The organism is Kocuria soli, from assembly GCF_003797835.1.
Taxonomy (GTDB): Bacteria; Actinomycetota; Actinomycetes; order Actinomycetales; family Micrococcaceae; genus Kocuria; species Kocuria soli.
The window spans coordinates 56697-114367 of the sequence record NZ_RKMF01000010.1 but is presented as its reverse complement, the minus strand read 5'-3'; the positions used below and the strand labels follow the sequence as shown (position 1 = coordinate 114367).

General features: G+C 67.2%; 51 protein-coding genes (2 of these 51 cut by a window edge). 32 read left to right on the top strand and 19 right to left on the bottom strand.

The genetic code is table 11. The features are described from left to right. The 8 genes from narH to EDL96_RS08760 form a co-directional block, all read left to right on the top strand. Positions 1-100, top strand: the end of a protein-coding gene (gene narH / locus EDL96_RS08795; protein WP_123825424.1) for a nitrate reductase subunit beta. The gene continues 1586 nt to the left of window position 1, outside the view; the window shows 100 of its 1686 coding nt (coding positions 1587-1686); the start codon falls outside the window, past its left edge; the stop codon is at positions 98-100. Further along, complete coding sequence (gene narJ / locus EDL96_RS08790) at positions 97-900, top strand: nitrate reductase molybdenum cofactor assembly chaperone (protein ID WP_123825423.1); 804 nt, start codon at positions 97-99, stop codon at positions 898-900. The genes narH and narJ overlap by 4 nt, the downstream gene beginning before the upstream one ends. After that, positions 897-1703 carry a respiratory nitrate reductase subunit gamma gene (narI, locus tag EDL96_RS08785; protein WP_123825422.1) on the top strand — a complete coding sequence of 269 codons (807 nt, stop codon included), beginning with the start codon at positions 897-899 and terminating at the stop codon, positions 1701-1703. The genes narJ and narI overlap by 4 nt, the downstream gene beginning before the upstream one ends. 69 nt (positions 1704-1772) lie before the next feature. Next, positions 1773-3014 carry an MFS transporter gene (locus tag EDL96_RS08780; RefSeq protein WP_123825421.1) on the top strand — a complete coding sequence of 414 codons (1242 nt, stop codon included), beginning with the start codon at positions 1773-1775 and terminating at the stop codon, positions 3012-3014. 133 nt (positions 3015-3147) lie between these two features. Then, a complete protein-coding gene (gene moaC, locus EDL96_RS08775) occupies positions 3148-3648 on the top strand; it encodes a cyclic pyranopterin monophosphate synthase MoaC (protein ID WP_123825420.1) in 501 nt (166 codons plus the stop codon). Then, a complete protein-coding gene (locus EDL96_RS08770) occupies positions 3645-4775 on the top strand; it encodes a molybdenum cofactor biosynthesis protein MoaE (RefSeq protein ID WP_123825419.1) in 1131 nt (376 codons plus the stop codon). The genes moaC and EDL96_RS08770 overlap by 4 nt, the downstream gene beginning before the upstream one ends. After that, positions 4760-5986, top strand: coding sequence for a molybdopterin-synthase adenylyltransferase MoeB (gene moeB, locus EDL96_RS08765; protein ID WP_123825418.1), 1227 nt, complete (start codon positions 4760-4762; stop codon positions 5984-5986). The genes EDL96_RS08770 and moeB overlap by 16 nt, the downstream gene beginning before the upstream one ends. A 100-nt stretch (positions 5987-6086) precedes the next feature. Further along, on the top strand, positions 6087-7463 hold the full coding sequence (locus tag EDL96_RS08760) for a metallophosphoesterase (RefSeq protein ID WP_123825417.1): 1377 nt from the start codon (positions 6087-6089) through the stop codon (positions 7461-7463). Between the two features lie 644 nt (positions 7464-8107). Here EDL96_RS08760 and EDL96_RS08755 read toward each other — a convergent pair. After that, positions 8108-8749, bottom strand: a complete 642-nt coding sequence (locus tag EDL96_RS08755; RefSeq protein ID WP_123825416.1) for a hypothetical protein — start codon at positions 8747-8749, stop codon at positions 8108-8110. 162 nt (positions 8750-8911) lie between these two features. Between EDL96_RS08755 and EDL96_RS13370 the strand changes: the two genes are divergently transcribed. Together EDL96_RS13370 and EDL96_RS08750 are read left to right on the top strand one after the other, a co-directional pair. Then, positions 8912-9052 (top strand): hypothetical protein, encoded by a 141-nt coding sequence (locus tag EDL96_RS13370; RefSeq protein ID WP_158609568.1) that lies wholly within the window; start codon positions 8912-8914, stop codon positions 9050-9052. A gap of 34 nt (positions 9053-9086) precedes the next feature. Continuing rightward, a complete protein-coding gene (locus tag EDL96_RS08750) occupies positions 9087-10421 on the top strand; it encodes a glycosyltransferase 87 family protein (RefSeq protein WP_123825415.1) in 1335 nt (444 codons plus the stop codon). 112 nt (positions 10422-10533) lie between these two features. Here the strand turns inward: EDL96_RS08750 and EDL96_RS08745 are convergent, their stop codons facing one another. From EDL96_RS08745 to EDL96_RS08730, 4 genes are all read right to left on the bottom strand, one after another. After that, positions 10534-10803, bottom strand: coding sequence for an HPr family phosphocarrier protein (locus tag EDL96_RS08745; RefSeq protein ID WP_123825414.1), 270 nt, complete (start codon positions 10801-10803; stop codon positions 10534-10536). A 223-nt stretch (positions 10804-11026) separates the two neighbouring features. Continuing rightward, a complete protein-coding gene (locus tag EDL96_RS08740) occupies positions 11027-13150 on the bottom strand; it encodes a PTS fructose transporter subunit IIABC (RefSeq protein WP_123825413.1) in 2124 nt (707 codons plus the stop codon). Positions 13151-13206: 56 nt separating this feature from the next. Further along, positions 13207-14172, bottom strand: a complete 966-nt coding sequence (locus EDL96_RS08735) for a 1-phosphofructokinase family hexose kinase (protein WP_123825412.1) — start codon at positions 14170-14172, stop codon at positions 13207-13209. Then, complete coding sequence (locus tag EDL96_RS08730; protein ID WP_123825411.1) at positions 14169-15119, bottom strand: DeoR/GlpR family DNA-binding transcription regulator; 951 nt, start codon at positions 15117-15119, stop codon at positions 14169-14171. The genes EDL96_RS08735 and EDL96_RS08730 overlap by 4 nt, the downstream gene beginning before the upstream one ends. Positions 15120-15247: 128 nt before the next feature. On the opposite strand from EDL96_RS08730, the gene ptsP reads away from it, so the two are divergent. From ptsP to EDL96_RS08680, 10 genes are all read left to right on the top strand, one after another. Further along, the gene (gene ptsP, locus EDL96_RS08725; protein ID WP_123825410.1) at positions 15248-16978 is read left to right on the top strand and encodes a phosphoenolpyruvate--protein phosphotransferase; all 1731 of its coding nucleotides are present in this window, start codon (positions 15248-15250) and stop codon (positions 16976-16978) included. Positions 16979-16996: 18 nt separating this feature from the next. After that, on the top strand, positions 16997-17908 hold the full coding sequence (locus EDL96_RS08720) for a formate dehydrogenase accessory sulfurtransferase FdhD (RefSeq protein ID WP_123825409.1): 912 nt from the start codon (positions 16997-16999) through the stop codon (positions 17906-17908). 21 nt (positions 17909-17929) lie between these two features. Beyond that, entirely contained in the window at positions 17930-18679 is a 750-nt protein-coding gene (locus EDL96_RS08715) for a glutamine amidotransferase (protein ID WP_123825408.1), read from the top strand. Between the two features lie 85 nt (positions 18680-18764). After that, complete coding sequence (locus EDL96_RS08710) at positions 18765-20267, top strand: CPBP family intramembrane glutamic endopeptidase (RefSeq protein WP_123825407.1); 1503 nt, start codon at positions 18765-18767, stop codon at positions 20265-20267. After that, the gene (locus EDL96_RS08705; protein ID WP_233568788.1) at positions 20264-21601 is read left to right on the top strand and encodes a M18 family aminopeptidase; all 1338 of its coding nucleotides are present in this window, start codon (positions 20264-20266) and stop codon (positions 21599-21601) included. Before EDL96_RS08710 ends, EDL96_RS08705 begins: the two co-directional genes overlap by 4 nt. 87 nt (positions 21602-21688) lie before the next feature. Beyond that, positions 21689-22645: a carbohydrate kinase family protein gene (locus EDL96_RS08700; RefSeq protein WP_123825406.1), complete on the top strand. Its 957-nt coding sequence runs from the start codon at positions 21689-21691 to the stop codon at positions 22643-22645. 95 nt (positions 22646-22740) lie between these two features. Continuing rightward, positions 22741-23259 carry a YbhB/YbcL family Raf kinase inhibitor-like protein gene (locus EDL96_RS08695; RefSeq protein WP_123825405.1) on the top strand — a complete coding sequence of 173 codons (519 nt, stop codon included), beginning with the start codon at positions 22741-22743 and terminating at the stop codon, positions 23257-23259. Between the two features lie 50 nt (positions 23260-23309). Further along, complete coding sequence (locus EDL96_RS08690; RefSeq protein WP_233568787.1) at positions 23310-24146, top strand: HAD family hydrolase; 837 nt, start codon at positions 23310-23312, stop codon at positions 24144-24146. Between the two features lie 78 nt (positions 24147-24224). Then, a complete protein-coding gene (locus EDL96_RS08685) occupies positions 24225-25094 on the top strand; it encodes a glycerophosphodiester phosphodiesterase family protein (protein ID WP_123825403.1) in 870 nt (289 codons plus the stop codon). Between the two features lie 20 nt (positions 25095-25114). Then, positions 25115-26176 (top strand): enoyl-CoA hydratase/isomerase family protein, encoded by a 1062-nt coding sequence (locus EDL96_RS08680; RefSeq protein WP_123825402.1) that lies wholly within the window; start codon positions 25115-25117, stop codon positions 26174-26176. Between the two features lie 5 nt (positions 26177-26181). Here the strand turns inward: EDL96_RS08680 and EDL96_RS08675 are convergent, their stop codons facing one another. Then, entirely contained in the window at positions 26182-27618 is a 1437-nt protein-coding gene (locus EDL96_RS08675) for a uracil-xanthine permease family protein (protein ID WP_123825401.1), read from the bottom strand. Between the two features lie 332 nt (positions 27619-27950). On the opposite strand from EDL96_RS08675, the gene EDL96_RS08670 reads away from it, so the two are divergent. Genes EDL96_RS08670 through EDL96_RS08660 form a run of 3 tightly spaced genes read left to right on the top strand, consistent with a single transcriptional unit; the run spans position 27951 to position 30746 of the window. Next, on the top strand, positions 27951-28262 hold the full coding sequence (locus EDL96_RS08670; RefSeq protein ID WP_158609566.1) for a FeoA family protein: 312 nt from the start codon (positions 27951-27953) through the stop codon (positions 28260-28262). Beyond that, positions 28259-30187: a ferrous iron transporter B gene (gene feoB / locus EDL96_RS08665; protein ID WP_199732569.1), complete on the top strand. Its 1929-nt coding sequence runs from the start codon at positions 28259-28261 to the stop codon at positions 30185-30187. The genes EDL96_RS08670 and feoB overlap by 4 nt, the downstream gene beginning before the upstream one ends. Then, positions 30180-30746, top strand: coding sequence for a NifU family protein (locus EDL96_RS08660; RefSeq protein ID WP_123825399.1), 567 nt, complete (start codon positions 30180-30182; stop codon positions 30744-30746). The genes feoB and EDL96_RS08660 overlap by 8 nt, the downstream gene beginning before the upstream one ends. Positions 30747-30769: 23 nt before the next feature. Here the strand turns inward: EDL96_RS08660 and EDL96_RS08655 are convergent, their stop codons facing one another. Further along, complete coding sequence (locus tag EDL96_RS08655; protein ID WP_123825454.1) at positions 30770-31465, bottom strand: ABC transporter ATP-binding protein; 696 nt, start codon at positions 31463-31465, stop codon at positions 30770-30772. A gap of 48 nt (positions 31466-31513) precedes the next feature. Continuing rightward, on the bottom strand, positions 31514-32560 hold the full coding sequence (locus tag EDL96_RS08650) for an ABC transporter permease (RefSeq protein WP_233568786.1): 1047 nt from the start codon (positions 32558-32560) through the stop codon (positions 31514-31516). Between the two features lie 237 nt (positions 32561-32797). On the opposite strand from EDL96_RS08650, the gene EDL96_RS08645 reads away from it, so the two are divergent. After that, complete coding sequence (locus tag EDL96_RS08645; protein WP_123825397.1) at positions 32798-34117, top strand: sensor histidine kinase; 1320 nt, start codon at positions 32798-32800, stop codon at positions 34115-34117. Between the two features lie 13 nt (positions 34118-34130). Continuing rightward, a complete protein-coding gene (locus EDL96_RS08640; protein WP_123825396.1) occupies positions 34131-34775 on the top strand; it encodes a response regulator in 645 nt (214 codons plus the stop codon). 66 nt (positions 34776-34841) lie between these two features. On the opposite strand, the gene EDL96_RS08635 is transcribed toward EDL96_RS08640, so the two are convergent. The 9 genes from EDL96_RS08635 to gabT form a co-directional block, all read right to left on the bottom strand. Beyond that, positions 34842-35603 (bottom strand): anaerobic ribonucleoside-triphosphate reductase activating protein, encoded by a 762-nt coding sequence (locus EDL96_RS08635; RefSeq protein WP_123825395.1) that lies wholly within the window; start codon positions 35601-35603, stop codon positions 34842-34844. Then, positions 35603-37471: a ribonucleoside triphosphate reductase gene (locus tag EDL96_RS08630; RefSeq protein WP_123825394.1), complete on the bottom strand. Its 1869-nt coding sequence runs from the start codon at positions 37469-37471 to the stop codon at positions 35603-35605. Before EDL96_RS08630 ends, EDL96_RS08635 begins: the two co-directional genes overlap by 1 nt. Positions 37472-37781: 310 nt before the next feature. After that, positions 37782-38756 carry a PDDEXK family nuclease gene (locus tag EDL96_RS08625; protein ID WP_123825393.1) on the bottom strand — a complete coding sequence of 325 codons (975 nt, stop codon included), beginning with the start codon at positions 38754-38756 and terminating at the stop codon, positions 37782-37784. A gap of 235 nt (positions 38757-38991) precedes the next feature. Next, positions 38992-40626, bottom strand: coding sequence for a phosphoglucomutase (alpha-D-glucose-1,6-bisphosphate-dependent) (gene pgm / locus EDL96_RS08620; RefSeq protein ID WP_123825392.1), 1635 nt, complete (start codon positions 40624-40626; stop codon positions 38992-38994). A gap of 56 nt (positions 40627-40682) precedes the next feature. Continuing rightward, positions 40683-41624, bottom strand: coding sequence for a ribokinase (locus tag EDL96_RS08615; protein WP_123825391.1), 942 nt, complete (start codon positions 41622-41624; stop codon positions 40683-40685). A gap of 1 nt (position 41625) precedes the next feature. Continuing rightward, entirely contained in the window at positions 41626-42582 is a 957-nt protein-coding gene (locus tag EDL96_RS08610) for a nucleoside hydrolase (protein ID WP_123825390.1), read from the bottom strand. Between the two features lie 108 nt (positions 42583-42690). Continuing rightward, positions 42691-43011, bottom strand: coding sequence for a putative quinol monooxygenase (locus tag EDL96_RS08605; protein WP_123825389.1), 321 nt, complete (start codon positions 43009-43011; stop codon positions 42691-42693). 106 nt (positions 43012-43117) lie between these two features. Beyond that, positions 43118-44758, bottom strand: a complete 1641-nt coding sequence (locus tag EDL96_RS08600; RefSeq protein WP_123825388.1) for an amidase — start codon at positions 44756-44758, stop codon at positions 43118-43120. Further along, positions 44733-46076: a 4-aminobutyrate--2-oxoglutarate transaminase gene (gene gabT, locus EDL96_RS08595; RefSeq protein WP_123825387.1), complete on the bottom strand. Its 1344-nt coding sequence runs from the start codon at positions 46074-46076 to the stop codon at positions 44733-44735. The genes EDL96_RS08600 and gabT overlap by 26 nt, the downstream gene beginning before the upstream one ends. A 206-nt stretch (positions 46077-46282) precedes the next feature. Here gabT and EDL96_RS08590 point away from each other — a divergent pair, with 206 nt between their 5' ends. Genes EDL96_RS08590 through rbsD form a run of 6 tightly spaced genes read left to right on the top strand, consistent with a single transcriptional unit; the run spans position 46283 to position 52201 of the window. Then, on the top strand, positions 46283-47305 hold the full coding sequence (locus EDL96_RS08590; RefSeq protein ID WP_158609564.1) for a LacI family DNA-binding transcriptional regulator: 1023 nt from the start codon (positions 46283-46285) through the stop codon (positions 47303-47305). Between the two features lie 11 nt (positions 47306-47316). Further along, the gene (locus EDL96_RS08585; RefSeq protein ID WP_123825385.1) at positions 47317-48867 is read left to right on the top strand and encodes a sugar ABC transporter ATP-binding protein; all 1551 of its coding nucleotides are present in this window, start codon (positions 47317-47319) and stop codon (positions 48865-48867) included. Positions 48868-48918: 51 nt separating this feature from the next. Beyond that, complete coding sequence (locus EDL96_RS08580; protein ID WP_123825384.1) at positions 48919-49914, top strand: ABC transporter permease; 996 nt, start codon at positions 48919-48921, stop codon at positions 49912-49914. A gap of 27 nt (positions 49915-49941) precedes the next feature. Further along, the gene (locus EDL96_RS08575) at positions 49942-50883 is read left to right on the top strand and encodes a substrate-binding domain-containing protein (RefSeq protein ID WP_123825383.1); all 942 of its coding nucleotides are present in this window, start codon (positions 49942-49944) and stop codon (positions 50881-50883) included. Beyond that, positions 50880-51821, top strand: coding sequence for a ribokinase (locus EDL96_RS08570; RefSeq protein ID WP_325049545.1), 942 nt, complete (start codon positions 50880-50882; stop codon positions 51819-51821). The genes EDL96_RS08575 and EDL96_RS08570 overlap by 4 nt, the downstream gene beginning before the upstream one ends. Then, the gene (gene rbsD, locus EDL96_RS08565) at positions 51818-52201 is read left to right on the top strand and encodes a D-ribose pyranase (protein WP_123825382.1); all 384 of its coding nucleotides are present in this window, start codon (positions 51818-51820) and stop codon (positions 52199-52201) included. The genes EDL96_RS08570 and rbsD overlap by 4 nt, the downstream gene beginning before the upstream one ends. 124 nt (positions 52202-52325) lie before the next feature. Here rbsD and EDL96_RS08560 read toward each other — a convergent pair whose 3' ends face one another. Together EDL96_RS08560 and EDL96_RS08555 are read right to left on the bottom strand one after the other, a co-directional pair. After that, positions 52326-53837, bottom strand: a complete 1512-nt coding sequence (locus EDL96_RS08560) for an NAD-dependent succinate-semialdehyde dehydrogenase (protein WP_123825381.1) — start codon at positions 53835-53837, stop codon at positions 52326-52328. Between the two features lie 164 nt (positions 53838-54001). Further along, complete coding sequence (locus tag EDL96_RS08555) at positions 54002-55468, bottom strand: APC family permease (protein WP_123825380.1); 1467 nt, start codon at positions 55466-55468, stop codon at positions 54002-54004. 139 nt (positions 55469-55607) lie between these two features. On the opposite strand from EDL96_RS08555, the gene EDL96_RS08550 reads away from it, so the two are divergent. Further along, positions 55608-57671, top strand: the 5' portion of a protein-coding gene (locus tag EDL96_RS08550; RefSeq protein WP_123825379.1) for an ATP-binding cassette domain-containing protein. 384 nt of this gene lie beyond the right edge of the window; only the first 2064 of its 2448 coding nucleotides appear in the window; the start codon lies at positions 55608-55610; its stop codon lies beyond the right edge, outside the window.

The following is a 57671-nucleotide window of genomic DNA, read 5'->3' as shown; positions in this document are numbered from 1 at the left end:
CGGGCGGGTCAACCTGCTCAACTGGGACGGCCAGGGCAACCCCGACGGCTTGTTCCCCGCCGAACAGGGTGGCCAGGGAGATGCGGGCGGACGCCGATGAGCCGCCTTGCGCGACTGTTCGGACTGGCCAAGAAGGGCACGGTCGAAGCCGAGCCCTGGGAGGACAGCGATCCCGGGCGCTCGGCCGTGGTGCGGCAGGCCGCCGCGTTGCTGCTCGGGTACCCGGACCAGGAACTCATCGACCAACTCCCTGCCATCCGGCAGGCGTTGACGGAGGTCGGTGCGGACGCGGAGGCCATCGATCCGCTGATCGAGTGGCTCGCCTCGCGGCCCCTGGCCGACGTACAGGGCGACTACGTCCAGGAGTTCGATCTCTCCCGGCGCCACCCCCTGCACCTGACGTACTGGACGGACGGGGACACCCGGCGTCGTGGGGAAGCGTTGCTGGCCTTCAAGCAGATGTACCGGGAGAACGGACGGGAGCTGGATGATTCCGAGCTGCCCGACCACCTGCCGGTGGTCCTGGAGTTCGCTGCGCTGGTCAACCCCGAGGACGGCGCCCAGCTGCTGCAGCGCTACCGTCCGTCACTCGAACTGCTGAGGCTGGCCCTTCGGGACGACGACCTTCCTCAGGTTGGTGTGATCGAGCTGGTGTGCTCCACCCTTCCGGGTGCCTCACCGGAGGACCGGGACGCCGTCATGAAGATGGCCGGTTACGGTCCGCCCACCGAAACCGTGGGGCTGCAGCCCTTCGACCCCCGGCTGTTGCCGGTGGTCGACGGTGCACAGTCCGCGGGTCTGTCCGCATCACCGGGGCACGGGGCGGAGGCCTCGAGTCCCGATGTCTTGCCACGTCGTTCCGAGGCCGTTGCCTCGCCTAGCTCAAGGGGATCCGCATGAGTTCCGTCGTCGACATCCTGCTGTGGGGTGTGCTGCCCTACGTGGTGCTGCTGGTGGTGATCGGCGGGACCATCTGGCGCTACAAGTACGACCAGTTCGGCTGGACCACCCGGTCCTCCCAGCTCTACGAGTCCCGGTTGCTGCGGATCGGTTCCCCGCTGTTCCACTTCGGCATCCTGGCCGTGCTCGTCGGACACATCGTGGGTCTGATCATTCCCAAGTCCTGGACGGACGCCGTGGGCATGAGCGAACACCTGTACCACATCGTCGCGTTGTCCACCGGTACGTTCGCGGGCATCGGCACCTTCGTGGGCCTGGCCCTGCTGATCTACCGGCGCCGTAAGACCGGCCCCGTGTTCATGGCGACCACCAACAACGACAAGATGATGTACTTCATGCTGGTGGTCACTCTGATCGCGGGCCTGGCCACCACGATCATCTCGGTGTTCGACCACAGCGTCCCCAACTACCGTGAGACCGTCTCCCCGTGGTTCCGTTCGATCTGGATCCTCCAGCCCGACGTCGGTGCCATGGCTGCCGCGGGGCTCTCCTTCAAGGTGCACGTGCTCTTCGCCTTCGCCTTGTTCATGGCTTGGCCGTTCACCCGCCTGGTGCACGCGTTCACCGCGCCCCTGCACTACCTGTTCCGGCCCTACATCGTCTACCGATCCCGCGACCGCGTGACCCGCTCCGGTTCCGTCCCGGTGCGTCGTGGCTGGGACCCGGTCGGCACGCAGGATCGCGATCGCGGCGTTCGCCGCGGTGGCTCCACTCGGCGCGAAAAAGCCCCTTCGGGCCGATAACCAGCTCTCCAATCCGCCATGCAGGGTCACCAAGTCCTGACGGCACCGCTTCAAAGGAGCACTACCAGAATGTCTGCAACTCAGACTGACGACGCCCTCGCGGCGGAATTGAAGTCCGGTCAGCTGCGCAACCTGCTGCTGGCCACCCTGGCGTCGACCATGGGTTTCTGGGCCTGGACAATCATCGGCCCGCTGTCCAAGACCTACGCGGCCAACATGGATCTGGGGGCAGGCCAGACCTCGATCCTGGTTGCCATGCCGATCCTGGTCGGTTCCGTCGCGCGCGTCCCCGTGGGTGCGTTGACCGACCGCTACGGCGGACGGGTCATGTTCACGCTCATCCTGGGCATTGCCGCCCCGCTGGTTCTGCTGACTGCGTTCGTGGGTCAGATGAACAACTTCGGACTGCTGGTGTTCGTGTCCTTCTTCCTGGGCATTGCCGGCACGGTCTTCGCGATCGGCATCCCGTTCTCCTCGTCCTGGTACGAAGCGCACCGCAAGGGCTTCGCCACGGGCGTGTTCGGTGCGGGCATGGTGGGCACCGCGGTGTCCGCCTTCTTCACCCCGCGCCTGGTCGCCGCGCTCGGCTACATGGGTGCCCACGTGCTGATCGCGGCACTGGTAGCCCTCATGGCCGTGATCTGCTGGCTGGGTCTGCGCGAATCTCCCACGCGTCGCGGCGTTGAGCACACCCCGATCATGCCGAAGCTCAAGGACGCCTTCGCGCTCAAGGAGACCTGGCTGCTGTGCTTCATGTACGCCATCGTCTTCGGTGCTTTCGTGGCCTTCTCGAACTACCTGCCGACCTACCTGGCCAACGTCTACGAATTCGACCCCACGGCCGCCGGTACCCGGACCGCAGGGTTCGCCGCCGCCGCCGTCGTGGCCCGCCCGATCGGTGGCACCGTTGCGGACAAGATCGGCCCCAAGATCGTGTCCATCACGTCCTACGTGGGTGCCGCTGTGCTGGCCATCGTGGTGGCTTTCCAGCCGTCGGCCGAGCACGTCTACGGTCCGATCTTCATCCTGATGGCGCTGTTCCTGGGCCTGGGAACTGGCGGCGTGTTCGCCTGGGTGGCCCGTGCTTCCGAGCCGCGCACGGTGGGTACCGTGTCCGGCATCATCGCCGCAGCCGGGGGCCTGGGCGGTTACTTCCCGCCGCTGGTCATGGGCGCCACCTACAACGAGGCCCAGAACTCCTACTTCGTGGGGCTGACCTTGCTGGCGGTGTTCTGCGCCCTGGGTCTGGTGACCTGTTTCATCCTGCGCAACGGCGGCAAGGTGGACGACCGCACCGCTGCGACTGCCTAGTCCGGCGTTCTAGGGTTGTGGGCGGGTGTTCGGAACTCGAACGCCCGCCCACAGTCTTTGTCCGGGCGGACCTTCTGCCACTCACGACCGCGGTTCGCCACGCGCTACCGCACCTCACCATTCGGGAGACCCCTTGCCACACGAAGACCCGGCCGCACCGAAGGGCCTGAGCCACGTCCGCGAGGACGGCTCGGCGCACATGGTGGATGTCTCGCACAAGGCCGAGACCACCCGGGAGGCCACCGCCGTGGCTCACCTGCAAACCCGCCCCGACGTCGTCGAGATGATCTTCACCGCAGACCTTCCCAAGGGCGATGCGCTGCCCGTGGCCAGGGTCGCGGGGATCATGGCCGCCAAGAAGACCCCCGAACTGATCCCACTGTGCCATCCACTGCCGATCAGCAAGGTCACGGTGGACTTCGAGCGCCTGGCGTCAGGGGTGAAGATCACTGCAATGGTGCGGACCCGCGGGGCCACGGGTGTGGAGATGGAGGCCCTGACCGCCGTCAACGTGGCAGCGCTGACCGTCTACGACATGATCAAAGCGGTCGACAAGCTCGCTGAAATCACAGACATCAAGGTGCTGGCCAAGTCCGGCGGGAAATCCGGGGACTGGCAGCGGGAGGACACATGAGCGACCAACCATTCGATCAGACTCAGCAACCTCCCGTCCACGGGGGTGCTTCCGGAGAGCCTCGCCGCGAGCACGACGCGAGGCACACTGCGGAGATCTCCGGAACGTACCGCGCCGTGGTCCTCGTGGCCTCCACCCGGGCGGCCGCGGGCACGTATCCGGACAAGTCCGGGCCCACCGCCGTCACGTTGATCCGTGAGGCGGGACACGAGTGCTCGGATCCCGTCGTGGTGGCCGACGGTGAGCCCTTGCGCGCCGAACTCGACCACCACCTGCGGGGGCTGCCGGTCGCGCAACGCCCGGACCTGTTGATCGTCTCCGGAGGCACCGGTCTGATGCCCGACGACGTCACCCCGGAGCTGACGCGCGAGTACCTGGACCGTGAGCTGCCCGGAGTGGTGCACGCGATCTGGGACGCGGGCCTGCGCAACACCCACACGGCCGTGCTCTCCCGGGGCGCGGTTGGGGTGTCGGGGCGGACGCTCGTGGCGAACCTGCCTGGTTCCCGCGGGGGAGTCAAAGACGGCGTCGGCGTGATCCTGCCGCTGTTGGACCACGTCTTCCAGCAGCTCAACGGACACCGGGACGCGGGGCATCAGGCACCGAGTGCCGCTGATGATCGGGTCGACGCCGATGCCGAGCGAACTGAGCCGGCCGCGGGGTATCAACCCAGCGGTGTCCAAGGCGACCATCCGGTGGACCGGGCGCCGTCCGTCGTCGTCACCGCCCGCGTCACGGACAATCGACTGGATGCCGCGGAGGTACAGGCGGCCGCAGCCTCCCGGACCACGGGCGCCGTGGTGGGCTTCAGCGGGCTGGTCCGTGACCACGACGGCGGCCGGCCGGTGACCGAACTCGACTACACCGCCCACCCGACCGCGCAGAACGTGCTCCTGCGGGTGTGTGAAGAACTCGCCCAGGAGCACACGGGGGTGCGGATCGTGGCCGAACACCGGACCGGGCGACTGCGCGTGGGGGATTCGGCGATGGAGGTGGCCGTGGCGGCCTCACACCGCAAGCGCGCCTTCGAGGTGTGTGACGCGCTGGTGGACCGGATCAAGCAGAGGGTGCCGATCTGGAAGGAACAGCACCTGGGCGACGGCTCCAAGGAATGGGTGAACCTGTGAAACTCCCGCCGCTGGTCGAACCCGGGCCCGCGCTGACGCTCGAGCAGGTGCAGCGCTACGCACGGAACTTGCGCGTGCCTGCGATCGGCGAGGACGGGCAACGTCGGCTCCGGGCCGCCCGGGTGCTGTGCCTGGGGGCTGGAGGCCTGGGTTCCCCCGCGATCCTGTACCTGGCCGCCGCCGGGGTGGGCACCTTGGGCATCGTGGACGACGACCGGGTGGAGATCTCCAACCTGCAACGTCAGGTCATCCACGGGAACGCCGCCGTGGGTGAGCCCAAGGTCGGGTCCGCGGCCGCTCGGGTGCGGGACCTGAATCCCGATGTGCGCGTGGTGGGGCACACGGAGCGGCTCACTGCCGCCAATGCGGTGGAGCTGGTCTCCGGCTACGACCTGGTCCTCGACGGTTCGGACACCTTCGAAACGCGCTACGTGCTCTCGGACGCCTGCTCGGTGACCGGAGTGCCGCACGTGTGGGGGTCGATCCTGCGCTTCGATGGGCAGTTCTCCGTGTTCTGGTCGACCCACGGGCCGACCTATCGCGACCTGCATCCCGTGCCACCGGCACCGGGGTCCGTGCCGAACTGCGCCGAGGCCGGGGTTCTCGGCGCACTGCCCGGCGTGATCGGTTCGGCCATGGCGCTCGAGGCCATGAAGGTGATCATGGGCGCGGGGGAGCCGCTGGTCGGCCGCGTGACCACGTACGACGCGCTGGACGGGACCTGGGCCACGATTCCGCTGGTGCGGTCGCAGCCGCCGGTGAGTTCGATGCATCCGTTCGGGGTCTTCGACCGGGACGGATACGGGGCGGAGGGTTCCGGGGCTGCCTGCGCGGTGCCTGACCCGGAATCGGGTTCGGAGGGCGAGGACCTGGACACCGTCGGCGTCTTGGAATTACAAGAAATGCTGGCGGCACGGGAACGCGGGGACCGCGACTTCGTGCTGATCGACGTCCGCGAGCCGTGGGAGAACCAGCTGTCCGCCATTCCCGGGTCGGTCCTGGTGCCGTTGGGGGAGTTCCGCTCGGGGGCTGCCTTCGACCGGCTGGGCGAGGCTGCGGAAGTGGTGTTGCACTGCCAGGGTGGGGTGCGCTCCGCGGAAGCCCTCGGCCTCCTTCGCAACGACGACGCCGAAGCCCACCGGAACCGGCGCGTCAAGCATCTGGGCGGTGGGATCACTGCCTGGCTGGACGGGCAGTCGCGCACGGTCTGAGACGGGGCGCCCGGACTCTGCCCGCGTCATCCCGTGACGAGGGCAGAGTCCGGAACATCGTGTCGGGCTGTTCACCTCCTTGTCAGGCCGGGGTGTCATCATGGCCCCGACCATGGGCGCATTGCAGATGTGGGGAGGCCACCAGATGGATGCTCGTCAAGCCGACGCTGGGTTCGCCGACCCAGGTGACTACGACTTCGCCGTCGTCCATCTGACCGACACCCAGTACATCGCCGAGGGCGCCGCCGATGCGACAGACCCCGAGCGTCAGGCACGTTTCCGGGCTGCGCAAGATGCCATCGGGCGGTGGGTCGCGGAGAACGCGGGGCCGCGAAAGATCGTGTACCTGGCCCACACGGGTGACCTGGTCGAGAACTGGTGCTGGTTCTGGAACCGGCGTTCCACCGCGCGAGCCGAGTTCAAGGAGGCCAGGCGCCTGATCAAGACGGTCGAGGCAGCGGGGGTCCCGGTCGGGGTGTTGCCGGGGAACCACGACAACCGCTGGGGTTCTGACGAAGGGCACGGGTCGCCGGAGCTGACCATGTTCAACCGGTTCTTCGGCCCCCCTCGAAGTGCCGTTGCGGCCCGCAAGTGGCGGCCTTCCGCCGGCGATTTGCCGGTCCAGGCGCATTACGGCGGCCCATGGCGCCCGCTGGACAACAGCTGCCACGTCGACCTGGTGGACGTCGGGGAACTGCGGTTGGTCTTCCTCCACCTCGGCTACGGGGTCCGGGACGAACACGTCTCGTGGGCCAACAGAATGCTCGAACGCCATGCGGACCGGGACGCGGTGATCTGTACGCACCACTACCTCGACCTGGGGACGAACCCTGACGGCTCCGGGGCGCAATTCGGGGGTCCCGGGAGCTATGGGGCGGACGACGGGGAGAAGATCCACCGGGAGATCGTGTCCCGTAACGCGAACGTGGTCATGGTCCTCTGTGGCCACGTCTCAGGCACGGGGTGGGTCCTGGAGACCGAAGGCGGACACCGGGTCACCAGCGTGTTGGCGGACTACCAGGCGCATCGCCTGCCGGACGAGCAGTTTCCCGCGGGGTACGAAGAACCGGACGGTGACAAGCGCACGGGTTTCTTGCGGCTCCTGCAGTTCCGGGTTGCCGACGGATCGGTTCGGATCACCACCTACTCTCCCGTCCTGGACAGTTTCGCACCGGCCGACTACGCGCCGCAGGTCCAGGTGGATGCCATGCGATCGGGAGGGAGAGCGGCCGCCGTTCCCCCTGAGCAGTGGGTGAACCCCGACCACCTGATCCTCCCCGTGGACCTCCGATCCCACTTGATGAGGAACGACGGGCTTCCGCACGAGGGTGGGGCTACGGGCAGTCCGGGAGTTCATACGGGCGGTACTGCGGACACCACGGGGCGAGCTGTCCCGGACCCCTGGGGGACGGCCCTCACGTTGGCCGGTGCCGTGGGTGCCGCCGTCGTGGGGCGTTGGATGGTCAAACGGCGGTAGGGGCAGGCAGCGGTTGGTATCAGGTGCCGCGTGCGGGGACGCCAATTCCTGCAGGAGATAGACCAGCCGGGTCAGGTCGTCGACCTGCTGTCGCACGTCCGGTGCAGCGGTCCCGGGGGAGATGGTGACCTCGTATCGAGTGAACTCCGTGGATTCAACGGACCCATCGGCACCGTGTTGCTGAAGACAGCGAACGGCGACGTCCGCACCTGTCGTGCTCCATCCGGCCTTCGTGGTGAGGGTGGCCGAGTCTCCCTCCTGTGAAACGGACTTCAGCTGGAGCCGCGGATGGACCTCGGTCGCCTGCATCAAGACGGACTCCAGGTTCACAGGGGTCAATCCCGGGACCTCTCCGGTCCAGCGGTGAGAATCACCATCCTGTTCGAGGTCCATCGGAGCCGGTTCACCCGGGCCCACCGGGGCCGGGAGTTTCCAAAAGACGACAAGCATTGCCAGCATCACGCCCAGCCCCACCAGGGCGCCGATCTGCTCGGCATCCCAGATCCAACCGGCCAAGCTCCTGAAGGCGAACACCACGAAAAGCGTCAGCACAGGCCATGCTCCGGCGAGCGTGATCAACGTCGTGCGGCGCTTCCAAGCGCGAGGTGGGCGAAAGCGCCCCTGATGTGGCTCCCCGCGTACCGTCACAGTCGTCCTGTCCTGACCGGCATGGGCAAGGAACCTGTCCGGAGCCGCGCGAGGCACTGGAGGGCCAGGACGAACTCGGCTGCATCGTGTGCGGCAGCCCTGAAGTCGAGGATTGCAGTGGGCACGAGCGGGTCGACCGTCACCGTCACGTCCTGGCCGCCACTTCCCGCGGGTACGCGGATGGTCACGATTCGTCCGTAGCCGTGAAGGTACGACTCGGGGACCCAGCGGAACACCGCCAAACTGGACCGCGAATGGCGGTGGTCCCGGGTCAAACGTGGTGCCACCTCGGTGAGTGCCTCCGCGAAGGAATCCAGTGAATTGCGGTCAAGGCCGTCGACCACACCCGACCACTCGGCGTGCCCCAATTCGCTGGGAATCTCCTTGGCAAGGGCCCGCCGCCGCTGTCCCCGGGTGCTGCGGGCACGTGTCATCTTGGCCACCGTGTCGTACACCATGACGGCAACCACGATGGCAACACAGGCCCGTCCCACCAGTTCCGGAACGGGAACAAAGTCCGTAAAAACCAGAGGAATGAAGAACAACACAAAGCCGACAATCAGCAGCACGGGACGCCATCGCTGCCACCCGGTGACCGGGACCGGTAGCGGGAAGTCGTCGTTCGGTTCCTTGCCCATCGGTCCTGCACCTCCACGCAGTCGGCTGATCGGCTCATGACTCATTTCACGTTAACGGTCCGTCGCACCTTGTCACGACAGTCGTCATCGAATTGTTGTCGCGATGCTGACGGCCACGGAGGCACGTCGTGGGCTCGGGCAGCACCCGTTCCGAATGGGTGGGTGACGGAGCGCATGCCCGTCGTCGTGGGCAATCACGGGGAAGGGCCCGGGGCCGCGGGTACGCTGTGGTGGGCCCCGATCGCGGGGTACCCACAGGCCGTCCGCGTGCCGAATCACCACGGCGCGCGGGTCATCTCGTGATCGACCCCCAGGAACCCCGCCGCAGGAGGCCCGTTTGTCCGCGTCCGTTCGCACCACCCGCGCCGAAGGCGAGAGCACAGGCCGGTGGCTGGTTCCGCACGTGCCCGGGACCGGGCCTGCTTGGGCCAAGGCACTCGCCTACGTGGCACTGGTGGCCGCGCTGGTCTGGGCCGTCAAGCTGGTGTTCGAGGGTTCCCTGGACCTCATGGTCTACAACATGGGCGCCCAGTGGGTTGCCCACCCGAACACGCGCCAGGAGCCGCTGTACGACCTGGCCTTCCCCGTCCCGTGGGGCGGGCCGGACACCCTGCCGTTCACGTATCCACCGTTCGCGGCGCTGCTCTTCGGACTGCTGGCCTGGATCCCGTTCGGCATCACCCAGTACCTGCTGCTGGTTCTCGACGTCGTCGTCGGGGCCCTGTTGGCCGGGGCGCTGATCTCCTACGCCAACCGCAAGGGTCGCCCCATCCCGTTGACCGGTTACCTGGGCAGCCGTGCCATGTGGGCGCTGGTGCTGGCGGTGATCCTGTTCTGCGGGCCCTGGATCCGAACGATCTCCCTGGGGCAGGTCAACATCCTGCTGTTCGGCCTGATCTTCCTGGACCTTGTGCGGCGCACCGACGGCACGGGTTCGGGCCTGGAACGCGCGACGGCGTTCATTCCCCGCGGTGTGCTGATCGGCCTGGCGGCGGGCATCAAGTTGACGCCGCTGGCCTTCGGCCTGATCTTCCTGATGCAGAAGCAGTTCAAGGCCATCATCGCCATGGGGTTCGCGTTCGCCGCCACCGTCGGAATCGGCTTCCTGGTCATCTTCAACGACTCGATGCAGTTCTGGACGGAGTCCGTGTCCGCTTCGGATCGCGTCGGTTCCATCAAGTACATCGACAACACGGCGTTGACCGGCATCATCATCAAGAACTGGCTGCCGGAGTCCGTGGTGGACCCCATCCGTTATCCGCTGGTCCTGATCATGATCGCTTTGGTGGCCGTCGCCCTCGTGTACCTGACGCGCAGAGGGATGATCCTATCGGCGATTTCCATGAATGCCCTGGTCATGCTGTTCATGTCACCCATCTCCTGGTCGCACCACCAGGTCTATTTCCCGGTCATCGCCGCCGCCCTGTGGGTCGAGGCCTTCCCCCGTCTGTTCCACGGAACCGTGCGCACCGTGGCTGCTGTGCTGACGTGGATCTGGCTGATCGGCGCCTACATCGGGCCCATGCGCGGGCTGTACCTGACGGACCGGGTGGGCGTCCACCTGCACGTCGCGGAGACCATCTGGGTGTTCCCGTACCTGGTCCTCTTCGTGCTGCTGCTGCTCTGGGCGTCCGTCGTCATCCGCGACGGACGCCGCGAAGCACGCGCATAACCCCTTCCGGACAGCACCCCCGGACAGCGCTGAACCCTCGCGAAACTCGCGCATCAGGCGTTGATGCGCGAGTTTCGCGAGGGTTCAGCGCTGGGTGAAGCGGGTGATCAGATCACTCGGCGTCCAGGTCCTTCTCGACCAGGGCGGCGATCTTCTCCACGGCGTCGGCGTTCTCGGAGCTGACCTCGACCTCGGTGCCCTTCTCCGCCCCCAGGGCCATGATCAGCAGGGAGGAGGATGCGTCAGCGGGCTCCTCGTCGGGATCGTTGACCAGGCCGATCAGGATCTCGTCGTCGAACTCGCCTGCTGCCTCCGCGATGATCGCGGCGGGGCGGGCGTGCAGACCGACTGCGGAACCGACGACAACCTTCTTGCTGGGCATGTTTCCTCCTGTGGATTGCAACTTGCTGGGTAGCTGTACGCTGTGGCGAGACTACCGCCACGCGCCTGTGAAACCGGTACCAGTGTTGCAGCCGGTGGCCGACTGGGCCATTTTGTGGCCGGAACAGTCCGCTACGTGACGTGGCCCCGCCGGTCCATTCGGATCGGTGGGGCCACGTGGGTGGAGAGGCGCTGTGGAAACGGTGCCTATCCGGCTGCGTTCGTCAGGCGGCCACGGAGGCTGCGGTCGGCGCGTTCTCCGACTCTGCTTCGCGCTGTGCCTTGGCCATGAGCGACTTCTGGCGCTGGCCCTTGAGGACGGTCACGATCGCCGCAGCGACGACGACGCCGGCCACCAGTGCGATCAGGAAGCCCCAGGGGTTGCCCATGGCGGGAACCACGAAGATGCCACCGTGCGGGGCGTTGAGCGTGACGTTCAGGGCCATGGTCAGGGCACCGGTCACGGCACCGCCGGCCATCATCGACGGGATCACGCGGAGCGGGTCCGCCGCGGCGAAGGGGATGGCACCCTCGGAGATGAAGGAAGCACCCAGCAGCCACGCGGTGCGGCCGTTCTCGCGCTCGGCCTCCGAGTACAGCTTGCCCCGAACAGTGGTGGACAGCGCCATGGCCAGCGGCGGAACCATGCCCGCAGCCATGACGGTGGCCATGATGCCCATCGCGGCGTCGGTGCCCTGTGCCAGGCCGGCCGTGGCGAACAGGTAGGCCGCCTTGTTGACCGGGCCACCCAGGTCGAAGCACATCATGAGGCCCAGGATGATGCCCAGCAGAATGGCCGAGGTGCCGGTCATGGAGTTCAGGCCGTCCTGCAGCCAGGTCATGAGGTTGGCCAGGGGCTTGCCCAGCAGGAGGTACATGAGCAGGCCGACCAGGGTGGTCGTGACCAGCGGGATGATGACCACGGGCATGAGGCCCGCCAACCAACGCGGCACCTTGATCGCGGCGATCGCCATGGCGATCAGACCGGCCACCAGGCCGGTAACCAGACCACCGATGAACCCGGCGCCCACGGCGACGGCGATGGCGCCGCCCACGAAGCCCGGTGCGATACCGGGTCGACCGGCAAGCGCATAGGCGATGTAGCCGGACAGCGCCGGGACCAGGAAGCCCATGGCCAGACCACCCACGGTGAAGAACACCGAGCCCAGGTAGAGCCACAGTCCGCCGTCAGCCGGCAGGTTGAACAGCGAGTTCTCGGCCATGACCGTCTCCGCGACCTCGGCCACGCGCTCGGCACCACCCAGCGCGAAGCCAAGGGCGATCAACAGACCACCCGCGGCCACGAACGGGATCATGTAGGACACACCGGTCATGAGCGCCTGCTGGATGCGGCGTCCCCAGGACTGGCCCTCCGAGGAACCGGAGCCTTCGCCACCGCCGGAACCACCGCCACCGGCGATCCGGTGACCGTTGGGGTTGTCGGCGGCTGCCAGCGCCTTGGTGATCAGCCCTTCGGGATCGGAGACGCCGACGTTGACGCCCGCTTCCACGCCGGGCTTGCCCGCGAAGCGCTCGCGGTCACGGACGCCCACACCGACGGCGAACACCACGGCGTCGGCGGCGTCGATCTGCTCCTGGGTCAACGCCGTGCCGCCGGAGGAGCCCTGGGTCTCGACCACGAGTTCGTGGCCCATTTCCTGCGCCTTTTGCTCCAGCGCCTCGGCGGCCATGTAGGTGTGCGCGATACCCGTGGGGCACGACGTCACGGCCACCAGACGGCGCTTGCCGGAACCGGAAGTACCAGCGGAAGCACCGGCCGCGGCAGCACCGGCACCCGCGCCAGCTGCCCCGGCAGCGGTGGCACCAGCGGCAGTGGAGCCGGAGGCGCCCCCGGAAGTGGCGGCGTCGCCGGAACCTGCGCCGGTCTGCTTGGGAGCCAGCACCTCTTCGACGATCGCCACGACCTCCTCGGCCGTCTGGGCCTCACGCAGGGAGGACAGGAAGGTCTTGCGGGCCATGGCGCGGGCCAGCTTGGACAGGAGCTTGAGGTGTTCCTTGCCTTCGCCGTCGGCCGCGGCGATCAGGAAGATCAGGTCCGCGGGGCCGTCCTTGGCGCCGAAGTCGACGGGTTCGGCCAACCGGGCAAAGCCCAGGGAAGTGGTGTTGACGTGCGTGGAGCGGCAGTGAGGGATGCCGATGCCGCCGGGCTGACCCGTGGGGGACTGATCTTCACGGGCCAACGCGTCGGCCGCCAGGCCGTCGGCTGAGTCCGCGCGACCTGCTGCGGCCACGACGCCGGAGAGTTGAGTGATCACATCGTTCTTGTGAGCGCCCAGATTCTGATCGAGGACGACCAGCTCCGGGACGATCAGAGGTTGCTCTGACATCGAGGATTCCTTGCTCGGTGGGTTGTGGATGGTTACTTCTGGATCTGAAGGGCGGGTCAGTCGAGCGGGAGCTCGGTGACGCGCGTGCGTTGCAGGTCGACCTGCTCGGGGGCCGGGACGCCGGTGCCGGCCAGTGCGGTGGCGGCGGAGCCGTAGGCGACCGCGTGACGCAGACATTCGGCGGGTTCCAGGCCCTGGGTGAAGGCCAGCAGCAGACCGGCCAGGGAGGAATCTCCCGCGCCGACGGTGGACACGGGGGTGATGGGCGGCGGGTTGCCGACCCAGGCGCCGTCGGCGGTCACCAGGACCGCCCCCGCGGCTCCGAGCGTGGCCAGGACCGCACTCACCCCGCGATCCACGAGCTTCCGTGCTGCTTGAGCGGCGGGGAGGAAGTCCCCGTTCTCGGCGGCGGCTTCGATGGCGGGGCCGTCAGCGCCGACCAATTGCCCCAGTTCGAGTCCGTTGGGCTTCAACAGGCTCGGGGCAGCGGCTTCCAGGTCCTGGGCCAGCGCGATCAGGGGTGCATCGGAGGTGTCGACGGCGACCTCCAGGCCGGCCTGCTTCAACTCGGCAACCATGTCCGCGTACCAGGTCTCGGTCGGTCCCGGAGGCAGGGAGCCACAGAGGGCGACCCAGTCACCGGCACCGGCCGCAGCCAGGATCGCGTCCATACAGGCGCGCTGTGCGGCCTCGTCCAGCGGGGACCCCGGCTCGTTGATCTTCGTCGTCGTGCCGTCGGGCTCCGTGACCGTCAGGTTGGTGCGGGCACGCACGTCGGTCTCCACCAGGGCGAAGCCCACGCCCGCGTCCTTGACGGCCTGGACCAGGGGATCTCCATCGGGTGCCGGGAAGATCGCCGTGGTCGGGGCGTCGGCCAACGTCAATGCGCGGGACACGTTGATCCCCTTGCCGCCAGGCCCGTCGTCGACGGACACGATGCGGTTGACGCCGCCGCGTTCCAGGGCGACGGACAGATTCGCCGTGCGGTCGATGCTGGGGTTGGCGGTAAAAGTGATGATCATGCGATCACGACCTCGATTTCGTGGGCTTTCAGGGCTTGGGCCAGATGCCGAGGCGGCTGGGCATCCGTGATCAGGACATCGAGCTGCTCGAGTTCGGCGAACGTGCACATGTAGTTCGAATCGAACTTGGACGCGTCGGCCAGCAGGATGCATCGGCGGGAGCGGGTGGTCATGAGCCGCTTGACGGCGGCTTCCTCGACGTCCGGGGTGGTGAGACCGAAGTCCGCGGAGAGTCCGTTGGTGCCAAGGAACGCGACGTCCGCGGAGACCTGGCCGAGCATGGTCAGCGCCATGGCGCCCACCACCGTTTCCGTCACGTCGCGGATGACGCCGCCCAGCAGGTGCACGGACAGGCTGCGAGTGGTGGAGAGCTCCAGGCCGGTCCTCACGGAATCCGTGATCACCGTGAGTGGGCCGGCGGTGGGGTCTTGTTCGGAGCGCAGCGTGATCTCGGAACCCAGTGCGCCCGTGGTGGTCCCGCCGTCCAGGATGATGCTCCCGTGTGACTCGGGCAGATAGGCCATGGCGGCGCGGGCAATGGCGGCCTTTGCGTCCCCGCGGGTGGTCCGGCGCTCGCGGGCCGTGGATTCGATGGTGCCGAACGACGAACGAGGGATGGCACCGCCGTGCACCCGGTCCACCTGCCCGGAGCGGACCAGCACGTCAAGGTCACGTCGAATGGTCTCCGGCGCCACCGCGAACGTGACGGCCAGGTCCGCCACCGACACCCGACCACGAGCTGCGGTCAGTCGGACGATGGCCTGGCGGCGTTCCTTCGCGTACATGACGGGAACGGGAGGTTGCTCACGATCATGCTCGCCGATGCCCGGTCGGGCACCGGCCGGGACCTGGGTGGTCGACCCGGCATCGTTGCCGGCGTCGGACCCGGTGCGATCCGGACCGGATGAGGGATCAGGGGCACCGGGCGTGATCTCTGTTACGCCCATATGTGAATGATCATGCCCGAATCTGTTGCTTGTCAACCTTTGTTGTCGCCCGTTCCACGCGCCGCGTATCCTGAGGATTCCGCCACTGCCACGTGCGCAGGAGAACTCGAAGGCGAGGAGCACTCCCCATGTCTGTTGATGCCCGTTTCGATCCGGCGACTCCGGCTGGCGAATCCACCGACGCTGCCCCGGCACCTTTGCTGGGGATCGGCGTGGTTGCCGGAATCGCGGCCAGTCCGGCGCTTTGGGCCAGGCCACGGCCACAATTGCCGACCGACGGCCCGGTGGTTCCCGAAGCCGAACGCGACGAGCAGAAGGAACGTTTCGACGTCGCGGCGGCCACCGTGGCGGACCGTCTGAAGGGGCGTTCGGAGAAGGCCGAGGGCCACGCCGCCGAGGTTCTGGAGGCCACCGCAGCCCTGGTCACGGACAAGGGATGGCGCCGCGCCGTGGCCAAACACATCGATTCGGGCACCACCGCAGTTGTTGCCACCGTGCGTGCAACCGACACTTTTGTTGCCAAGTTCGAGAAGATCGGTGGGCTCATGGCCGAGCGCACCACGGACCTCAAGGACATCCGCGACCGTGTGGTCGCCGAACTGCGCGGCGAGCCCGAACCGGGTGTCCCGTCCCCGGAGGAGCCGGTGATTCTGCTCGCCGAGGACCTGGCCCCCGCTGACACCGCCGGCCTGGATCCGGAGCTGGTCCGCGGCATCGTGACGCAGCTGGGCGGCAAGACCAGCCACACCGCGATCATCGCGCGGCAGTTCGGCATCCCCTGCGTCGTGGGCGCGGGCTCGGCGCTCACCCAGATCCAGGACGGTTCCTTGATCCTGATCGACGGCGAGGCCGGTGAGATCGAGACCACCCCGGATCCGCTCAAGGCGGAGGCCCGTGCCAAGGAGTCCGCCGAGGTCCAGGCCAAGATCAGGTCCTGGACCGGCCCCGCCGTCACCGCTGACGGCACGCGGGTCCAACTGCTGGCCAACGTGCAGGACGGGGCCGGTGCCCGGACCGCCGCGGCAACCGGCCTGCCCGAGGGTGTCGGTCTGTTCCGTACGGAGCTCTGCTTCCTCTCCGCCCAGTCCGAACCTTCCGTGGAGACCCAGGCCGGGATCTACCGGGAGGTCTTCGAGGCCTTCCACGACCAGAAGGTCGTGGTCCGGACCCTGGACGCGGGTTCAGACAAGCCGCTGGCTTTCGCCACCATGCCGGACGAACCGAACCCCTCCCTGGGCGTGCGCGGCGTGCGCATCGCCTTCGACGAGCCCGGAGTCCTGGAACGCCAGCTGGACGCCGTCGCAGAAGCCGTCAAGGGCACCGGTGCCAAACCGTGGGTCATGGCCCCCATGATCGCCACCGTCGAGGAAGCGGAGTGGTACGGCAAGCTGTGCCGCGACCGCGGTCTGATCCCCGGCGTCATGATCGAGGTCCCGTCCGCGGCACTGCTCGGGGACGAACTGCTCAAGCACGTGGAGTTCTTCTCGATCGGCACGAACGATCTGACCCAGTACGCCATGGCCGCCGACCGCATGGCCTCGCAGCTTTCTCAGCTCACGGACCCCTGGCAGCCCGCCGTGCTCAAGCTCATCAAGATGGCAGCAGACGCCGGACAGCGCGCGGACAAGCCCGTGGGAGTGTGCGGTGAGGCCGCGGCCGACCCGCTGCTGGCCTGCGTGCTCGTGGGCCTCGGCGTGACCTCGCTGTCCGCTGCCGCACCGGCCCTGGCCGCCGTCGGCGTCCAGCTGGGTCAGGCGACGGACGAGCAGATCGCCCGCGCCGCCGAGGCCGCGGTGTCCGCACCGACCGCCCAGGCGGCCAGGGACTCTGCTTTCGACATCATCAAGGGCGGCAAGTGAGGGCGGTCTGAGGCACCCGTGACGCGTTCGACCCAGCGGCGCCGCGTACAGCGCATCCGCACCGACCAGGAAGGCCGCCTGTGGGAAAGTACCCGCGCGGACACCCTGGTGGGGGAGGAGCCGCTGGAGATCCGGCTCAACGGGGAGTCCTTCGCGGTCACCATGCGGACGCCCGGTCACGACTTCGCCATGGTCGCCGGGTTCCTGGTCTCCGAGGGCGTGCTGGGCTCCCAGTCCGAGATTCTGCGGATGGATTACCGCTCGGGCATCGACGCCGAAGGCATGCGTGACTACAACGTGGTCGACGTCCAACTGCCCCCGGAGGTCGCGGCCCGGGCGGATCGCGGTCGCCGGGAGGTCTACACGTCGTCGTCCTGCGGGGTGTGCGGCACGGCCTCGATGGACGGCGTCCTCAAGGTCTCCCCGTACGAGCCGCTCACGGACCCGCTCACGGTGGACCTTGCCACCGTCCTGGGGCTGCCCGACCGGCTGCGAGCCGAACAGCGGTTGTTCTCCTCGACCGGGGGCGTGCACGCGGCCGCATTGTTCCGGATGCCCGACGCCGGTGACGAGCCCGACGCCGGTGTGGGGCCCGGCCTCGTGGGCAGCGGGGAGCCCGAACTCCTGTGCGTCCGCGAGGACGTGGGGCGGCACAACGCCGTGGACAAGGTAGTCGGGTGGGCCCTCGAGCAGGACCTGCTGCCGTTGACCGGGACGGTCCTGCAGGTCTCGGCCAGAGCCTCCTTCGAACTGGTCCAGAAGGCCGTGATGGCGGGCATTCCCATGCTCTCGGCCGTCTCCGCCCCCTCCGCGCTGGCAGTGGACGTCGCGGATCGGACGGGACTGACGCTGGTGGGCTTCAACCGGGGCACGGGGGCGAACATCTACGCGGGCGGGCAACGGATCGACACATCCTGCGTGGGCGACTGAACGCGCCACTACAGTGTGACCATGCTGCCGTTCCTGCTGGTCTCCACCCGTCCCGAAGACACCATTGCGGACGAGGAACACGAGACCATGTGCCGCTTCGCGGGCCTGGAACCGAGCCAGCTCCACAGGCTGCGGCTCGAGCAGGGCGAAGAAGCCTCCCGTGAACTCGCGGCCCTGGACCTGAGCCGCTACTCGGGGGTCCTGGTGGGCGGTTCGCCCTTCAACACCTCCCTGCCGCAGGCCGAGAAGTCCGCCACTCAGGTCCGCGTCGAACTGTCCCTGGGCGAGCTGCTGGACCGCGTCATGGCGGACCGGATTCCGTTCTTCGGTGCCTGCTACGGCGTCGGGACCTTGGGCGTACATCAGGGTGGCATCGTGGACGGCACCTACGGGGAGGACGTCGGCGCCATCGAGGTCACGGTGACCGACGACGGCGCCCGGGACCCGCTGCTGGCCGCCCTGCCCCGGCGGTTCCACGCTTTCGTGGGACACAAGGAGGCGATTCGGGAGCTGCCGCCCAACGCCGTGCTGCTGGCCACGGGGGAGACCTGCCCCGTGCAGATGTTCCGGGTGGGCACGCACGCCTACGCCACACAGTTCCACCCCGAACTGGACGAACCCGCGCTGATCGGACGTATCGAGGCCTACAAGCACCACGGCTACTTCCGCCTGGAGGACGCCGAATCGGTGAAGCAACACGTCAAGGACGGCCCGAAGGTGCACGTCCCGTCCTTGCTCCTGCGGGAGTTCGTGCGAGTCTTCGCCCGGTAGCCCTTGGGCCGAGGTGCCGGTAATCGTTTCGGTAATCGTTCAAAGGGGTGATTCGGGTGTCTCCCGACTTGGATACGGTGAACACATGACAACTCAGACCGGGGTGTTTCCCCCAGCCACAGTGCCGAGTTCTTGGACTGCGGCTCCCGGTCCCACCACACCTCCTCCGCCGTCGCTGCCGCCCCTGGACCCCCGGACCGGCCTGCCGACCGGCGCCCACTACCGTGACCTCGCCTACCACCGGCTTGCTCTGTCCGATCCCAAGCACCGGCGATGGTCACCCCTGGCCGAGGGCGGTGCCCTGGTGGCCGGGATCATGCTGGTGACCATCGTGTTCGCTATCGGTGCCGCGATCGTCGCACTGATCCTGGGCGCAGATTCGTTCTTCATGGACATGAGTTCCACGGACGCGGAACAGATGGACATGACCAATCCATGGATCTTCCTGTTCCTCTTCGGGTCCGTGGCCATCTGGATGCCCGTGGTCCTGTTCATGCGATGGCTCCTGCGGCCCCGGCCGCTCGGGTTGATCTGGTCTGTCACCGGCCGGATCCGCTGGAAGTGGCTGTTGACCACCATGGGACTGGCCACGGCCGTGTTCGTGCTGATCTACGGCCTGATGACCGTGCTGGAAGTGGCCCTGGCAGGTGCAGGCGGTGGCGAAGCCACGGCGACCGTCCAGCGCCACCCTTTGTGGTGGCTCACCCTGATCATGGGTTTCCTGGTGGTGCCCATCCAGTGCACCGCGGAGGAACTCGTCTTCCGCGGCTATCTCGCCCAGGCGATCGGTCGGTGGCTCAAGAACCCCGCCTGGGCCATCCTGCTCCCGGCACCCGTGTTCATGCTGGGCCACATGTACGACGTGTGGGGTCAGCTCTCGGTGCTCTGGATGGCCGTCGTCGCGGGCTTCATCACGTGGCGCACCGGCGGGCTGGAGGCCGCCATCAGCCTGCACGTGGTCAACAACATGGTGGTGACCGTGACCAGCGTTCTGTGGCCTTCCGATCCCACGCAGGCCTCGGAGAGTTCCGTGGGGTTCATGGGGTTCGGCGTGATCTTCGTGATCGAACTGGTTTACGGTCTGCTCGTCCTGCTGCTCTCCCGCGCCGGACGTGTGGCGCGCAGCCGCCACGCGATCGTGTGGCCCAAGAAGGATCAAGACGCCTGGTACGACCGGGTCCGCGCCGCCTACGCGCCCGTCGGCTACCCGTACGCGCCGGGTCACTATGCGCCGGCCCCACACCATCAGGCTCCCGGCGCCTACCAGAGTGTCGGCGGCTTCGGGCCCGGTCAGCCGCCGCAACCCGCTCAATTCGCGCAACACCACCAGCCTGTCGCGCAGCCGCCCCTGGTACCGGTCACGATCCCTGCATCCATGGCCTACGTAGACCCCGGGCAGGTCGGCGAGAACCAGAGCCTCCGGCTCGTCCCGGCCGAGGGCTTGATCGCCTATGCCGCTCCGGAACTCGAACCGGTCCCCGGAACCAACCCGCCCGTCTACGCCCACCGGGTTGTCTGGATGGCGCGACCCCTTTCCCAGCAGGCTGACGGCACACCCGCGCCGTGGCAGGAAGGCCAGTCACAGTGACCCACACATCCCCGGTGCAGGCAACGCCGATCGACCCGCTTGCGGTGGACCACGCCGAGGACCTCGGACGCTTCGTCACGGAAGCCCCGAGCTCCTACCACGCCGTGGAGGCGGCCGCTCGGCGGCTCGAGTCCGCGGGCTTCACCCGGCTCGAAGAGACCCGGCCCTGGGGGTCTGAGGTCGCCACCGGTCGGCACTACACGGTCAGGGACGGGGCCTTCATCGCCTGGATCGCTCCCGCGGGCGACCCCCAGGAGCCCGCCGGGTTCCGCATCCTGGGCACCCACACCGATTCGCCGTCGTTCAAACTCAAGCCGCACCCGGGTACGGGAATGAGCCCCTGGTGGCAGTTGGGCGTGGAGGTCTACGGCGGTCCGCTGCTGAACTCCTGGCTGGACCGTGAACTGCGCCTGGCCGGGAGACTCACCGTCCGGGACGGGGACGGAACCAGGACCTGCACGGTGGCCACCGACCCCGTGGCGCGCATTCCGCAGTTGGCCATCCACCTGGACCGTGGGGCGAACAAGGGGCTCACGTTGGACCCGCAGCAGCACACCCAACCGGTGTGGGGCTGCGGCCGGACCGCGGGGGACGTTCTGGCCTACCTCGGCTCCCACGTGGCCGACGGGGCGGTGGCACCCGAAGACATCCTGGGCTGGGACGTGGTCCTGGCCGACGGGCAGGAGCCCCGGCGTTTCGGTGCCCACGGTGAGTTCCTGGCCTCGGGCCGTCTGGACAACCTGAGTTCCGTGCACGCCGGCCTCACGGCGATGATCGACCGGGCGGAGGAATTCGAGAACCTGCGGACCACCACGGTCCTGGCGGCTTTCGACCACGAGGAAGTGGGGTCCAGAACCAGATCCGGCGCGGCCGGGCCGTTCCTCGAGGACGTCCTGGTCCGGATCGGTGCGGCCCACGACTGGTCGGAGGACCGACGCCGGGCCCAGTGGGCGTCGTCGTCATGCCTGTCCGCGGACGCCGGGCACCTGGTCCACCCCAACTACCCGGGTCACCACGACCCTGCCAACCGGCCCGTCCCCGGTGGCGGCCCTCTGCTGAAGATCAACGCCGATCAGCACTACACCACGGACGCGGAGGGTGCGGCGCAGTGGGCGCTGGCCTGCCAGTCTGCAGGCGTGCCCACACAGGAGTTCGTCTCCCACAACGCGGTGCCCTGTGGGTCCACGATCGGCCCGATCACCGCAGCGCGGCTGGGCATCCGAACGCTGGACGTCGGCGTCGGGCTGCTGTCCATGCACTCCGCCCGGGAGATGGTTCACGTCCAAGACCTGTACTCCCTGAGACGTGCGGTGGCTGCCTGGTGGGTTGCCTGACGGCTGCCCGAGGAGTCGCCCCACAACCCCCGTCAACGGGCGTCAGCGCGGGGGGTCGAAATCCCTTGCGATGCTACTGTTTGAGCCATGCTGACAGTCATCGGGGAAGCCCTCATCGACGTTGTTTCGCGCCCTGATCAGGACCCCGTGCGCCACCCCGGAGGCAGCCCCATGAACGTGGCGCTCGGCCTCGCGCGCCTGGGCCACCCCGTGAGGTTCCTGGGTGCCTGGGGCGACGACGACGACGGTCGTCTGCTCCACCAACACCTCAGTGCGGAGGGCGTCGAGTTGCCCCTGCCGACCCACGACTCCGCGACATCCGTGGCCGAGGCCAGGATCGCAGAGAACGGTTCGGCCGACTACGACTTCCGCATGACTTGGGAGTTCCCGGTCGAACAGGCCGAGTTGGAGGCCATGGTCGGCAACTCCACCGCGTTGCACGTCGGGTCGATCGCGACCGTGCTGGAACCCGGGTCCGCCAACGTCGTGAAGGCCGTGAAGGCTGCCGCCGGCAACGTGTTGGTCACCTATGACCCCAACTGTCGTCCCCAGATCACCCAGGACGTGGACGAGGTCCGGGAGCGGGCGGAGATGTTGGCCGGACAGGCGGACGTCATCAAGGCGTCGGACGAAGACCTGCAGTGGCTCTACCCGACCTCGACCCTCCAGGAGTCGGCGCGTGCCTGGCACCGGTCGGGAGCCAAACTGGTGGTCGTGACCCGCGGGGAACTCGGCCCCTGGGCGATCAACGCAGCCACGGCACCGGAAGGGGTCGAAGTGCCCGCGCGCAGGACCGACGTCGTGGACACGGTCGGGGCGGGGGACACGTTCATGGCTGCCTTGATCAGCCAACTGGTCGACCTGGGGCTCGACGGTGCCGAAGGTGCGGACAAGATCGGGGACCTGGACGAGTCGCAGATCGCCGCGCTGCTGCGGCGTGCGGCGGACGCGGCGGCCATCACCGTTTCCCGGGCCGGGGCTGATCTTCCCCGACGCGAAGAACTGGACGCACTGGGCGAATCCGAGGGCGCCACCCGCCCGTGAGACGCGCACTTTGGGTAGCGTGACAGGACACGGTCGTTGAATCCGGCCGGATCGAACCGTCGCGGATCTGATCGAGATCAGATCGAGGAGGACCCATGCTCAACCGTGATCCCTACGCCGACCTTCCGCAGCTGCCAACCTTCACGTTGACCTCGGAGGACATCACCGATGGGCAACCGCTGCCCACAGCCCAGGTCACGGCTGGACTCGGTGGCTCCGACACCTCACCCCAGCTCTCCTGGACGGGTGCACCGGAGGGGACCAAGTCGTACGTCGTGACCTGCTACGACCCCGACGCCCCCACCCCTTCTGGTTACTGGCACTGGTGCCTGGCCAACATCCCGGCGGACGTGACCAGCCTGGCAACGGATGCCGCAACCGCACCTCCGGAAGGCGCCACCCGGCACCGCACCGACGGTGGATCCGATGACTTCGAAGGGGCTGCGCCGCCCCCCGGCCATGGTGCCCACCGCTACATTTTCTGCGTCACCGCCGTGGACACCGAACACCTGGACGTGGAGGGTGCCTCACCGGCCGTGGTGAACTTCAATTTGTTCTTCCACGGGATCGGCCGGGCCTTCCTGACCGGAACTCACGAGGAGCGGGAAGACTGACCGACCTGCTGGGACCCGATCCGCTGGGTCTGGTCCGGGACGTTCGCCTGGTGGCCAGCGACCTGGACGGCACTCTGATCGGTGAGGACTTCCGATTCCGCCCCCGTTCCCTCGACGCCCTTGTGGCCCTCGAGGAGGCGGGGGTTCCCGTCGTCTTCGTGACCGGGCGGCCGTCGCGTTGGCTGCACCCGTTGCGCGAGCAGGTGACCCCTGCGCTGTCCCAGGTGGGGACGGTGATCTGCGCCAACGGTGCCATGGTCTACGACCTGGCCTGCGACCGCGTGATCTCGTCGAACACGTTCGAGGGGAGGGTGGCCCTGCGCGTGGCGCGTCGCCTGCGCACCGAGATCCCCGGGGTGTACTTCAGCGCCGAGACCTTGCGGGGAGTCGTCGCGGAACCCGGGTGGATCCCCACGGACCGGACCGCCATGGACACCAACACCGACGACGTCGTGGTCGGCGACATCGAGACGCTCCTCCATCCCGCGGACCAGGTGGTCAAGTTCCTGGCCAAACGAGACGACCACGACCCTGAGGACTTCGTGCGGGAGGTCGCACGGCATGCCGCCGAACACATGGCGGTGACGCACTCCGTCCCCACCGAGGCCCTTGCCGAAATGTCCCAACTCGGGCTGAGCAAGGCCCAGACCTTGCGAAAACTCTGCGCGGATCTCGGTGTGGAACGGGGCCAGGTCATGGCCTTCGGGGACATGACCAACGACCTGGAGATGTTGACCTGGGCGGGGTACGGATTCGCCATGGCCTCCGGCTCACCCGTGGTCGTGGAGGCCGTGGAACGTACGGCCCCGCCCTTCGAACAGGACGGTGTGGCACAGGTCGTCGAACAATTCCTGGCAGCGCGTCAGACCGGTGACCTGGCGGGTTGAGGCGTGGCCCGGCGCGAAAGGTCGCGGTCGTCGTCGCCGTCGTTACGCACGGTTGACCATGACCCGTATGCTCGGCCCATGAAACTTTCCCCCGGAAATGCACCGGCCGACATGGTCCTGGCCCACCGCGGGTTCGCCCCGGACGGTGCGGAGAACACCCTGACTGCATTCCGGGCGGCACGCGACCTGGGGTGTCGGTGGATCGAAACCGACGTCCACACCACCAAGGACGGGGTGGTGCTCGCGTTCCATGACGCGACCCTGGACCGGGTGACCCAGGGCGCGGGGCAGATCAACGACCTGAACCACGCAGAACTGGCCGACTTGATGGTGGCCGGAACCAGCCCGGTCCCCACGCTGCGCGAAGTCTTGGACGAGCTGCCCGAGCTGTACGTCAACATCGACGTCAAGGACGAGGCGTCGGTGACTGCGCTGCCCGCGGTACTCGAGGCCACCGGTGCCGCCGGTCGCGTGCGGATCGCCTCCTTCTCCGACTCCCGGCGGGGGCGGACCCTTGCCGAACTGAGTGCGCGGGGGCTACGGCCGTTGAGCACGTCCGTCGGCGCCACGGGGTTCTTGACGGCACTGGTCCTCTTCCACACGGTGCCCGCCGCGTGGCCGGCCGCTCGGTGGCTGTCGCGCCGTCGTGTCCCGAAGTTCGACGTGATCCAGATGCCCATGAAGCTCGGGTGGATGCTCCCCAAGGTGCGCAGCCTCCCCCTGGTCGGGGAATGGTTGGGGCGCAGGGTCGTGGCCACGCGGCGGTTCGTCGCGGCGGCTCACCGGCACGGAATCCAGGTGCACGTGTGGACGGTCAATCGGCCGGAGGACATGGAGCTGATCCTGCACCACGGCGTTGACGCGTTGGTGACGGATCGGGCGGATCTTGCGCTGGAGGTCGTGGCCGGGCTGCTGCGGGAGAGAACCACCACTGGTTCCACGCTGTGACACCCGTCTAGGGTTGGACTATGACGCAGAGCACAGTCCCAGCAGATCCCGAACAGTACGTCCGGACCGAGGTCCGCAACGGCACGGGGATCATTACCCTCGACCGTCCCAAAGCCCTCAACGCCCTGACCGCCCAGATGTACCGGGACCTCCTGGAGACCCTGTGGGCCTGGGAGAACGACGACGCCGTGCGGCAGGTCCTGATCCACGCCAGCGCGCCTCGGGCGTTCTGCGCCGGCGGGGACATCCGCCAGGTGCGTGAGGCCGTGGTGGACGGGGACATCGATCGCGGAATGGCTGCGTTCACCGACGAGTACACGCTCAACAACCTCATCGCGAACTACCCCAAGCCGTACATCGCCCTCATGGAGGGATACACGATGGGCGGCGGCATGGGACTCTCCGTTCACGGCAGTCACCGGATCGTCACCGAGAACACCGTCATGTCCATGCCGGAATGCGTCATCGGGTTCTTCCCGGACATCGGAGCCTCCTGGTTCCTGCCCCGCGTGAACCTGCTGGGGCGGGGTCCGTCGTTGGCCGTCGGACGTTGGCTGGGGCTGGGAGGCCAGCGGATCACCGGCCCCGACGCCGTCGCCGTGGGGCTGGCCGACGTCCTGGTGCCGTCGGCCCGCCTGGACCAGTTCCGGGAACTGGCGATCTCCGAAGGCGTCGAGGAGGCGGTCGCACGGATGGCGGCCACCGACGACGACGGACTGCTGGCCGCCACCCTGCCGGAACGGTGGGACGAGATCGAAGCCGTGTACGGGGCGGACTCGCTGGCCGAGGTCGTGACCGCGGCGGGCGAGGATCTGGTGGGGGCGTCGCCGTCGTCGTTGGCGCGGACCTGGGAAATCTTGGACGCCGGTGCGGCCACCGAATCCGTGACGCAGTGCCTGGAAAGCGAGCTGGCCATGGCGCGGGACACGATCTCCGCTCCTGACTTCAGCGAGGGCGTGCGCTGCACCCTGATCGACAAGGAGGACGATCCGGTGTGGCAACCGCCGACGGTCGAGGAGGTGGACGTGGCGGCGATTCGCGGGGTGGTGGCCTCGTCCGAGTCGCTGCGCAGCCGCCCCTGACCGGATCAGCCCATGGGGCCGGAATGCTCCTTGGGTACCGGGGTGTAATCGGGCTGGATGGGATCCACGCCGCCGGTGGTCCCGCGCCACAGGGCCAGGCCGCGCATACCGTGGAAGACGATCAACGTGGCGGCGGTACCCAGGGCGATCCCCGCGAACTGGATGCCGAAAGCACTCCAGGTGTAGTCGGCGATGCCGATGATCATGGCGATCGCCGCGGTGGTCAGGTTGACCGGGTTGGAGAAGTCCACCCGGTTCTGCACCCAGATGCGGACGCCGAGCATGCCGATCATGCCGTACAACACCGTGGCCGCGCCGCCGAGCACCCCGGCCGGAACCGATGCCACGGCCGCACCGAAGACCGGCATGAAGGAGAGCAACAGGGCGAGGACGGCGGCCACCCAGTACGCGGCGGTCGAGTACACCTTGGTCGCGGCCATGACGCCGATGTTCTCCGCGTACGTCGTCGTGCCGGAGCCACCACCGGAACCGGCCATAACGGTGGCCAGGCCGTCGGCCATGATGGCCCGCCCCATGACCGGGTCCAGGTTCTTGCCGGTCATGAGTGACACCGACTTCACGTGGCCGATGTTCTCCGCAACCAGCACCAGGATCACGGGCACGAACAGGCCGATCAAGGACAGGTGGAACTCCGGGGAGTGGAACTGCGGAAGGCCGAGCAGACCCTCGTTCTCCCAGGCCTCCTGAATCGGGGCGAAGTCCACCTCGCCACGGGCAATTGCCGTCAGGTACCCGATGACCACGCCGACCAGGATCGACAGCCGACCCAGGATGCTCCGGAACAGCACGGAGACCAGGACGATCGAGGCCAGGGTCACCAGGGCGGTGACGGGTGCTTTCATGAAGTTGTCCTTGGCCGCCGGAGCCAAGTTGAAGCCGATCAGCGCCACGATCGTGCCGGTCACCAGCGGTGGCATGAGCGCCTGCAACCACCGTGTGCCCAGGAACTGCACCAGCAGGCCGATCAGGAACAGGGAGGCACCGGCCATGACCACGCCGCCGAGCGCCCCGCCGGGACCGTATTCGCCCATGGCAGCACCGATCGGCGCGATGAAGGCGAAGGAGGAGCCCAGGTAGGACGGCACCCGTCCCGCCGTCAGGACCAGGAACAGGATGGTTCCGATGCCGGAGAAGAACAGCGTGGTCGACGGCGGGAAGCCGGTGATCAGGGGGACCAGGAACGTCGCGCCGAACATCGCGACCACGTGCTGCGCACCGATGCCGATGGTCCGCGGCCAGCTCAGCCGTTCGTCGGGCCGTACCACCTCGCCCGGAGTCACGCTCCGGCCGTCCCCGTGGATCCGCCAGCCGAGTCCGAGCTTGCCGGCGAAGGTGTCCGGGCGGTCCGCCGTCGTCGTGGTGTCGGGTTCCGGTGCGGAGGACGAAGGTTCTGGCGAGGGGGAACCGGTGGACGCGGGCATGCAGCAACTCCTGGAGACAGAGACGTACGGCCCGGCACCGTGATCGCGGACCGGCCCCAGCGTAGTCCCACCCCCGCCGAACCCTCACGAAACTCCCGCATCAGCCCCCGATCCGCGAGTTTCGTGAGGGTTCGGCGGAGGAATGGAGCGTGAACAGGTTGGATGCGCACCCCTGGATGCAACTAGGGAAACCCCGCGTGGACATCTGCCAACTAAGGTGTACCTTAGTGATGTCTCAGCCGTTGAGATCCGCGCAATGACGGGCGAATTACGGGCAACGGAGCCCGTTTGAACCGTTCGCGATCTCGCAGTCACCACGTGAGGAGTGGGCCGTGGACGTCCTTCCGTTTTCCACCGCGACGGGTAGAACCCTGGGGCGTTCTACAGCCTCCTCGAAGGACCGGGCCACGTGTCTTGACAGCATCCGGCCCGGTGGGACCGCTCGAATCGCGGGCTTCTCCGCCGACGCCGACCCCGTACTCTGTCAGCGACTCCAGGACCTGGGGTTCCACCCCGGGGCGGAGGTCTCCTGTCTCCGAGTGGCTCCGCTGGGCTGCCCCCTGATGCTGCGTGTGGGCAATGCCGACCTGTGCTTGCGTAAACAGCAGGCGCGCAGCATCCAGATCGACCTCGTCGCCTCGTGAGCTGCCACGCCGAGAACGGGGACCGCGACCTTCTCACGGGAACTCGCGACGTCGCGCTCATCGGTTGCCCCAATGCAGGCAAGTCCTCCCTGTTCAACCGGCTCACCGGTCTCTCCGCAACCACGGGGAACTACCCGGGCGTGACCGTCACCCGGTCCCGCGGCAAAGCAAGGATCGACGGCGCAGACGTCACGATCACGGATCTGCCCGGAACCTACTCGCTGAGTGCCGCCAGCCCCGACGAGCAGGTGGTCCTGGACCACATCCAGGGGCGTCTGCCCGGGGAAGGGGAATTCGGCAGTTCTCTGGTGGTCATGGACGCCACCACCCTTGAGCGCTCGATGATCCTGTTCGCCCACGTGTTCGAGCTCGGGCGACCCACGGCTGTCGTGCTGACCATGGTTGACGAACTGCGAGCCGGTGGCGGTGACATCGATTCCGCGCGGTTGTCCCAGGCTCTCGGGGTTCCCGTGGCGGAAGTGGTGGCGCACAAGGGTCGCGGTGTGGACGAGGTCCGGGAGCTGCTGGGGCGTGCCGGGGACTGGCCGACCGCCGTCGTGCCCCCGCCGACCGCTGACCGGGGCGAGACCCGTGAATGGATCGACTCCGTGCTGGCCACGTCCGGGTACCGGGCGAACCGTCCCAACGCCACAACTCGTGGGATCGACCGGATCTTGCTGCACCCCGTGTGGGGTGTGGCCGTGTTCTTCCTGGTCATGTTTCTGTTCTTCCAGACGATCTTCACCGTGGCCGCTCCGGCCCAGGGCTGGATCGAGACGCTGTTCGCGGCGTTGGGCGAGTGGGCGGGGGAGCGCATCGAGCAGCCGCTGGTCGCCGATTTCGTGTCCACGGCGTTGATCGGTGGAGTGGGCGGGGTGCTGGTGTTCCTGCCGCAGATCGCTCTGTTGTACGTCCTGATCTCCATTCTGGAGTCCGTGGGATACATGTCCCGGGCGGCCTTCCTCATGGACCGGGTCATGGCCCACAGCGGGCTGGACGGACGCGCATTCGTTGCCATGCTGTCCTCCATGGCCTGCGCAGTGCCGGGGATCATGGCCACCAGGACCATGGCGTCTTCACGGGACCGGATCGCCACCATCTTGTCGGCCCCGCTCATGACCTGCTCCGCGCGGCTGCCCGTGTACGTCCTGCTCATCGCCATGTTGGTCCCCGACGACGCCCGGTTCGGTCCGTTCGGTTGGCAGGGCACGATCCTGTTCCTGATGTACGTCCTGGGTGGCCTGGCCGCGTTGACCGTCGCGCGCGTTCTCAAGGCAACGATTCTGCGCCGAGGATCCCTCCCGTTCTACCTGGAGATGCCGCCGTACCGGATTCCCACACCCCGCCAGATCGCCCGGGCGGTCTGGGCGCCGGTGTGGATGTTCACGCGCAAGGTCGGCACGATCATCCTGGCTGCAACCATCGCCCTGTGGGCGCTCATGAGTTTCCCGGCCAACACCGCGGCGACGGAAGGGATGGACGAACCGGAGGCCAGCGCGTACGTGCTCGAGCACAGCATTGCGGGACAGATCGGGCATGTGATCGAACCGGTTTTCGCTCCTCAGGGCTTCGACTGGCGGATCGACGTCGGGCTGTTGGGCTCCTTTGCGGCACGTGAGGTTTTCGTGTCCACCATGGGGCAGGTGGTTGCCGCGGATAATGCCGACGAACCCGCGGATGCCCTGTCCGCCATGACGTACACGCACGGGCCGAATGAAGGGGAGAAGGTGTTCTCCGCGCCGACAATCGCGGCGTTGCTTGTGTTCTTCGCCTTTGCCATGCAGTGCGTCTCCACACTGGCGACCATGCGGCGAGAGACGAACTCGTGGAAATGGCCTGCCGTGGCCACCGCAGACATGTTCGTGCTGGCGTGGGTGGGTTCTTGGCTGGCGGCGGTGATCGTCAGGCTGGTCACGGGTGGATGACCAGGACCTGAACGCCGTCGCACTCCACCCGGAGCTGACCCAGGACCCCCGGGAACTGCGATGGGTCGTCAGTACCTGTCCGCGCGACCTCCACCACGCGGCCACCCACCCGGACGGGCCGCTGTCAGGCCTGGTCCGTGACGGGCTCCTCAGCGACATCGACGGCGGGCCCGGGTGGATCACTACGAGCGTTGCGGACCCGGGTACCTGGAGGGACGTGGTCGGTGAGGTCCGGCGGGCGGTTCGCGCCACCGCGGCGGCCGTCCAGGCGGAGGGGGTTCTTCCGGTTGGTTCCGGCAGTGGTGGCGGGGAGGTGCGGTGCCCGATTCCCGACGACGAATTGGCCCTCCTGGCCGCATCCCTACTTCAGGAGCACATCGCACCGATCGCCGGTGCCCATGGTGGGCGCATCAGCATCCGGAAGGTGACCGGCGGCGTCGTCACGGTCGATCTTGTCGGTGCGTGCCACGGCTGCCCGGCGGCGGTGTTCACGCTCAAACAACGTTTCGAAGCCGTCCTACAGCGAACCGCCCCGGGCGCTCGCGTGATCGAAGCCTGACCTCCGTTTTTCTTGCCCCGAACTTAGCGGAGAGGGGGAGCAGCTGTGCCGGGGGAGAGGCCGCCATCGGCCATGGTGAAGACCTGATCGAATCGAGGCAGGAAGTCCAGGTCGTGGGTGACCAGAAGCGTCGCCGTGCCGAGAGCCTCGGTCAACGAACAGATCAATCCGATGATCTCCTGCCCGCGCGCGTGGTCCAGGGCGGAAGTTGGTTCGTCAACGATCATGACTTCGGGGTCGTTCATCATGGCCCGGGCAATGTTCACGCGCTGGCGCTGACCGCCCGAGAGTTCATGCGGTCGAGCACGGTGGGCCCGTTCCAGGCCCACCTGGTCCAGCAGCTGCGCGGCGCGTGTCCGGCGTTCGCCACGAGGGGCAGAACCTGGCCCAAGTTCTCCCACGGCCAAGAGCTGGTCCAGAGCTGTCAGCGATGGCAGGAGGTTGGCCTGCTGGAACACGATTCCGATTCTCTCCCGACGTAGGGTCGCGGTCTGGGACGGGGAGAGATCGGTTGTCTCCACGTCGCCGATTCTGACCGATCCGGAATCCGGTGTGATCAGGGTCGCGGCCACAGCCAAGAGGCTTGACTTGCCCGAGCCGGAGGCTCCGGTGATACCCGTCACGGTGCCGGGTTCGGCTGTCAGGGAGACATCGTTCACGGCCGTGTGGCGGGACTGGCCGTCGGGAAATGTCAGAGTCACATCTTGCAAGGTCAACACGGTCATCGACTCCTGAGTCGGGGTGGTGGGTATGGGATGAATGCGGACTCAGCGGGCGCTGCCCAGCGCAGTGAGCGGGTCCGCCGTCGTGATGCTGCGCAGCGCAGAACCCGCGCCCACCAGCCCCAGAATCACCAGGATCACGGCGGGTAACGCGGTGGTGTACCACGCGATCACAAAGGGGAGAGCGGCCCCTGCCAGTGCCCCCAGGCCTGCAGTCAGGGCAATGCCCAGCCCCACGCCCAGCAGCAGGATGACCAGCGCTTGGCCCAAGGCGTCCGCCCGGAGCCGGCCGTTGGAGGCGCCCAGTGCCTTGAGCACGGCAATGTCTGCCTTGCGCTGGATGGTCCAGACAGTGAAGAACGCACCGATGACCAGGCCGGAGATGGCGAACAGCATGGCCACCATGGCCAACAGGGAGCTGACTTCCGAGCGAAAAGAGTCGATGGACAACAGTGCCGTCAAGGAGTTCGCGGTCACCGTGCCCTGCTCGGCGTCAATACTTGTGGCGTCAGCAGGGTCTCCCTTGATGGCAATCGCCGTGGCATAGGAGTCCGGATCACCCATGCGCTGCTGCAACTCTTGCCAATCGGTCAAGGTGGTGTAGACGACGCCGGTGTGCGCATAGGACCGCTCGCTGATCACGTCCGTGACCGTGAAGTCCTCGCCCGCAATGGTCATGGTGTCTCCGGAACCCAGTTTGAGATCATCGGCCACGGTCTGGCTGATGACGACTTCCTCGTCCTGGGAGGGGGAGTCTGCGGTTCCGCCGAAGACTGCCAGTGCAGCCGAGTGCCCGTCAGTCTCTCCCCGGGATTGGGAGATGCCGATTGCAGTGGACTCTTCCACGCCCTCCGCTTGGGACCAGGCCTTGGCTTGCTCCCGGGTGATCTGGGAGTCGGAGAACGTGGGGTCCTTTTCGGATGTGCTCTCCGCGACGTTGGCAAGGGCGATCTTGTCTGCGTTGAGTCCCTGAACTGCGGAAATGTTTTCGTTGGCCAATCCTCCGGTCAGACCCGTCAGGAATCCAACAAGCAGGGTGATCAGGACCACCACGGAGGTGATCAGGGTGAACCGGCCCTTTGCGAAAAGCATGTCACGCCATGCAACAAACACGATGCGTCCTCTTTCATGTCTGACTCCCGCATCACGGACCGGTCCTTGTCTGGAAGGCGTGGCCTTGGCCGGAGTTCTTGGTTGGCTCCAATCTCCCGGAATCCATGTCCCGTGCCATCGTGGAAAGGTGCACTGCTGCATCCGCGATGGAAGGGTGTCCGGGACCAACTTTCGATGGATGTCGCGCAGTGCGTCACAGGCATTAGCGTGAGGAGCATGGACTCTTCTGCGTTGCGTCCCGTGTTCGTGGGGCTGCGTGTGGGTCTCTACACGTTGATCGCGGGGCTGGGTTTGCTTGTGGTGCTTCGCGCTGCCCTGGGGGACAGCCTCGCCCCGGTGGCGGCGGTCTCTCTGGTGGTGATCTTCGAAGTCACCTTCTTCTCCGGTGTCTGGTTGGCGCGCCACGCCGTCGGCCTGGGGAGGGCGGAAAGCCTCCATCCGCGAACCGTTGGCTGGCTGATCCTGCTGACCGTCGAATGGATGCTTCTGGTCTTCCTCGCACCGGACGCAGCCTTTCTGGTCTTCCCGCTGTTCTTCTGCTATCTGCATCTGTTGCCGCGGTGGCACGGGCCGGCCGCCGTGGTGGTGTCTGCGGTTGCGGCCGTGGTGGTGTTGGGCGCACATCGTGGCCTTACCCTCGGTGGTGTCATCGGGCCCCTGATCGGCGCGGGGGTTGCGATCGCGATCGGACTGGGATATCGCGCGCTGTACCGGGAAGTGGCCGAGCGCAACAGATTGCTCGCAGACCTGATGGCTGCCCAGCAGCGTCTGGCGGCGACCGAACGCAACGCCGGGGTCGAGGCCGAACGGACCCGGTTGGCAGCAGAGATCCACGACACCGTGGCCCAAGGCTTGTCCAGCATCCAGATGCTGCTGAGTGCCGCCCAACGTGCCGATCCCGGCCGAGCCGGTTCTGAGAACATCGAGTTGGCGCGGCAGACCGCCGTTGACAATTTGGCCGAGACCAGGCGCTTCATCCGGGCGCTGTCCTCTCCGCACCTTGAGGCCCGAACACTTCTGGGCGCATTGGAGCGCGTGGTGGCACGAACGGATGCAGCGACGCCGACACGCGTCCGGCTGGTGGTGGACGGGTCACCACGCTCTCTGCCTCGTCCGGTCGAAGCCACGGTACTGCGGGTCGTGCAGGGCTCGTTGGCGAACGTGGTTTCTCACGCGCGTGCGAAAGAGGCGGTGGTCACCTTGAGTTTCCTGGAGGGCCAGGTGCGGGTGGACGTTGTCGACGACGGCGTCGGGCTGGACACCGGTTCCCAAGGGCCGCTCCCCGGGGCGGCGGGTGCGGGTGTGGCACCGGATCGTTCGAATGGGTCGTTCGGGCTGTCGATGATGCGAGAACGAGCGGCCCAATTGGGTGGCACGTGCGTGGTGGAGTCCTCCCCGGGGGCGGGGACCGCGGTGTCCGTTTCCTTCCCGGAATCCGTCCCCCCCGCCACAGGCATTGCTGCGAGTTCACCCGCTTGGCTCGGCGGCTCGACGGCGGACGTCGAGTCCGTTCGCACGTCACCTGCACACGATTGAGGACAACGAAGCCATGGACAGTTTCCCCACCCTGCGCCTTCTGGTGTGCGACGATCACCCCGTGGTCCGGGCGGGCATCGCCGCGCTTCTGGACACGGCGGACGGCTTCGAGGTAGTGGGCCAGGCAGCCTCCGGTGAGCAGATCCTGCGGTTGGTTCAAGACGTTCCGGCCGATCTGGTGCTCATGGACCTGCAGCTGGGGAACAGCCCGGAAACACTGCAGGGCGCAGAGGCCACAGCCCGGATCCGGTCGCAACCGGGGGCACCGCACGTCCTGGTCCTCACGAACTACGACACCGATGCCGACATTCTGGCAGCGATCGAGGCCGGGGCCTCCGGGTACCTGCTCAAAGACTCCTCACCCGATGATTTGTTGATGGCAATTCGAAAGGCTGCGGCGGGGGAGTCGGCGTTGGCCCCGACGGTCACCTCGCGCCTCATGGAGCGTGTACGGATGCCCGTGACCAAACTCAGTCCGCGCGAGCTCGACGTGCTTCATCAGGTGGCGATGGGGCATTCCAACGCCGCCATCGCCCGCGAACTCTTCCTGTCCGAGACCACGGTCAAGTCCCATCTGGTCCATGTCTTCGACAAGCTCGATGTCCGCTCGCGGACTGAAGCCGTGGCCCGGGCGCTCGAGATCGGGATCATCCGGTGAGTGCGGGGTTGTTCCGCCTATAAGGGCGAATAGGCGGAACAACCCCGAAATCGGCGTGGGGAGACGTCAACGACGGCGGATGGTCACCTCCGGGAAGCCGGCCGAGTCAACGTGTTCCGCCAGTTCCGTGAATCGGGCGTCCCACTCCGGATCCGTCCAGGCACGTTCACGCCCGGACTCGGTGGCGGCCGGTGGGTGTGCCTGCTGGAGTGCGAAGTTCGTGGCGCCCACGGCCATTGCGGCCTGTAGGACCGGTTCCACGTGATCGGCGATCTCCGGGGTCACGGTCATGCGGACCTCGTGGTCGATCCCGGTGCCCAGGATCATCTCCAAGGACTGACGGATCTTCCACCAGGCCGTCGGGGCTTCGACTACGTCTGAATACCGCTCGGGGTCGGCCTTCAGGTCGAAGCCCACCCAGTTCAGGACGCCCGCATCCAACAGGGCTTTGATCCGCGAGGGGTACATCCCGCCGGTGTGCAGTCCGACGTCGAATCCTGCGTCCCGCACTACCTCGGCAGCCGGGATCAGAGCTGCTTGACGCGTGGCTTCACCACCGCTGAAGACCACACCGTCCAGCAACCCGCGCCGTCGTCGTAAGAGGTCCTCGAGTTCATCAAAGGACACCGTCCCTGCCGCCGAGCGGTCCAGGATCTCCGCGTTGTGGCAGTAGAAGCAGCGCCATGGGCACCCCTGGCAGAAGGCCGTGGCCACCAGGCGGCCCGGCATGTCCACCGTGGACAGCGGCACAAGACCCGCGATCTGCAGGTCCTGCGCCACAGCCGTGCCCGCAGTCGCTTTGTGCCCGGTCTCGGCAGGCGAGCGCATCAAACCCCTGACACCGTTGACGCCGCCATCACCGGGGCCTTTGGCGACGACGGAGCCAGCTCGGCGGCCTCTTCCGTGAAGAACGTGCGTTCGGTGTATTCGCCCTTCTTGCCGATGTTGAACGACTGGACCGGGCGGAAGTAGCCCATCACCCGGGTCCAGACCTCGCAGGCCACGGGCTCCGCGGAGGGGTCAGCGGCGGCACATTCCTCGCAGGTGAAGTGTTCGCCGGCCAGGTAGCCGTGGTTGGGGCAGATCGAGAACGTGGGGGTGATCGTGATGTACGGCAACCGGAACCGGGTCAACGACCGCCGGACGAGTTCACGGCAGGCCTGTGCGGAACTCATCCGCTCGCCCATGTAGAGGTGCAGCACCGTGCCGCCGGTGTACTTGGACTGCAGGGCCTCCTGCAGCTCGAGCGCGCGGAACGGATCCTCGGTCGCGGCAACGGGAATCTGGGAGGAGTTCGTGTAGTACGGATTCGAATCCGTCCACGCCTGCAGGATCGCGGCGAAGCGCTTGCGATCCTCCTTTGCGAACCGGTACGTGGTCCCTTCCGCCGGCGTCGCCTCAAGGTTGTAGAGATTGCCCGTTTCCTCCTGGAACTCCACCATGCGCTCGCGGACGTGGTCGAGGATCCGCAAGGACATCTCCTGACCGACCTCGTCCGTGAGGTCATGCGCGTCCCCGGTGAAGTTGCGCACCATCTCGTTCATACCGTTCACGCCCAGGGTGGAGAAGGGGTTGTTCAAGTGCCCCATGTACCGCTTGGTGTAGGGGTACAGGCCGCCGTCGATCAGTTGCTGAACCACGGTGCGCCGCTGCTCCAGGACGTCCTGGCCCACGATCAGCAGGCGATCCAGTTCGGTGACCAGGCCGGCTTCATCCCCCGCGTACAGGTGACCCAGCCGGGCCATGTTCACGGTGACCACCCCGATGGATCCCGTGAGTTCCGCCGACCCGAACAGGCCGTTGCCGCGCTTGAGCAACTCGCGTAGATCCAGCTGCAGTCGGCAGCACATCGAGCGGATCATGCCCGGGTCCAGCTCCGAATTGATGAAGTTCTGGAAGTACGGAAGCCCGTACTTGGCGGTCATGGAGAACAGCAACTCCGCGTTCTCGGAGTCCCAGTCGAAATCCTTGGTCATGTTGTACGTGGGGATCGGGAAGGTGAAGACGCGCCCGTCGGCGTCGCCTTCGGACATCACCTCCATGTAGGCGCGGTTGATCATGTCCATTTCCGCCTGGAGGTCCCCGTAGGTGAAGTCGCACAGCTCCTCACCGATGAGCGGGTGCTGATCGCGCAAGTCCTCGGGGCAGGTCCAGTCGAAGGTCAGGTTGGTGAACGGGCACTGGGAGCCCCATCGGCTGGGCACGTTGAGATTGAAGATCAACTCCTGCATGTACTGGCGGACCTGGTCATGGCTGAGCGCATCCAACCGGACGAAAGGCGCCATGTAGGTGTCGAAGGAACTGAATGCCTGCGCTCCGGCCCATTCGTTCTGCAGCGTGCCCAGGAAATTCACGATCTGACCGGTGGCCGAGGAGAAGTGCTTGGGTGCCTTGGCAGCAATTGCACCGGGCACTCCGTTGAAGCCCTCCTCCAACAGGCGGCGCAGTGACCAACCGGCGCAGTATCCGGTGAGCATGTCCAGGTCGTGGATGTGGATGTCGCCGTCGCGGTGCGCGCGGCCCGCCTCCTGGCTGAAGACCCGGTCCAGCCAGTAGTTGGCGATCATCTTGCCCGCCGAGTTCAGGATCAGTCCGCCGACCGAATAGCCCTGGTTCGCGTTGGCGTTGACGCGCCAGTCCGACTGGCTGAGGTACTCCTCGATGGTGTGAACGGCGTCGATGGGGGTTGACGACACAGTGGCATCCTCTCTTGGGGGTCGGGGCGGCTGGATGGTGCTGCGGTGCCGCCGGGGAAGGGCGACGCCCGAATGCCGGGCGCTCAATGAAGCTATCTCCGACCCCGAGATGTCGTGTGCACACAGTGTCAGCAACACAACATGTAGTGCTTTTTGGTCCCGGGTTGATGCGGGACGACGTCGATCGACTCCGGTTGCCAAGTTGCCACTCGCACCGCATTTCCCCCTCCCCTCTCCGCCGAGTTCGGGGTTGTTCCGCCTATTCGCCTCTATAGGCGGAACAACCCCGAACTCGGCGGGTGGACGGGGGTCACTGGCGACGACGGCGGGCCTGCCGGACCAGGTGGATCAAGGCCGGCAGCTGTGCGCCGATCGGTTGGAGGTCGCGGAAGCTCACGCGGATCTCCGTCCACCCGGCGGCTTCTGTGGCGCGTAGTCGGTCCATGTCACGCAGGCGTTGTTCGGGGGATTCGTGGTGCGGGCCGTCCAATTGAAGGCTGAGCCGATGTTCGACGTCCGCCAGGTCTGGCCACACCGTTCGATGCCCGGGCGCCTGAAGCTGGTGGTCCGTGATCCAGGGTGTCGTGTGGTCATAGTGCGCAAGGAGAAGCCTTGCCCGGGTTTCCAACATCGAGTCAGCTCCCACCGCGCACCGTTGCAGTGCAAGCCGAACTCTGCGGACGCCGCGCTTACCTTTCATACGATCAAGATCCGCGGACAACCCGGGCAGGCTGCGCATCGGTTCGGACCCCGCCAGCGGTCCGTTGGCGTGTTCGCAGATGATGCCGTCCAGCAGCGCCACCAGGTCGTCGTCGGAGATCCGGAACCACCGGAGTTCCCGCATGGCTGCCAGGTCGATTGCGGTCCGCGCGGGCCCGGTGCTGAGGATGCCGCCCATCGAAACCAGGTCTTCGGGCGGCAGCTCGGCACAGTGGCCGTGGACATTGTGTCCACCGGGCGGGCGGTACCCGTTGTGCCGGGTGATGTGGAGCCGCGTGTCCCTGCGCAGTGCGTCAGGGAGCCGCAGCCCGAGCAACTGCGCAGCGGTGAGATGGCTGGCCGCGCAGTCGTGCTTGGCCTCGAGCAGGCCGTGGAGTTGTGTGCGAACGCGCTCGGTCGGGTCTGCCGGAGTTTGCAGATGAGCGGGGATCCACACGCCACGGGTGAGTTGGCGGTAACCCGGGCCTTCGAGGTGGTGGGCGGTGAGCCCGAGTGAACGTGCTTCGGTGGTCGAGAAACTCCGGTTCGGAAGGTCCTCGGGTGGGGTGTGTGGTCGACGAGGCATGCCCCAGCCGACCACACCGGTCAGCGGTCCCGCCCACGGTTATCCCCGGTGCAGTATGAAACCGCCGGGGCCGCCCCGGCGTCGTCGTCCTGTGGAGCCCCAGCGCCGCAGACCCCTTCACGCGACTTCGGGGTTGTTCCGCCTATTCGGTCAAATAGGCGGAACAACCCCGAAGTCGGCGGAGGGAGGAAGGACGGTGGGAGCGGCGGAGGAAGGGGAGGGGAAAGGACTGCCGTCAGCTGATGACGGAATCGACCAGCGTCTTGGCCTCCTCCTGGACCTGCTTGAGGTGCTCCTCGCCGACGAACGACTCGGCGTAAATCTTGTAGACGTCCTCCGTACCGGACGGGCGGGCAGCGAACCACGCGTTGTCCGTGGTGACCTTGAGGCCACCGATCGCCTCGCCGTTGCCGGGTGCTTCGGTGAGCTTGGCGGTGATCGGATCGCCCGCCAAGGTCTCGGCGGTGACCTGCTCCGGGGAGAGCTTCTTCAACGCAGCCTTCTGCTCCCGGTTGGCCGGTGCGTCGATGCGCTGGTAGACGGGCGCACCGAACTGTTTAGTCAGTTCGGCATAGCGCTGGGACGGCGTCTTGCCCGTGACCGCGGTGATCTCGGCTGCCAATAGGGCGAGGATGATGCCGTCCTTGTCCGTGGACCACACCGATCCGTCGCGGCGCAGGAAAGAAGCACCGGCGGATTCCTCACCACCGAAGCCGATGGACCCGTCCAACAGCCCGGGCACGAAGTACTTGAAGCCCACCGGAACCTCCACCAGCTTGCGCCCCAGGGACTCGGCCACCCGGTCGATGATCGAGGAGGACACAAGCGTCTTGCCGATGCCGGCATCCGGGTTCCAGCCGTCGCGGTGCGTGTAGAGGTAGTCGATGGCCACGGCCAGATAGTGGTTCGGGTTCATGAGCCCGGTGTCGGGCGTCACGATGCCGTGGCGGTCGGTGTCGGCGTCGTTGCCGGTGGCGATGTCGTACTTGTCCCGGTTGCCGATCAGGGATGCCATGGCGTTGGCGGAGGAGCAGTCCATGCGGATCTTCTCGTCCCAGTCCAGGGTCATGAACGCCCACTGCGGATCCACGTCCGGGTTGACGATTTCCATGTTCAGCCCGTACCGGGAGGCGATCTCCTTCCAGTACTCCACCGACGCCGACCCCATGGGATCCGCGCCGATGTGCAGGTTGGATTCGCGGATGGCATCCAGGTCGATGATCTCCGGCAACTCGGAGACGTAGGAGTCCAGGTAGTCGAAGGTTCCTGTGGTCTCGGCGGCGCGGGCCTCTTCGAGCGGCAGCCGCTTGACGTCGGCGTTGCCGCCTTCCAGGAGTTGGTTGGCGCGGTCGGCGATCCACCCCGTGGCGTCCGAATCCGCGGGCCCGCCGTGGGTGGGGTTGTACTTGAACCCACCGTCCGCCGGCGGGTTGTGCGACGGCGTGATCACAATGCCGTCAGCTAGGTCCGCGTCCCGTCCTGCGTTGTACTTGAGGATCGCGTGGGACAGCGCCGGGGTGGGCGTGTAGCCGTCGCGGGAGTCCAGCAGCACGTCAACGCCGTTGGCCGCCAGGACCTGGAGCGCGGTGTCCTGCGCGACGTCGGAGAGAGCGTGCGTGTCCTTGCCCATGAACAGCGGGCCGGTGGTGCCCTGGGACGCGCGGTATTCCACGATGGCCTGCGTGATCGCGGCGATGTGGGCGTCGTTGAACGACGTCTTGAGAGAAGAGCCACGATGTCCAGAGGTCCCGAACGCCACGCGCTGGTCCGGATTGCTCAGGTCCGGTTCCCGTGAGGCGTAAGCCTCGAGGAGCTCGGCGATGTCGACAAGGTCTTCGGGAAGGGCCACGGTGCCCGCGCGATTAGCCATGGCCCCAACGGTAGTCACGCAGGTGACCGTGGTCACCTCGATGCCGCAACTGCCCGTCACATTGCGGACACGTGAGGGTACGAGGGTTGCGCCCCGGCAACGGTGGCCGCCCGGGCTGCGACCTGCATGGCCACCTCGGTGGCTTCGACCAGTCCCATGCCACCCGAGGTCGTGGCCAGCAGCGCACCCAGCACGGCGTCGCCGCAGCCGGTGGTGTCCACCGCCTGCACCTTCACGCCCGGGACTTCTGTGACCGCGGGAGCGCCGTGGTTCCCGTCACCACCCCGTGGCCCCGATCGGATGACGACGGCGCCCTCCGCGCCCAGTGTCACGACCAACGCCGGCACCCCGGTGGCCTTCCGCAGGGCGGTTCCACGTTCCTGCCAGGACCCGTCCGCCGGGGCTCCGAAGGCCTCCAGCACCTGGGCGAGCTCGTGTTCGTTGACCACCAGCACATCGGTTGCGGCCAGGAGTTCCGGTTCGGGGATCCGGAAGGGGGACGGGTTCAGGAAGACCGGAATGCCTTTGGCATGGGCGCGCTGTGCAGAGGCGATGACCGTGGCGGCCGGGACCTCGAAGGTCAGACCAAGGGCTCCCGCGTCGTCGAAGGCGGCATTGGGGATGTCTTCCGGACGGAGTTCTCCGTTGGCGCCGGGTGAGATCACGATCGTGTTCTCACCGTCGGCGGCCACGGTGATGACAGCGGTGCCCGTCGGGGTGTCGGGCAGGGCGCGGACGTGGTCGGTGGACACGTCGTCCGCGCGGAGGGCGTCCAGGAGGAGGTGGCCGTGTGCGTCGTCGCCCACGGCGCCCACCAGGCGAACCTGTGCACCCAGGCGGGCTGCGGCGACCGCTTGGTTCGCGGACTTGCCGCCCGGGGCGATGGCCAGGGGGCCACCGGTGAGCGTTTCACCCGGCTTGGGATGACGCTGCGTGCGGACCACCAGATCGGCGTTGAGTGAGCCGACCACGCACACGGAACCGGCGTGAATCTGCATGTCAGGCGTCCTTTCGTGCGGGCTCGCCCAGGTTCTCCACGGCGGAGACCACCAGGTCCCAGAAGCCGGCGTGGTCGAGGCCGGTGGCCACCGCCGTCGGGCAATCCTCGGGAGCCGGACCGCGCAGGTCGACCACGGTCTGTCCGGTGGTCAGTTCGCCGTGAAGCTCCACGTCCACCGGTGCACGCCGCGTGGGCACCAGGTCCGGCGCGATGACCTGGGCAACGGCGACGGGGTCGTGGCACGGCGGGTTCTCGAAGGCCTGATTGTGCTTGTAGGCATCGCGGTAGCTGCGGATCAGTTCGACGGCGATGTCACCCAGGCGCGTGCCCAGGCCCGCGAACCGAGCCTCGATCTCCGGGGTCGCCAACGCCTGGTGGGTGGCGTCCAGGCCGACCATGGTCACGGGCCAGCCCGCGGTGAACACCGCCCGGGCTGCCTCCGGGTCCACGGCGATGTTGAACTCCGCGACCGGTGTCAGGTTGCCCGTGGCGACCCCGCCGCCCATCAGGACGACTTCCTGGGTGTGCTCGACCAGCTGCGGGAACTGCCGGATGGCCAAGGCCAGGTTGGTCAACGGGCCGGTGGCGATGATCGTGACCTCACCGGGTCCGTTGGACAGGACGGTCTGGGCAATGACTTCGACCGCGTGGCGCTCGTCCAGGGGGTGACGAGGTTCCGGGAGCTGCACCAGGCCCAGGCCAGTGTCCCCGTGCACGTGTCCGGCGGTCAGCGGGTCGCGGACCAGCGGGCGTTCAGCTCCGGCGGCCACCGGGATCCAGTCCATACCCAGCTCATCGGCCAGCGACAGGGCGTTGCGGGTGACCTTTTCCAACGTCTGGTTGCCGCCGCACACCGTCACGGCCAGGACGTCCAGCTCGGGGCTGCCGTGGGCCAGCATGAGGGCCAGGGCGTCGTCCACCCCGGGGTCGCAGTCGATGATCACTTTGCGGGTCATGACTCCAACTTAGTGCGCCGATTTCGGGGTTGTTCCGCCTATTGGGGCGAATAGGCGGAACAACCCCGAAGTCGGCGGGGGGGGCGGGGGGGGCGGTGGGGACGGCGGTCAGCCGATCTGCAGTTCGCCCATCTCGTCCCAGTCGTCGCCCTCGATCTGACGGGAGATGATCTTGGGGGTCGCGCGCAGGTACTCCGGGAACTCCTGAGTCATCTTCTCGAAGTGCACGGAGTTCACGTGGGCTTCGGCGGCGCCGTCGTCAAAGGCCTCGACCAGCACGAATTCGTAGGGGTCCTCGAGCGAACGCGACCAGTCGAACCACTTGTTGCCCGGCTCGGCCCGGGTGGCGTCCGTGAACTCTCGCACCACCTCCGGCCACTGGTCGACGTACTCGGGCTTCACGGGAAACTTCACGACGATGAAAATCACGCGGAATCACTCCTCTGGTTCGCGGTGGGTCATGCCTTGATGTGGGTCAACGGTGGTCCGTGGACCGGGCGTCTCACCGATCGTGGCACACCCTGACGGGCCATTGCTACGACGTCGAAACGCTCGCGGGGAGCCCGACGTCCAGCTGACCCCGTACCTGCTCCGCCAAAGCCAGCAACCCGACGTCGGCACCGGGGCGCCCGATGAGCTGGACCCCCATGGGGACCCGCGATTCACTGAACTCGGACCGTTCCCACGTGGTCGGCAGCACGACGGCGGGCAGCCCCACCACGTTGATCAACGAGGTGAAGGGTGTATAGCGGCACTGCCGTTCATAGTCCTGCGCGGCGGAGGCCGGATCGGCGGGGTCGAATCCCTCCCACCACCACCCCAGCGGACGTGGAGTCTGGGCCAAAGCGGGGGTCAGGATCACGTCGTAGGCGTCCCAGGCCTGGATCGTCGCCTTTTCGATCTCCCGCAACGTGCGGATGGCGACCGCCAACTCGGCGGCCGATCGCTCCAGCGCCGCATGCCGGTAGTGCTTCGCCAGCCCGGTGAGCAGTCCCTCCTGCTCGCCGGTCAACGGTGCGGTGCCGAGCGAGGTGGTCCACAGTGCGAAGAAGGCCTCCGGGTAGCGCGGGTCGAAGCGCAGATCCGCCTCCTGGACTGAGTGCCCGGCGGCCCGCAGCGCATCGATTCCGGTGGCCAGCGCGGACATCGCCTCCGGAGACACGGGGGTGGGATGCGCGGACTCGAAGGCCGAGGCCGTGCTGACTCCGATGCGCAACGGCCGTTCGCCCCAGGGGAATCGTCCAGCCGCAGCACCGCGAACGACGTCGGCCGCGGGGGAGGTGTCCTCGATGGCGGTCCGGAACCGACCGTCCGGTGGTCCCACCACGGCGTCGAGGTCGGAGTTGTGCCACGGGTCCGACGTCGCGTGCGCACCGGGAGCTGCCGTGGGGCGGAACAGGCGATTGCCGTCCGTAGCAGACGGAACACGGGCCGTCAGGCCGTCGAGGATCATGGCGGCATCGGCCGGGGTCCGCGCGATCGGCCCCTGAACCGCGAGTTGCGCCTGATCGTTCAGGGCGTCGCCCACCGGCACCTGCCCGCGCGACGGCTTCAACCCGATCAGTCCGCAGGCCGCAGCGGGTATCCGGATCGACCCCCCGCCGTCGGAGCCGACCGCAGCGGGCAGTACCCCGGCGGCCACGGCCGCCGCCTGGCCACCCGAAGACCCACCCGACCCGCATTCCGGGTCGAACGGATTGCGCGACGGCGCCCCCACCAGGTTCTCGCTGTAACAGTTCAGCCCGAACTCCGGCACCTGGGTCTTGGCGAAGACCAAGGCGCCGTGGGCGCGGTGGAGGGCTGCGACGTCGTCGTCCGCCGGGGTCGTGGGCGCCGAACCCGGACCGTCCGGCGCCAGGACCCGGGAACCCTGGGTGGTCGGCAGCCCCGCCACCTCCTGGAGGTCCTTGAGCGCGAGCGGCAGACCGTGCCATCGCCCACGGGCCCAGGCGGGTAGCGCGTCCAGGACTGTTGCCGCGTCCCGGACGGAGGCGGCGGATTCGATGTGCACGAAAGCCCCGAGCCCGGGCCCGGACGAGGGGTTCTCCACGGTGACGGCGCGCTCGCGGACCGCCGTCGCAATCTTCGTGGCCGTGACCCTGCCGTGGCGCAGTGCGTCCCGCAGCGCCACGGCGTCCGTCAGAAGGTCGTCACTTGCCGTGTTTGACGATGGCATCCGAGAGGATCTCCAGGCCTTCGCGCAGCAGTTCGTCGGTGATGGTCAGGGGCGGCAGCAGGCGCACGATGTTGCCGTGGGTGCCGCAGGTCAGGATGATCACACCCCGCGCCAGGCACTCGGCGGCCACGGCCTTGGCCAGCTCAGGGTTGGGTTCGCGGGTGCCGGGCTGGACGAACTCGAGGGCGATCATGGCGCCGCGTCCGCGGATCTCGCCGACCACCTCCGTGCCGTCCACCAACGAGTCGAGGGAGGCGTGGGTCACCGCCTCGATGTGCTTGGCGCGGGATTTCAGATCCCATTCCTCGATGGTGTCCAGGGCGCCGATCGCCGCGGCGCAGGCCACCGGATTGCCACCGTAGGTGCCACCCAGGCCGCCGCCGTGCACGGCGTCCAGCAGTTCCGCCCGACCGACGACCGCGGACAGCGGCATCCCGCCGGCCACGCCCTTGGCCACTGTGATCAGATCCGGGATCACGCCTTCGTGCTCCACGGCGAACCATTCACCGGTCCGGGCCACACCCGACTGCACCTCGTCCGCGATGAACAACGCGCCGTTGTCCGTGCACCATTCGGCCAGGGCGGGCAGGAACCCGTCGGCCGGGACGATGAACCCGCCCTCACCCTGGATGGGTTCGATGACCACGGCCGCAACGTTGGCCGCACCGATCTGCTTGTCGACCATCTCCAGTGCGCGTTTGGCGGCTTCCGGGCCGGACATGCCTTCCGGATCGCGGAACGGGTAGGACATGGGAACGCGGTAGATCTCCGGGGCGAACGGACCGAAGCCGTTCTTGTACGGCATGTTCTTGGCCGTCATGGCCATGGTGACGTTGGTGCGCCCGTGGTAGGCGTGGTCGAAGACCACAATCGCGTCACGACCCGTGGCCACACGGGCGATCTTGACCGCGTTCTCCACGGCCTCCGCGCCCGAGTTGAACAGGGCCACCTTCTTCGCGTGGTCGCCGGGCGTGATCTCGGCCAGGCGTTCGGCCACCTCCACGTAGCCCTCGTACGGCGTGACCATGAAGCACGTGTGGGTGAAGTGCTCCACGGAGTCCTTGACCTTCTCGACCACCTTGGGGGCCGAGCCACCCACCGTGGTCACGGCAATGCCCGACCCGAAATCGATCAGCGAGTTGCCGTCCACGTCCACCACCACACCGCCGTCGACGTCGGCCGCGTACACCGGCACCGACGACGCCACACCCGCCGCGATCACGGAGGTGCGCCGCTGGGAGAGCTCCTGGGACCTGGGGCCCGGGAACTCCGTGACGATCTCGCGCTTCTGCGGAAGCCGGTACCGGATCTCGCTCATCGACAGTCCTTTCGTGCGCTGCCCCGGCATCTGGATCGTTCAAGGGCCACAGGGGGATGGGGCGGGGAGGAGTTGTGTGGGCATCGTCTCACGACTCCGGTCGTGGCAACCGAAGAAGGTGGAAAGTTCCCAGAGCGGAAGCTGAGTGGTACGGTCCACATTGGAAACGTTTCCAATGGCGGTTCGTTCGGTCCGGGGAGGGGCACATGTCGCGCACGACGATCAAAGACGTCGCCGCCGAGGCCGGGGTCTCGCTGGGTACGGCGTCACGTGCGCTCTCCGGCAACGGCAGCATTGCCGCGCCGACGCGGGAGCGTGTTCTGGCGGCGGCCCGTCGGTTGAACTTCGTCCCGAATGCGCAGGCCGGTTCTCTGCGATCGGAGCGCACACGCACCATCGGGTTGTTGATCCCTGACATCCGCAACCCCTTCTTCGCCGAGCTCGCCCACGTGGTGGAACGGAGCGCACGGTCGGAGGGCCTCAGTGTCATGCTGTGCAGCGCCGACGAGGACCCCCAACAGATGCACGATTACGCCACGGTGCTGCGGCGCCAGCGCGTGGACGGCATCATTGTGGCCCCCTTCTCCACGGCCAGAGACTCCTTGCGAGAACTTCAGGGCAGCGGCACACCGCTGGTGTTTCTCGATCGCACCATCCCTGGGATGGGGGTCCCCGCCGTCGTTTCCGACACCCGAGACGCCATCGCAGATGCCGTGAGGTACCTGGTGGACCAGGGGGCTCACAGGATCGGCTACATTTCGGGGCCTTCGGAGACGACGACGGGCGTTGAGCGATTGGCTGAATTCCGTGCCGCAGCTGCAGCCTCCGGGGTCGACATCGAAATCGCCCACGGGGATTTCCAAGAGCACTCAGGCCGGCTCGGAATGCGCTCGCTGTTGGCGCGGGGCGTGGACGGCGTCCTTGCCTCCGACTCCCTCATGACCATCGGCGCGTTCAAGGAATGCCGCGCGGCCGGCGTCAAGCCTGCCCAAGATCTGCCGTTCGTCGGCTTCGACGACATCGCGCCCTTCGCGCTGTTGCAACCCTCGCTGCCGCTCATCTGTCAGGACCTCCACTCCATGGGGGCCGCCGCTGTTCAGATGCTCCTGACCCAACTGGGCGGCGTGACCTCATCCCAGGAACTTCGCCTGGAGGCCCACCTCAAACTTCCCTCCGGCTCGGAGGCGGACAGTGCTCAACCCATCGATCCACATCACCACGAGAGCTGAGGTCAGTACTCATGCCCGATCAGAGAACACCCCTGCTCACGCTGAAATCCGTGAGCAAGTCCTTCGGCCCCGTCAAGGTCATCGACGACGTCACCGTGGACGTGCGTGCCGGTGAGGTCGAAGTCCTGCTGGGGGAGAACGGCGCCGGGAAGTCCACCCTGATCAAGATGATGTCCGGGATCTACCAACCGGACACCGGACGGATCCTGGTCGACGGCCAACCGGTTCACCTTCCCGACGTGAAGGCCGCGGAAGCGCACGGAATCGCGACCATCCACCAGGAACTCAACCTGGTGCCCCAGTTGAGCGTCGCGGAGAACATCACCCTGGGACGGACACCGCAACGGTTCGGGGTCGTCGACAAGCCTCGGATGAATGCGGTCGCCCGCGAAGCGCTCGAACGGATCGGACTGGACGTTCCGCTGGCCAAGCCGGTCGGGGAACTCGGGGTCGCTCGCCAACAGTTGGTCGAGATCGCCAAGGCGCTGTCCCAGGACGCTCGACTCCTGATCCTGGATGAGCCCACGGCTGCCCTGACCGGGCGTGAGATCGATGCGCTGTTCGAGGTCGTCGACGACCTCAAGCGCCGCGGCGTGGGAATGGTCTTCATCTCTCACCACCTGGACGAGATCCCGCGGATCGGGGACTCCATCTCCGTGCTGCGTGACGGACAGTTCGTGGCGCAGGTCCCGGCCAACACGTCACAGGACAATCTGATCGCCCTCATGGTGGGGCGCGATATCGACGACCAGTTTCCCCGGAAGCGCCCGGAGGAGCAGGGCGAGCCGCTGCTCGAGGTACAGGGTCTGAGCTCCGGAGAGGCCTTCGAGGACGTCAATTTCTCGGTCCACGCCGGTGAGGTCCTGGGCATTGCCGGACTGGTGGGTGCAGGGCGTACCGAAGTCCTCCGCGCGATCTTCGGCGTCGATCCATATGACTCAGGGTCCGTGACGCTGCAAGGCAAGGCGCTGCCGCCGCACGACGTTGGGCGTTCCATCGCCGAGGGTTTGGGGCTCGTCCCGGAGGACCGGAAGTCCCAGGGACTGGTCCTCGATGCCAGCGTGGGGGACAACGCGGGACTCGCCACCCTCCGCTCGACCTCGAAGTTCGGGCTGGTCGACCGAAGCGGACAACGATCCCGTGCGCAGGTCGTGACGGACCAACTGGCCGTTCGAATGGCCGGTTTGGACCAGCCCATTCGGGACCTCTCCGGCGGCAACCAACAGAAGGTCGTGTTCGCCCGGTGGGTCATGGCCGATGCCAAGGTCCTTCTGCTCGACGAACCGACCCGCGGTGTCGACGTCGGCGCCAAGGTCGAGATCTACGAGCTGATCAACGAAATCACGTCCCTGGGCGGCGCAGTGGTCATGGTGTCCAGCGAACTGCCTGAAGTGCTCGGCATGAGCGACCGGGTGCTCGTGATGAGCAACGGACGCGTGGCAGGCGTCCTGGATGCCGACGACGCCACGGAGGACTCGGTCATGGCCCTGGCCGTCTCCGAAGTCACCTCAGCTGTCACAGCATCAGAGCCCTCCACCAAATCCGCGGGCACCCCCTCCTGATCCGCCGCAATACCCCGGGAATCGCAAGATCCTGAGAAAGGAGTTGCGGCCATGACCGCGACCGCCACGTCCAACACCAAGCCCGCCGACCGCCCGAACCGACCGAGCGGGGCAGCCCGCCTGGGTCAGTGGGCCATGAACAACGGGGCCCTCGTGGGCCTGATCCTCCTCTGCCTCGCGCTGTTCATCGCAACCCCCGACTTCCTGAAACTCGACAACCTGGTCAACATCGGAATCCAGGCCTCGGTTGTGGCGATCATGGCCTTCGGCATGACTTTCGTGATCGTCACGGCCGGCATCGACCTCTCCGTGGGTGCGGTTGCTGCGCTGGGTGCGATGGTCTCCGCCTACTCGTTCAGCACGCTCGGGCTGCCCGGTATCCTCACACTGTTCATCGGACTGTTGATCGGCGCACTCGCCGGAGCCATCTCCGGACTGTCGATCGCCTACGGCAAGCTGCCCGCGTTCATCGCAACCCTGGCCATGATGAGCGTGGCCCGCGGTCTGACCCTGGTCATCTCCGACGGGACCCCGATTCCGACCTCCGGTTCCGTGTCCCTTCTGGGCAGCAGCATCGGGGCGTTCCCCGTCCCGATCATCGCCATGGTGATTGCCGGTCTGCTCTGCTGGTTCGTGCTCTCCCGAACGGTCCTCGGCCGTTCCATGTACGCCATCGGCGGCAACGAGGAGGCCGCGCGGCTCTCCGGTCTGCCCGTCAAGCGCATCCTCGTGACGGTTTACGCCCTCGCCGGACTCTTTGCCGGTCTGGCCGGCATGGTGCTTGCGGGGCGTCTTTCCTCTGCGGGCCCGCAGGCGGGTGTGGGGTACGAGTTGGACGCCATTGCCGCCGTCGTGATTGGTGGTGCGTCGCTGTCCGGAGGCTCCGGACGCGCCACGGGGACCCTGGTGGGCGCGATCCTGCTCGCAGTGATCCGCAACGGTCTGAACCTCCTGAACGTGTCCTCGTTCTGGCAGCAGGTGGTCATCGGCTTGGTCATCGCCCTGGCGGTCGGCTTCGACGTCCTGCGTCGCAAGACCGCCCGCTGATCGAGCCTTCCGAGCGAGGAGATCACCATGAACACCATCACCCAACACCTGAACAGCAGGCGCGACTTCCTGGCCCTCACCACGGCGACCGTGGTCGGGGTGGCACTGACGGGCTGTAACCGTGGCGAACGCCCGGACCGCATCACCTTGGCAGTGTCCACCCAGACCAACCCGTTCTTCGTCCAGCTGATCAACGGGGCAGAAACGGAGGCCGAAGCGCAGGACATCGAGCTCAACGTGCAGGATGCCTCCGACGACGCGGCGCGCCAGGCGGACCAGATCGCCACCGCGATCACCCAAGACGTGGACGTCGTGATCGTGAACCCCACGGATTCCGACGCCGTGTCCGTCTCCGTCGAAGCCTTGAACGAGGCCGGAATCCCCGCCATCGCCGTCGACCGGGACGCGACGTCCGGGGAACTGGCGAGCTTCGTGGCCTCCGACAACGTGGCCGGAGGAACCCAGGCCGCCCGAACGTTGGCCGAGGCGCTCGGGAAGAAGGGGGAGGTCATCGTCATCCAGGGCGTCCCGGGGTCCTCCGCTTCCCGCGACCGTGGCAAAGGGTTCACGGACGGCATTAAGGAGTTCCCGGACATCACGATTGCCGCGCAACAAACCGCGAACTTCGACCGAGCGGAGGGCCTAGACGTTGCCACCAACCTCATGCAGGCCCACCCGGAGGCCGTGGGGATCTTCTGCGAGAACGACGAAATGGCACTCGGCGCCGTGGAGGCGCTGGGTGCCCGGGCGGGCAAAGAGGTCTTCGTGGTCGGCTTCGACGGCACGGTCGAAGGTGTGCAGGCCGTGGCCGACGGCTCGATGCTCGCCACGATCGCCCAGCAGCCCGAAGAGCTGGGCAAGCAGGCCGTTCTGGAAGCCATCAAACTGATCCGCGGCGATCAAGCCGCCCCAGAGGTCTCGGTGGACGTCGTGACGGTCACCGAGGAGAACGTGGGTGACTACCAGTGACCGGGAACAAGCAGGATTCCATGGCCGGGATCGTGGTGGTGGGCTCGATCAACGTGGACCTGTCCGCCCATGTACTCCGGCACCCGCTGCCCGGTGAAACCGTCCACGGGACCGGCGGGCACATGCTGCCCGGTGGCAAGGGCGCCAACCAGGCGGTCGCCGCCGCGCGCCTGGGTGGTTCCGTCACGATGGTCGGTGCGGTCGGCACGGATGCTTCGGCCGATATCGCCTTGAGTTGTCTGCGCGAATCCGGAGTCGATCTCACTCATGTCGCCCGCGTCGACGGGCCCACCGGGCTGGCCGTGGTCACGGTCGACCAGCAGGGCGAGAACTCCATCGTGGTGATCTCCGGAGCAAACTCCACTGTGGACGCACACCGTGTGAACGATGCTGCCGAGGTGATCCGGGGTGCGGCCGTCGTCGTGTGCCAGGGGGAAATCCCGGCGGAGGGGGTTGAAACGCTACCGGGGCTCGCCACGGGGCGTTTCCTGCACAACCCCGCTCCGGTCCTGGACCTGGACCGAGAGGCCTTGCTGGCCTCAGACCCGCTCGTGGTCAACGAACACGAAGCGGCACTGGTCCTGGAGCAGCTCGACAGCCGCCTGCCCGCAGCGGCCGACCCTGAAGAACTCGTTGCATTGCTCAGGGCCACCGGAATCCCCTCCGTCGTCCTCACCCTGGGCGCCAAGGGGTCGCTGGTTTCCGACGACGACGGCACCCACAAGGTCCCCGCCGCCCCCGTTCACGCGGTGGACACCACCGGCGCAGGTGACGGTTTCATCGGTGCGCTCGCGGTGGGGCTGGCCCGGGGGGAGAGACTGTGCGACGCGGCCTGCACGGCTTCACGGGTCGGCGCGTTCGCGGCCACTGGAATCGGCGCCCAGCCCAGCTACCCGTCCGTCACGGATAACCTCCCGCAGCTGGGGGGTACGGCGTGAAACGGGGCGGAATCCTGCATGCCCAGCTCAACGAACGGATCGCCCGCTTGGGCCATACGGACACGTTTGTGATCGGCGACCGGGGCCTGCCGGTTCCCCCGGGCGTCGAGTGCGTGGACCTGGCCGTGATCACGGGGGTTCCGAGCTTTGCGAAGGTACTGGAGGCAGTTCTGGCGGAAGTCGAGGTGGAGGCTGCTGTCATTGCAGCTGAAGCAGACACGTCGCCCGTGCGTCAGGTGTTGGCCCGCAACCTTCCGGAGGCTCGGCGGGTCCCGCACGAGGAGTTCAAAGAACTGACCCGGCAGGCGCGTTTCGTCGTGCGCACCGGGGAGGCCACACCCTACGCGAATGCCATCCTGCGATGCGGGGTCCCGTTCTGAGCAGATCCGGGCCACACGCCCAGCAGAACCGTGCCTCAGGCGGGCAGTTCTGACAGGTAAAAGGCCACTTCGCCTGCGCTGAAGTGGCCTTTTACCTGTCACACCTGTCAGAGGTGCTCGATGGTCAGCTCCAGGGGCTCTCGACGCCGATGTACTGCACCGTGCTGTACTCCTCGATGCCCTCGGCCCCGCCCTCGCGGCCCACACCGGACTGCTTGACGCCTCCGAAGGGTGCCGCGGCGTTGGAGATGACCCCGACGTTCAGCCCCATGAGGCCGAACTCGATGCGGTCGGCCACACGGTAGGCGCGCTTGTAGTCCTCCGTGAACACGTAGGAGGCCAGCCCGTACTCGGTGGTGTTGGCGATCCGGACGGCGTCGTCCTCGTCCTTGAACGTGATGACCGGGGCCACGGGGCCGAAGATCTCCTCGCAGGAGACCCGGGCGTCTTCCGGCACGTCGGCCAGGACGGTGGGGGCGTAGAAGTACCCCTTGTCACCCACGCGGTGACCGCCGGTGACCACGCGGGCGCCCTTGGCCAAGGCGTCGTCGACGAACGCGGTGACGGACTCCAGCGCGTTCGAATCCACCAGGGGTCCCACCTTGGTGTCCTCCAACGTTCCGTCGCCCACGGTGAGCCCGGCCAGCGTGGTGGCGAACTTCTCCATGAACTCCTCGGCCACGGACTCGTGAACCAGAATGCGGTTGGCGGCGGTGCAGGCCTCGCCCATGTTGCGCATCTTGGCCGCCACGGCACCGGTCACGGCCTTGTCCAGGTCGGCGTCGTCGAACACCAGCAGGGGGCCGTTGCCGCCCAACTCCATGGAGGTGCGCAGAACGCTGTCCGCGGCGTCCTTCATGAGTTGCTTGCCCACGGGGGTCGAGCCCGTGAAGGAGACCTTGCGCAGGCGCGGGTCCGTCATGATCGGCTTGGAGACCGCCGACGCGGACTTGGAGGAGACCACGTTGAGCACACCGGCGGGCAAGCCGGCGTCGATCATGATCTGCGCGAAGTACTGCGAGGTCAGCGGGGTCAGCTTGGCCGACTTGAGCACCATGGTGCAGCCGGCGGCGACGGCGGGTGAGACCTTCCGGGTGGCCATGGCCAGCGGGAAGTTCCACGGGGTGATCAGGTAGCAGGGCCCCACGGGTTTGTGCCGGACCACCATCTGCAGGTTGCCCTCTGGGGTGGAGGCCGTGCGGCCGTAATGCCGCACGGCTTCTTCGGAGAACCAGCGCAGGAACTCCCCGCCGTAGGTGACCTCCCCGTTCGCCTCGGCCAGTGGCTTGCCCATCTCCAGGGTCATCAACAACGCCAGGTCATCGCGACGCTCCTGGACCAGGTCGAAGGCACGGCGCAGGATCTCGGCGCGCTCGCGGGGAGCGGTCCGTGCCCAGCTCTCCTGGACTTCGGCGGCCGCGTCCATCGCGGCCTGCGCATCCTCTGGGGTCGCGGAGGCCAGAGTGGCCAGGACCTCCCCGGTGGCAGGGTTTTCGACGTCGAAGGTCCCGCCGTCCGAGGCGTCCCGCCAGGTCCCGTTGATCAACAGGCCTTTGGGCGTCCTGGCAAGCAGATCGCGGATCTGTTCGGCGGACACGGAGGGGGCTCCGGTGGCTACGGCGGTGTGTTCGGCCATGGGGTGGGTCTCCTTCTGCGGCTGTCATCATCGACAGCATGGGGCGTCCGGCGGGCAGGGGCTCACCGGCAGGTTCGGGATCATCCTAGGCACGCCTCAGCCTGGATTATCAGGGGGCCAGGGCCGCTGATTTGGTGCACAGCGCACCGTTCCCGCGGCGGGAATCAGCGACTCTTGGCTGCGATCAGGCGCGACTCCGCATCCGCGCCGGGGCCGATGCCGCGCGGGATGCGGACCAGGAACACCAAGCCGAGCACCCACCACAAGCCGAAGACCACGTAAGGCGGCACGGTCAGCGATGCGGGCATCCCGGGGATGTAAAGCGACAGCAGGGCCGCGCACAGTAGAACCGAGAGACCGCCGATGAACATGCCCCCGTGTCCGCGGCCACCGATCCGGAAGGGGCGGGGCATGTCCGGTTCACGCCGACGCAGGATCACGAACACGATCGACACCATGAAGTAGGCCATCACGATCGACGGCGACCCGGAATCCACCAGCCAGCCCAGCATCTCCTGACCGAAGAACGGCGCCACCGCGGAGATCACGCCCACGAACAGCAGCGCGTTGACCGGGGTGCCGAACCGCGGATGGATCCTGGCGAACCAGGTGGGGATCATCCGGGAAGCACCCAGCGCCCAGAGCAGACGGCTGGCTCCCATGAGCAGGGAGTTCCACGAGGTCAAAATGCCTGCCAGGCCACCGGCCAACAGGAGGTTGGCGAAGACCTGGGAATCGAAGGCCGCTCCGATGGCATCGGCCACGGCAATGTCCGCCACGGCAAGCTCGCCAGCGGGAAGGGAGGCGGAGGTGGCCAGGACCACCACGACGTACCAGACGGCGGCCATCATCACGGCGACCACGATCGTGGCGCCGAGCTTCTTGGCCGGAATGTGCATCTCTTCGGAGACCTGCGGAATCACGTCGAAGCCCACGAACAGGAACGGCACCACCACCAGGACCAGGAAGAATCCGCCCAAGCCGCCCGTGAAGGCGGGCTCCATGTTCCCCGCGGAGCCTCCGGTGAACGCGCCGAACACCATCATCGCGCCGATGATCAGCAGGAACAGGACCACGAAGGTCTGCACCACGGAGGCCTGTTTGACGCCGATGATGTTGATCCCCGTGATGATCACCGCGAAGACCGTGCCCACGAGGGCCCACACGAGGTACACCTCCGAGCCCGCGACCTCCCACAGTTTGACGTGTTCGAGCAGGCCCGGGGCAATGTAGCCGATGGTGCGCGGCACAGCCACCGCCTCGAAGGCCACGATGGTGATATACCCGACCGTGATGGCCCACGAGCCCACGAACGCCCACCGGGCACCCATGCCTCGCATGAGGTAGTTGTGCTCACCACCGGCGGCGGGCATGGCCGCGACCAGTTCGCCGTACACCAGGCCGACGACCGCCATGATGGCCCCGCCTGCGAGCATGGCCAGCACGGCGCCCCACGTTCCGGCGTCGTTGATCCACCCGCCCGTCAGGATGACCCAGCCGAAGCCGATCATCGCGCCGAAACCGAGCATGATCGCATCCAGCGCGCCGAGGACCTTCTTGAACCCACGGTCGTGATGATCGTGCCCGTGGGAATCGTGTGGTGGTCGCTCGGTGATGTTTCCGGAATCCATGGGTGAATGGTAGAGAACCCGGCCCCGGTTCGACAGAGGACGAATGCTGTCCGCGTGACCTGGTTTAATCTGCCCCTGACCGACGGGCCGGGCCCGATCGAATCCACGCAGATTCCCAGGCAGGACGAACGGAGCCACCATGACCCCCACACCGTCGGATCCGAGCACCACCGCAGCACAGCAGCCCTCGGTCGGTGAGGCTGACAGCCACGAGGTCATCCGTGTCCAAGGGGCACGGGAGAACAACCTCAAGGGGATCGACGTCGAGATCCCCAAACGCCGTCTGACGGTGTTCACCGGAGTGTCCGGATCCGGAAAGAGCTCCCTGGTCTTCGGCACCATCGCCGCCGAATCACAGCGGCTGATCAACGAGACCTACAGCACCTTCGTCCAGGGCTTCATGCCCACCCTGGCCCGCCCGGACGTGGAAGTGCTGGAGGGTCTGACCACCGCGATCATCGTGGATCAGGAACGGATGGGGGCCAACGTCCGCTCCACGGTCGGCACCGTGACCGATGCCAACGCGATGCTGCGGATTCTGTTCAGCCGGTTGGGCACACCGCACATCGGCTCGGCCAAGGCGTTCTCCTTTAACGTGGCGACCATCAGCGGAAAGGGCGCCGTCACGCTGCAGAAGGACGGCAAGGAGGTCAAGGAACGCCGCGAGTTCAGCATCACCGGCGGCATGTGCCCCGCGTGTGAGGGCCTGGGGCGCGTTTCAGATTTCGATTTCACCGCCATCTACGACGCCGAGAAGTCCCTCAACGACGGCGGCCTGACGGTCCCCGGCTACTCGATGGAGGGTTGGTACGGGCGGCTGTACGGCGGCTCCGGGTACTTCGACATGGACAAGCCGATCGGGAAGTTCACCGAGCAGGAGTTCCAGGACCTCCTCTACCGCGAACCCACCAAGATCAAGGTGGACGGGATCAACCTGACCTACGAGGGCGTGATTCCCCGGATCCAGAAGTCCATGCTGTCCAAGGAACGCGAATCCCTGCAGTCCCACATCCGCGCGTTCGTTGACCGGGCGATCACCTTCACCGCCTGCCCCTCCTGCGAGGGAACGCGTCTGAACGACGCCGCGCGGTCCGCCAAGATCAAGGGCATCTCCATCGCCGATGCCTGCGCGATGCAGATCAGCGACCTGGCCGAATGGGTCCGGGGCATCGAGGAACCGTCCGTCGCCCCGCTGCTCACCTCGCTGACCGAACTGCTGGATTCCTTCGTCGAGATCGGATTGGGGTACCTGGCGCTGGAACGGTCGTCGTCGTCGCTCTCCGGAGGCGAAGCGCAGCGGACCAAGATGATCCGGCACCTCGGCTCGCCGCTGACGGACGTGACCTACGTGTTCGACGAGCCCACGGTGGGGCTGCACCCGCACGACATCCAGCGGATGAACAACCTCCTGCTGCAGCTGCGCGACAAGGGCAACACCGTGCTGGTGGTCGAACACAAGCCGGAGACCATCCTGATCGCCGATCACGTCGTGGACCTGGGCCCGTTGGCGGGCACAGCGGGTGGCGAGCTGCAGTACGAGGGACCTGTGGAGGGCCTGCGTGCCAGCGACACGCTCACGGGTCGGCACCTGGGGGACCGGGCCGCGCTCAAGGATTCGGTGCGCAAGCCCTCCGGGGCGATCGAGATCCGAGGTGCGGACAGGCATAACCTGCGCGACGTCGACGTCGACGTTCCCCTGGGGGTGCTCACGGTGGTGACCGGTGTGGCCGGCTCCGGCAAGAGTTCGCTGATCCACGGGTTCCTGGCCGAGGCCGCCGGGGACGACACGGTGATCGCCATCGACCAGAGCGCGATCAAGGGTTCGCGCCGCTCCAACCCGGCCACGTACACGGGTCTCCTGGAACCGATTCGCAAGGCTTTCGCCAAGGCCAACGGCGTCAAGCCCGCACTGTTCAGCGCCAACTCGGAGGGGGCCTGCCCCACCTGCAAGGGCGCGGGGGTGATCTACACGGACCTGGCGATGATGGCCGGCGTGGCCACGGAATGTGAGGACTGCGAGGGCAAACGCTTCCAGTCCGCCGTCCTCGAGTACACACTCGGCGGACGCAACATCAGCGAGGTCCTGGGAATGTCCGTGGCCCAGGCCCGGGAGTTCTTCGACGGCGCATCGGGCACCACCAACGACGACGGGCAGGCCACCGAGGGCTTCAAGCTGCCCGCCGCGCACAAGATCCTGGTCCGC

Bases quoted from the DNA above. Each gene is read 5' to 3' on its own strand.
- EDL96_RS08585 (WP_123825385.1), top strand. From the start codon at position 47,317: ATGCCCGATCAGAGAACACCCCTGCTCACGCTGAAATCCGTGAGCAAG.
- EDL96_RS08780 (WP_123825421.1), top strand. From the start codon at position 1,773: ATGTCTGCAACTCAGACTGACGACGCCCTCGCGGCGGAATTGAAGTCC.
- EDL96_RS08625 (WP_123825393.1), bottom strand. From the start codon at position 38,756: ATGCCTCGTCGACCACACACCCCACCCGAGGACCTTCCGAACCGGAGT.
- EDL96_RS08695 (WP_123825405.1), top strand. From the start codon at position 22,741: ATGCTCAACCGTGATCCCTACGCCGACCTTCCGCAGCTGCCAACCTTC.
- ptsP (WP_123825410.1), top strand. From the start codon at position 15,248: ATGTCTGTTGATGCCCGTTTCGATCCGGCGACTCCGGCTGGCGAATCC.
- EDL96_RS08770 (WP_123825419.1), top strand. From the start codon at position 3,645: ATGAGCGACCAACCATTCGATCAGACTCAGCAACCTCCCGTCCACGGG.
- EDL96_RS08610 (WP_123825390.1), bottom strand. From the start codon at position 42,582: ATGACCCGCAAAGTGATCATCGACTGCGACCCCGGGGTGGACGACGCC.
- narJ (WP_123825423.1), top strand. From the start codon at position 97: ATGAGCCGCCTTGCGCGACTGTTCGGACTGGCCAAGAAGGGCACGGTC.
- gabT (WP_123825387.1), bottom strand. From the start codon at position 46,076: ATGAGCGAGATCCGGTACCGGCTTCCGCAGAAGCGCGAGATCGTCACG.
- EDL96_RS08575 (WP_123825383.1), top strand. From the start codon at position 49,942: ATGAACACCATCACCCAACACCTGAACAGCAGGCGCGACTTCCTGGCC.
- EDL96_RS08560 (WP_123825381.1), bottom strand. From the start codon at position 53,837: ATGGCCGAACACACCGCCGTAGCCACCGGAGCCCCCTCCGTGTCCGCC.
- moeB (WP_123825418.1), top strand. From the start codon at position 4,760: ATGGGTGAACCTGTGAAACTCCCGCCGCTGGTCGAACCCGGGCCCGCG.
- EDL96_RS08615 (WP_123825391.1), bottom strand. From the start codon at position 41,624: ATGCAGATTCACGCCGGTTCCGTGTGCGTGGTCGGCTCACTCAACGCC.
- EDL96_RS08640 (WP_123825396.1), top strand. From the start codon at position 34,131: ATGGACAGTTTCCCCACCCTGCGCCTTCTGGTGTGCGACGATCACCCC.
- EDL96_RS08555 (WP_123825380.1), bottom strand. From the start codon at position 55,468: ATGGATTCCGGAAACATCACCGAGCGACCACCACACGATTCCCACGGG.
- EDL96_RS08755 (WP_123825416.1), bottom strand. From the start codon at position 8,749: ATGGGCAAGGAACCGAACGACGACTTCCCGCTACCGGTCCCGGTCACC.
- EDL96_RS08600 (WP_123825388.1), bottom strand. From the start codon at position 44,758: ATGCCATCGTCAAACACGGCAAGTGACGACCTTCTGACGGACGCCGTG.
- EDL96_RS08710 (WP_123825407.1), top strand. From the start codon at position 18,765: ATGACAACTCAGACCGGGGTGTTTCCCCCAGCCACAGTGCCGAGTTCT.
- EDL96_RS08685 (WP_123825403.1), top strand. From the start codon at position 24,225: ATGAAACTTTCCCCCGGAAATGCACCGGCCGACATGGTCCTGGCCCAC.
- EDL96_RS08745 (WP_123825414.1), bottom strand. From the start codon at position 10,803: ATGCCCAGCAAGAAGGTTGTCGTCGGTTCCGCAGTCGGTCTGCACGCC.
- pgm (WP_123825392.1), bottom strand. From the start codon at position 40,626: ATGGCTAATCGCGCGGGCACCGTGGCCCTTCCCGAAGACCTTGTCGAC.
- EDL96_RS08650 (WP_233568786.1), bottom strand. From the start codon at position 32,560: ATGCTTTTCGCAAAGGGCCGGTTCACCCTGATCACCTCCGTGGTGGTC.
- EDL96_RS08730 (WP_123825411.1), bottom strand. From the start codon at position 15,119: ATGGGCGTAACAGAGATCACGCCCGGTGCCCCTGATCCCTCATCCGGT.
- EDL96_RS08635 (WP_123825395.1), bottom strand. From the start codon at position 35,603: ATGCGCTCGCCTGCCGAGACCGGGCACAAAGCGACTGCGGGCACGGCT.
- narI (WP_123825422.1), top strand. From the start codon at position 897: ATGAGTTCCGTCGTCGACATCCTGCTGTGGGGTGTGCTGCCCTACGTG.
- EDL96_RS08645 (WP_123825397.1), top strand. From the start codon at position 32,798: ATGGACTCTTCTGCGTTGCGTCCCGTGTTCGTGGGGCTGCGTGTGGGT.
- EDL96_RS08760 (WP_123825417.1), top strand. From the start codon at position 6,087: ATGGCCCCGACCATGGGCGCATTGCAGATGTGGGGAGGCCACCAGATG.
- EDL96_RS08735 (WP_123825412.1), bottom strand. From the start codon at position 14,172: ATGATCATCACTTTTACCGCCAACCCCAGCATCGACCGCACGGCGAAT.
- EDL96_RS08740 (WP_123825413.1), bottom strand. From the start codon at position 13,150: ATGTCAGAGCAACCTCTGATCGTCCCGGAGCTGGTCGTCCTCGATCAG.
- EDL96_RS08675 (WP_123825401.1), bottom strand. From the start codon at position 27,618: ATGCCCGCGTCCACCGGTTCCCCCTCGCCAGAACCTTCGTCCTCCGCA.
- EDL96_RS08700 (WP_123825406.1), top strand. From the start codon at position 21,689: ATGCTGACAGTCATCGGGGAAGCCCTCATCGACGTTGTTTCGCGCCCT.
- EDL96_RS08590 (WP_158609564.1), top strand. From the start codon at position 46,283: ATGTCGCGCACGACGATCAAAGACGTCGCCGCCGAGGCCGGGGTCTCG.
- EDL96_RS08715 (WP_123825408.1), top strand. From the start codon at position 17,930: ATGCTGCCGTTCCTGCTGGTCTCCACCCGTCCCGAAGACACCATTGCG.
- EDL96_RS08580 (WP_123825384.1), top strand. From the start codon at position 48,919: ATGACCGCGACCGCCACGTCCAACACCAAGCCCGCCGACCGCCCGAAC.
- EDL96_RS08680 (WP_123825402.1), top strand. From the start codon at position 25,115: ATGACGCAGAGCACAGTCCCAGCAGATCCCGAACAGTACGTCCGGACC.